Below are 57,671 nucleotides of genomic sequence, written 5' to 3'. Positions count from 1 at the left end.
ATATTCCAGCAATTGTCAATTCAGCAGACAGCGGGCAAAACCGGCAAATCGCAGGTAAAACGTGCGCCTGATAGAAGGCTATTCAGGCGCATGATCGCGGGGGCATGAAACTGAAGAAGATGGGCCGTGGCGGCGGGCAGCGGCTCGGAACGCAGCATGAAATAAACGGTGAGGCAGCAGACAAACGCACCATTAAGGTCTACATTCAGCGCACTGCGCATCAAGACGGGTCATTTGAGCGTCGTCAGCAAGTGATGTGTGACCCGGCGAGCGGCATTGCACCGCACTGCACAAGAATTACGGCCTGCCTGGCCAACCCCGGCCCGATGTTGTTATCGGGCTTTTTAATGCCCGCGATTCGGGCATCGGGACGGCTTACGCCAAGGCCTTCAGCACCGCTGCAATGTGCTGCAATACTTCGGGCTCGCCGCGCTCGGCCCAATACAGGGCAATCAACTGCTTGCCCGCCTCCACTTTGTAGACGTCCGCCGGCAGCGTCTTGAACGGCTCGAGCAGGCGCGGATCTTCACACGGCTCGCGCCACTGGTTAACCCACACGCCCGGCTCCATCTGCCAGTACACCCAGACATCGGGCGCCCGCGCGGTACGCGGCCGGTGATACTGCGGGCACGGACTCGGTGGTTCGGTCGGCAACCAATGCGGCCACTCCTGGGGGATCAGCTGCATCGCCAGCCCCATGCGCCGCGCCTGCATGCGCATGGCCATTCTGCCGCTCTGCGAGCGCGAGGGGCGCAGCCAGACCAGCGGACTTAAAACCACCGCAATGATTGACAGGATGATCCACACCGTCATATTTGTACGCCCCCCGCGGCGGCTGGCTGCTGGCGGACCACATCGGCGTGCCAGAGGCGCGTGAAAAGAGCCATAATCAAAACCATCGCAAACCTCAGAAGGAACACCCCATGTCCTATGAACATATCCTGGTAGCCGTGGACCTCACTGAAGAGTGCGATCCGGTTATCAAAAAAGCCATGGCGCTGGCGTTGGCCGGCCACTCCAAGCTTTCGCTGGTGCACATCGTCGAACCTATGGCCATGGCGTTCGGTGGCGATGTCCCGATGGACCTGTCGCAGCTGCAGCAACAGCAGTTCGATCAGGCCAAGGAAAAGCTGGAAGCGCTGAAACGCAAATACCCCGACGTAAAGACCGGCGACAGCCATTTGACCTACGGCCAGCCGCGTCAGGAAATCCACAACCTGGCGAAGGAACACCACGTTGATCTGATCGTTGTCGGCAGCCACGGTCGTCATGGCCTGTCCCTGCTGCTCGGTTCTACTGCCAACGACGTGCTGCACGGCGCGCCGTGTGACGTGCTGGCAGTGCGCCTGATCAAGCGCCCGGAGAAATAAGCGCGCCAATGCAAAAGCCCGGTCCTTGAAAAAGGGCCGGGCTTTTTTATTGCTACAGCTTAGCGATCACTCGTCCAGCTCGGCCCAACGCTCAAGGAGTCCGTCCAGTTCGCCTTGCAGGCTTTCCAGCTGCGCCATCACGGCTGTGGTTTGCTCCGCAGGACGCTGATAGAAACCGGCCTCGGCCATCTCGGCACTGAGCGCAGCCATTTGCGCTTCAACGCTGTCGATCTGCGCAGGCAGCGCTTCCAGCTCGCGTTGCAGTTTATAGCTGAGCTTCTTTTTGGCGACCGGCATTTCGGCCGCCGCGACCGGTGCTGCCTGAACCACGGCAGTGGCCAGCTCGGACTTGCCGGACTTGCTGTCGGTGACGCCCAGCAGACGCGGCGAGCCGCCCTGGCGAATCCAGTCCTGATAGCCACCGACGAATTCGCGGACCTTGCCCTCGCCTTCGAACACCAGGGTGCTGGTGACGACGTTGTCGAGGAATGCCCGATCGTGGCTGACCATGAGCACGGTGCCCTTGAAGGTCAACAGCACTTCCTCAAGGAGCTCGAGGGTCTCGACGTCAAGATCGTTGGTCGGTTCGTCGAGGACCAGCAGGTTGGCCGGTTTGCTGAACAGTTTGGCGAGCAGCAGACGCGCGCGCTCACCGCCCGACAACGCCTTGACCGGCGTCCGCGCCCGCTGCGGGCTGAACAGGAAATCGCCCAGGTAGCTGAGGACGTGGCGGCTCTGGCCGTCGATGTCGATGAAGTCGCGCCCTTCGGCCACGTTGTCGATCACGGTCTTTTCCAGATCGAGCTGGTGACGCAACTGGTCGAAGTAGGCGACATCCAGACGGGTGCCGACTTCCACTTTGCCGCTGGTGGGCTGGAGGTTGTCGAGCATCAGCTTGAGCAGCGTGGTCTTGCCGGTACCGTTGGCGCCGAGCAGACCGATGCGGTCTTCGCGCTGCAGGACCATGGAGAAGTCCTTGATCAGCATCGGGCCGCCCGGGTGAGCGAAGCTGACGTTGTCGAGCACCATCACCTGCTTGCCGGATTTGTCTGCCGTGTCGAGCTGGATGTTGGCCTTGCCGGTGCGTTCGCGACGGTCGCTGCGTTCGACGCGCAATGCCTTCAGGGCGCGCACGCGGCCTTCGTTACGGGTACGACGGGCCTTGATGCCCTGACGGATCCACACTTCTTCCTGGGCCAGGCGCTTGTCGAACAGCGCGTTGGCGGTTTCTTCCGCCGCGAGCATGGCTTCCTTGTGCACCAGGAAGCTGGCGTAGTCGCCGTCCCAGTCGATCAGGCCGCCACGGTCGAGTTCAAGAATGCGCGTGGCAAGGTTTTGCAGGAAGGACCGGTCGTGGGTGATGAACAACACCGCGCCCTGGAATTCCTTCAGTGCTTCTTCAAGCCAGGCGATGGCGCCGATGTCGAGGTGGTTGGTCGGTTCGTCGAGCATGAGCAGATCAGGCTCGGAGACCAGCGCCTGGGCCAGCAACACGCGACGACGCCAGCCGCCGGACAGTTCGGCGAGGGTCTTGTCGGCCGGCAGTTGCAGACGGCTGAGGGTGCTGTCCACCAACTGCTGCAGGCGCCAGCCGTCACGGGCTTCGAGATCCGACTGCACGTGCATCAGCTTGTCGAGGTCTTCGGCGGTGACGATGTTCTGGCTGAGGTGGTGATACTGGGCAAGCAACTCGCCGACGCCATCGAGGCCTTCGGCAACCACGTCAAATACGGTACGGCCGTCAGCGACGGGCAACTCCTGGGGCAGCTCGCCGATCTTGAGGCCCGGCGCCCGCCAGACATTGCCGTCGTCGGGCATCTGAATGCCCTTGACGAGCTTCAACATGCTGGACTTGCCGGTGCCATTGCGGCCAATGATGCAGACCCGCTCACCACGGGCGATCTGCCAGGACACCTTGTCCAACAACGGCATGGCGCCGAACGCAAGGGACACATCGCTGAATTTGAGCAGGGTCATGAGCTTCTCCAAAAACCGGGCGCGCATTCTACCTGAGATAACCCGGCAGATGGGCGGCTAATCGATGACAGGACGTCGTCCGGACCCGGTGGTCGGCCGATTGCAGGCCGGGGTTTGTTTCCATCTATCACGACGGACGAGGCAGCGCTTCAACCCGCGCGGGCAACAGGCTAAGCTAGCCGCACTTTTCACGATGCATCTGCACGGAAGTCTCATGCGCAGTCGTTTCTTCAGCCTTTTGTCCTGCCTGCTTCTGTCGGCCACCGCTGCCCAGTCCGTCCAAGCGGTCGATCTCACCACCCAACGCCAATATTACGATGAAGCCAAACGGGCTTTGGCCAAGGGCGACGGCGGCCCTTATCGTACGTACGCCGCTGCGTTGGCGGATTACCCCCTCGAACCCTACCTGGCCTACGACGAACTCACCGCCCGCCTGAACAGCGCGAGCAACGAGGAAATCGAGAAGTTCTTCGCCGAGCATGGCGACCTGCCGCAAGCCAACTACATGAAGCTGCGCTGGCTGCGGCTGCTGGCTTCGCGCGGTGACTGGCAGCCCTTCGTCAAGTATTACGACCCCAAGCTGAATTTCGTCGAGCTCGACTGTTTGTATGGCTCGTATCAGCTCAGCCACAACCAGCGCTCGGAAGGCTATGCCAACGCCGAGAAGACCTGGATGACCGGCAAGACGCTGCCGGCAGCCTGCGATACGTTCTTCACCCAGTGGGCGGTCGAGGGGCAGTTGACCGAGCAGAAACGCTGGCAGCGCGCCAAGCTCGCCGCGCAGGTGCGCAACTACGCGCTGGCCAATCAACTGGTCAACAGCATGACCACCCTCGCGCCCCAGGGCCGTTTGCTGATCGCCGTCGCGCAGAAGCCGGAAATGGTCAACAACCAGGGCCAGTTCATGCCAGCCGACGAGGCGATGTCCGATGTGGTCGGGCTGGGGCTGCGTCGCCTGGCCAAGCAGGACCCGCAGCGGGCCATGGAGCTGCTCGACAGCTACGCGCCGGTGCTGCATTTCTCCCACGAGGAACAGGTGCAGATCGCCAAGGAAATCGGCCTGACCCTGGCTCGCAGTTATGACGGCCGCGCCCTTGAGGTCATGACCAAGTACGACCCGGACCTGCGCGACAACACCGTCACCGAATGGCGCCTGCGCCTGTTGCTGCGGCTCGGTCGCTGGAGCGATGCGTACGAGCTGACCCGTCGCTTGCCCCAAGACCTCGCGACCACGAACCGCTGGCGTTACTGGCAGGCCCGCTCTCTCGAGCTTGCTCAGCCCAACAGCCCGTTGCTTCCGGGGCTGTACAAGGCGGTCGCGAAGGAGCGTGATTTCTACGGCTTCCTTGCCGCCGACCGCACCCAGACGCCGTACATGCTCAACAACAAGCCGCTGGTGATGAGCCAGGCGCTCATGACCAAGGTGCGCAACACACCGGGCGTGCGCCGCGCGCTGGAGTTCTATGATCGCGGGCAGATCGTCGACGGCCGTCGCGAGTGGTACCACGTCACCCGGCGTTTCAGCCGGGACGAAATGGTCGCCCAGGCCAAACTGGCGTACGACATGCACTGGTATTTCCCGGCCATTCGCACCATCAGTCAGGCGCAGTACTGGGACGATCTCGACATCCGCTTCCCGATGGCCCACCGCGACACCCTGGTGCGTGAAGCGCAGGTTCGCGGGCTGCATTCAAGCTGGGTGTTTGCGATCACCCGTCAGGAAAGCGCGTTCATGGATGACGCCCGCTCTGGCGTCGGTGCCGCAGGCCTGATGCAACTGATGCCTGCGACCGCCAAAGAGACTGCGCGCAAGTTCAGCATTCCCCTGGCCTCGCCGGCCCAGGTGCTCGATCCGGACAAGAACATTCAGCTCGGCGCCGCTTATCTGAGTCAGGTCCATGCGCAGTTCAACGGCAACCGGGTACTGGCTTCGGCGGCGTACAACGCAGGTCCGGGACGTGTGCGTCAGTGGTTGAGGGGCGCCAACCATCTGGCCTTCGACGTCTGGGTCGAGAGCATTCCGTTCGACGAGACCCGCCAATACGTGCAGAACGTGCTGTCGTACGCGGTGATCTACGGCCAGAAGCTTAATTCCCCGCAGCCGCTGGTGGACTGGCATGAACGGTTCTTTGATGATTTGTGAGGCTGCGAGGTCGTAGGACCGGCTTTAGCCGGGAAGACATCGGGCTGCACGGCGGAGATCGCGGCGTGACTGCCGGCCTCTTCCCGGCTAAAGCCGGTCCTACAGTGCGAATCGAGTGCATTTTGTAGGACCGGCTTTAGCCGGGAAAGCGTAAGAGCAAGCGCTCAATCACTCGAGCACTTCAACCTCCATTCCCACCTCGACCAGCCCTGGGCCATCGCTCACCAGGTTCTGGCCAAACCAGATCTCCCCTTCTCGCTCGCGATAGGTCTTCAGTGTGGTCATCGGTTCGCGATCCGCGCTGCGCTCACCGGTTGCCGGGTCGATCGTCGTCAGGATGCACCGCGAGCACGGCTTTAGCACCCGCAGTTCAACGCCGCCAATTCGAATCCGCTTCCAGTCATCCTCGGCGAACGGTTCAGCGCCGGACACCACCAGATTCGGGCGAAACCGCAACATTTCCAGCGGGCGACCCACCTTCTGCGACAAATCCTCCAGCGACGACTGCCCGATCAGCAACAGCGGAAAACCGTCAGCGAACCCGACCCTGTCTTCCACCGTCCCGTAGCCTGAAGGCAGCCAGCGAGCGCGCTCTTTCGGCACGTGCACCAGCCGCGTCGGCTTGCCCACCAGGGCGCTGACCCAACGCGCTGCGTCCTCGCCGGCGTCCGGCACCCGAAAAGTGTCGCGCCAGATCGTGATGCCGCGCAGATTGGCCTCTTCATCGACCGGCACCGGCACATCCAGACTGCCCAGGCCCGGCGCCGACAGCTTCACCCCATCGCCCTTCCACAGCACCGAGAGCTGCGACATCTGCGGCAGCGCGCGCTGGCTGTAAAAGCGCCCACTGGCTTCATCCACCAGCATCCAGCGACGATCGCCACTCATGCCCAACTCATCGAAACGGGCCTGCTGCAACGTCTCGGCCATGCAGGATTTGAGGGGGTACCGATACAGTGCGCTGAGGTGAAACATGTACGCGTCCTTATGCCAGAGCGGAAAGCCACCACTCTATACGAGACGCCGGAAAACCAAGCGGTACAGATGCAAAAAAGCCCCTCCATACAGCAAGGGGCTTGAAACAGAACCGGATCAGTTGTCGAGCATGAGCCGCTCGCGGACCACGTCGACCAGCTTGTCCGGCTGGAATTTGGAGAGGAAGTTATCGCAGCCAACCTTCTTGACCATGGACTCGTTGAAGCTCCCGGACAGCGAGGTGTGCAGCACGACATAGAGGCCGCGCAAGCGTGGGTCGTTACGGATTTCCGTGGTCAGGCGGTAGCCGTCCATTTCCGGCATTTCGGCGTCGGTGAAGACCATCAACAGCTTGTCGGTCATGACTTCGCCGGTGTCTGCCCAGCCCTTGAGCATGTTCAGGGCTTTCAACCCGTCGCGGGCAACGTGCATCTTCACGCCGAGCTGACCCAGGGTGTCACGCAACTGCGAGAGCGCCACGTTGGAATCGTCCACCAACAGCACTTCGCGGCCAATGGCCCGGGCGAGGACCGGATCTTCCAGCTTGTCGCGGGAGACCTTGGCACTGTACGGCACGATCTCGGCGAGGACTTTCTCCACGTCGATGATCTCCACCAACTGGTCATCGACCTTGCTGATGGCGGTCAGGTAATGCTGACGCCCGGCGCTGGTCGGTGGCGGCAGAATCGCCTCCCAGTTCATGTTGACGATACGGTCGACGCCGCCCACCAGGAACGCCTGAACCGAGCGGTTGTATTCGGTGACGATGATTGTGCTCGAAGGCCCCGGCACCAGCGGACGCATGCCAATGGCCTGGGACAGGTCAATGACCGGCAGGGTCTGCCCGCGCAGGTTGACCACGCCGCACACGAACGGATGACGCTGGGGCATCAGTGTCAGCTTGGGCAGTTGCAGGACTTCCTGCACCTTGAATACGTTGATCGCGAACAACTGTCGGCCGGCCAGGCGGAACATAAGGATTTCCAGGCGGTTCTCACCTACCAGCTGTGTACGTTGGTCTACTGTGTCGAGAATGCCAGCCATCTGTTGCTCCTGGAGCAGGGTTCAAGTAAGTCCGCCTACCCTGTATCGGCAGCCCCATGACAGACCTTAATCGGGATAGAAACGCGCGTCGCGCCTTTGATATCACAATAACATCACCGCAGCCCCATCGACAGACCCGAGCGCTGGCAGACCGGCGAACGGCGCGGCTTTCAGATGCGCGGCCCGATGACCACTCAGTGCAACCTGCCACCGCGAGTAGGGGTAACCCCTAAGGGCAATCGGGGCGAACCTGATATTCGGCTTTTCCAATAGTCATTACTGTGACGCCCTTCTCGTAAATGAATGGAGTCAGGCATGCGGTTGCGCTCGCGGAAGTTTCCCCACTACTCGCCGGAACCCTTGCGAAGGACCCTTCTCTTGAGGCCTGTGTGCAGATGATCGTTTCACGCGTTCATGCTGATCACGCCACCCTGCCCGGCCATTCGCAACAATCAGAAACGCCCTACAGACTTTCCAGTGCCTTCAACATTAACTTTGGGCCACTCGCCCCACGCGACCTGACGTCGCCATTTGTGAAGAGTGGAGATTGCACATGCTGAACGGCAATGAATGGCAGCAGTTGCACGCAGAGTTTCTCAGCGATACCCAGACACTCATGTGCCGCGCCGATGAATGCCTCAGTCATCTGGAATTGATCAGCGATGATGGTGACGCGATGGAATGCCTGCTCACCACATTGCACCACCTTGCCGGCAAGGCAGACACCCATCGCGTGGAAACGGTCTGCGGTTTCGCACGGCAGTTGCGTTATCTCCTTTACTTCGCCAGCGCGGCCGGCCACTTGCAGCCAGAGGCATTGCCCACGCTCAAACGCTGCTTTGAGCTGATGGCCTGGCAGCTTGAACTCATCGACCCCCACACCGGATCGCTGGCGCTGGACGACAGCGAGCAACGCGGTTTGCTGGACGCATTCGCCTGCCAGTGCGGGGTGGGCAAGCCGGACAATAACGTCGCCGCCAATCCGGGCTGGTCGGTCAATCCCGGGCAGCGCGACGTGCTCGCCGCCAGGCACGCCGATCACAGTGAAACGCGATGAATGGCTGCTGATTTCCTGAACACGCACCCGCATTCCGGACTTGAAAGCTGACTGAACGGACAACCGGCTCTGTTGTTGGTGTGAGTCGGGTTTCAACCTCAGCCCTTAATAACGCCGACAATTAAGGTACTATCGGCGCGCTCGAAAGAGCGCTTCAACCAGCACTTTTTCTGTCCATTCGACGAGTCGTTCGAACACGCTGTACCCATACAGAGGAAGTACAGCATTGTGTTTTTCGCAATGCCCTTTCAAATGGCCTGGCAGATCCGTCAGGTGTAGACATCCATTATCGATGGCTTCATCCGCTATGCATGGCAGCAGCAAATTCCCTGGCTTTCTGCGAATGAACCCCGGCAGCACCATTCGCTGGGCAGCCCTGCTGTGCCTGGCGACCACGGGCTGCAATGTGATCGCGTACCTGGCGAGCGGCGCTCTGCCGCTGGAGCTGGCCATCGTCAACGGGCTGGTATTTGCGGGCCTCTGTTACAGCATGACCCGCCCGAACCGGACCATTCAGTTCCAGCCCAAGGAACTCGCCGATCACATGCTGCAGGTTCAGGAAACCGAACGTCATCGCCTGAGCCGCGAGCTGCACGACGACATCGGCCAGATGCTCACGGCAGCAAAAATGCAGAGCGACTGGCTGCAGCGCCGCGCCCCGCAGGAGCTGCACGCGCAGTGCACGATGCTCATCAACACCCTTGATGAAACCCTGGCGAAGGTTCGCGACCTGTCCGCCATTCTCAACCCCCGACAGCTCACCAGCCTGGGACTGGAAGCCAGCCTGCGCGCGCATTTGCTGCGCACGCTGTCAGCCACTTCCGTGCAGTGGAGCCTGGAATGCCAGCAGCGCCTGGACGGTATTCCCGAAGAGATCGCGGTGGCGGCATTCCGCATTACCCAGGAAGCCGTGACCAATATGCTGCGCCACGCCCAGGCGCAAAACCTGCGCGTGCAACTGCAGCGCCGACCGGAAGGGTTGTGGCTGAACATTCGCGATGATGGTAAAGGCTTTGCGCCTGCGCTGAGCCCCGCCGGTGAGGGGCAGCGCGGTATGGCGGGCATGGCCGAGCGCGCGAGCTTGTTGGGGGGAGAATTGAACGTCGCCAGCAAGCCCGGGCAAGGCACTTGCATTCAGGCATTGTTTCCGTGGGCGCCGCGTGTCCGCGGACGCGCTGAAGGCAGCAAGCCGTGAGTGTCTGCAACGTACTGCTGGTGGACGATCACGCGCTGATCCGCGCCGGTGTCCGCGCGCTGGTGTCGGACATCCCGGGTTACGCTGTCATCGGCGAGGCCAGCAATGGCCATCAATTGCTGGAAATGAGCCTGCAGCTGGGACCCGACATCATTCTGCTCGACATCTCCATGGGCGACAGCGACGGGCTGGACGCGTTGCAACGCCTGCGTCAGACGCTGCCGGACAGCAAGGTGCTGATTCTGTCGATGCACACCGAGCCATGCCTGATCATGCGCGCGCTGGCGTGCGGCGCCCACGGTTACCTACTTAAAGATGCAACCGCCAGCGAGATCGAACACGCGCTGAACGCCCTGCGCGATGGCGAACGCTACCTGAGCCCGGCCATCGCTCACACGGTGATCAGCCAGGCATTGGTCAGCAGCCAGATGACGCCCGTCGAACCTGCGGAAGGTCATAACCTCACCGCCCGCCAGCTGGAAATCCTGCGGCTGGTGGTAAGGGGCACCTCAACCCGCGAGATCGCCGGCGGCCTCGGTCTGAGCGTCAAAACGGTGGAAACCCATCGCGCGCAGATCATGAAACGGCTGCACATCTACGACGTGCCTGGGCTGGTGCTGTTCTGTGTGAGGGAGAGAATCATCAGCCTGGATGACTGATGGCGTCAGATGAGCGTGCGGTCGCGGCTCACCTGACGGTTGTTGATGCTCAGGCGAGTTGTCGCGTCTGCCCCAGCAAGGGCGAATGCGACGGCAGGTGCACACGCAACGCGCCTGCTCGCGCCTCGAAACGGGTTGCTTCGCCGCTCAGCGGTTCGCCGTCGAGGTTGATATTCAGCCCCTGCGCCGACTTGAGCTCGACCCACGGCAGCCGCGCGCGGACGAACATGTTGTCGAGGCCCAGACCGCCTTCGAGCAGGCTCTTCAGCGTGCTTACCACCTCCTGGGGCGCTGGCAGAATGCTGATGTCCAGCAGGCCGTCATCGGCGAGGGCTTCCGGGCACAACGGATGGCCGCCGCCCGCCTGACGACCGTTGCCGATCCCCAGCGCCAGCATCTCGCCCTTCCAGTGAAAGTCCGGGCCGGTAAATTCGCCATAAGCCGCTTTCAACTCGCTGAAACGCGTAAGGCCGGTGAACAGATACGCCGCACCACCGAGGATCTTTTTCAGGTCTTCGGAGGTGTTGGCGGTGACCTGGCTGCCAAACCCGCCGGTGGCCATGTTGAGGAACATCTGACCGCCCACCGCACCCATATCAACCGCACGCGCCGGGACATCCAGCAGGTCGAGGGCCTGGTCGGGTTCCAGCGGCACACCCGCCGAACGGGCGAAATCATTGGCCGTGCCCAGAGGCATGATCACCAGACTGGCGTCGACTTCAGACAGCGCCAGCGCCTCCGCCACGTCGCGCAATGTGCCATCGCCGCCACCGGCGATGATCTGCCGATGACCGGCCTCCAGACCCTCACGTACCAGGCGCTGGGCATCGCCCGCTTCCCAGGTCACGCGCACGTCCAATTCCCAGCCGTGTTTGCGCTTGCGCGCCACCGCCTCGCGGACATCCTCATTGAGCGCCTGCTTGCCGTGAAGAATCAGTAATGCCCTGCGCGCTGCCATGTCCCTTCCTTTTGCGTGTTCGAGTTGATGCGTGATGTGTTGACCGCGCGTGCTGCAAAAAAAGCCCGGTGGATGAAAAATCTTTTAACCCGGCGTCCTCGACAAGAAACGCTTTGGCATTCACCCGGACACGGCTGAAGTTGGATGTCAGCCCGCTCAGTGATGGCAAAAAGCCTTGAATGGCAGGGACTTACGCGCGCCGGCCTTGCCACCGCTTTGAGTTCACCTACGGGCAATGCCGAGTTGCCGGGGGTTTACGCCCCGTAAATAGGGGACGAGAGGCGTTAATTCCGCGTTACAGCCCCTTGAAATGCGCGGGCGGAAAGCGCCTAATCGACAAATAATTGGCTAATTCGCCCGAATACTACGATAAAGTCATTAAATTGACTTTTCTCGGAATGATCGGGAATGCAGCCCCAGTCATTGATTCATGGATCGAAGAGGCGAGAAACCCCATGCAACTGATTCCCTGCATTATCGCTGGCGGCGCCGGCACCCGGCTGTGGCCTGTTTCACGGGAGGCGATGCCCAAACCCTTCATGCGCCTGCCGGACGGCGAAAGCCTGCTGCAGAAGACCTTCAATCGCGCCAGCCAGCTGGACGGCGTCGAAAGCGTCCTCACCGTCACCAATCGGGAAGTGTATTTCCGCACCGTCGATGACTACCGGCTGCTGAACACGCACCAGTTGGCGCTCGAGTTTCTGCTCGAGCCGTTCGGCCGCAACACCGCACCGGCCATCGCCGCCGCGGCGCTGCACGTTCAGGAGCGCTATGGCGACGACGCGCAGCTGTTAATTCTGCCGGCGGACCAGTTGATCACTGACGTTGCCGCGTTCGAGGCCGCCGTCCAGAGCGCACGCAAACTGGCCGACGAGGGCTGGCTGGTGACGTTCGGTCTGATCCCGTCCCGCGCCGAAACCGGTTTTGGCTACATCGAGAAAGGCCAGGCCCTCAGCAGCGAGGCCTATCAGGTCGCGCGCTTCGTCGAGAAACCCGATGCCGTGACCGCCGAGGACTATCTCGCGGGCGGTCTGCATTTGTGGAACGCCGGGATGTTCTGCATGCGCGTCGATGTGCTGCTCGCCGAGCTGGAAGCTCACGCGCCCGACGTGCTGACCGCCGTGCGCCATTGCCTGGCGCAGTGCAACAGCAAGGAAGGCCGCAACGAGTTGCAGATCGAGCTGGACAGCACGACCTTCGCCCTGGCGCCGGACATTTCCATCGATTACGCATTGATGGAGCATTCGCAGAAGGTGGCGGTGGTGCCGTGCGAGATGGGCTGGAGCGACATCGGTTCGTGGCAGGCCATTCGCGAGCTGAGTCCGGCCGATGAAAATGGCAATCGATGCAACGGCGAGGTGGTGCTGCACGACGTGACCAACTGCTACATCGACTCGAAGAAGCGGCTGGTGGGTGCGGTGGGTCTGGACAACCTGATCATCATCGACACGCCGGATGCGTTGCTGATTGCCGACGCCGATCGCAGTCAGGAGGTCAAGGTTATCGCGCAGGCGCTCAAGCGTCAGGGGCATCCGGCGTACTTGCTGCACAACACCGTGACCCGGCCGTGGGGGACTTACACGGTGCTGGAGGAAGGCAAGCGTTTCAAGATCAAGCGCATTGTGGTGAAGCCGCAGGCGTCGTTGTCGTTGCAGATGCATCATCACCGCAGCGAGCACTGGATTGTGGTCAGCGGCATGGCGCGCGTTACCAATGGCGAGAAGGAGTTCATGCTCGACACCAATGAGTCGACCTTCATCCAGCCCGGGCACACTCATCGGCTGGTCAATCCGGGGGTGATTGATCTGGTGATGATCGAGGTGCAGAGCGGGGAGTATTTGGGGGAAGACGATATCGTTCGGTTTACCGATGTGTATGGGCGGGTGCCTGAAGCAGCCAAGATTTAGGCGTTTCGCAGGTCCACCGCTAGACCCCCGGTGTTGCATACGAAGGTCAAAATCAAGAGCGTCTGCCTAGGGGCAGACTGTTTCGGCTTCGCCGAGTTACTTGGAAAAGCACCCCAAGTAACCAAGGGTGCTTGCTCCTGGTTGGGCCCCTCGTTCCTCGGGGTTCCTTCACTCCGGTCCCGCTCCGTGGGCCCGCCGCCATCCGCCATCCATGGCGGGGGGCGGCTCTCGCGGCATCCATGCCGCTCGGCCCACTCCGCGAGACCTGCGTTCAGCCTGTACCCAAGTCCCGATTTGTGGTGTCTGGGCTTTTTGCGTATGAAGAGCAAGAGCAGATCAGAAGCAGATCAGAAGCAGATCAAGAGCTTCCCGGCTGAAGCCGGTCCTACGAGTACCCGCCGTTTGATCGTTCCCACGCTCCGCGTGGGAATGCATCCCGTGACGCTCCGCGTCATTTCCCCAGGCCCGAATGCGCGTCCTCTAAGAGACGCAGAGCGTCCGGCGCGTCGTTACCACGCGGAGCGTGGGAACGATCAGAAATAGCGGCGGCGACCTCGACTGTAGGACCGGCTTCAGCCGGGAAGCCTTTGCTTTTGCCCTCGATTTTGCTTTTGATCTTCGTACGCAAAAAGCCCAATCACCGCCAATCGCGACTTGGGTGCAGGCTGAACGCAGGTCTCGCTCCGTGGGTCGAGCCGCATGGATGCGGCGAGAGCGCCGTCAGGACATGGATGTCCGTTCGGCGCGGGCCCACGGAGCGGGACCGGAGTGAAGGAACCCTGACGAAGGAAGGGCCCAACCAGGAGCACAAGCCCTTGGTTACTTGGGGCTTTATCAAGTAACTCGCCGAAGGCGAAACAGTCTGCCCTTAGGCAGACGCCCTTGATCTTCTCTAAGCAGCACCACGCAATCGGGCGAGATTGAGTCTAAGGCGCCCGCGCGCCTTGGACGTACTCAATAAACCTCATCACCGCCGGGGCCTTTTCGTGGCGTCGGTGGATCAGCGACAACGACGAGCTCGGCTGACAATCCTCAATCCGCCGATACACCACATTCGGCAGACGAATGTGATCCACCACCGACTCCGGCACCACCGCCACACCCTGACCAAGACTCACCAGCGCAATCACCGACACCAGCCCGCCCGGCTGCGGCCCCAGGGTCGGCGCGAAACCGCCGTGGGCCGCCACCTCCAGGGTGCCGGAAATCTGCTCAGGCAGGATGAACGTCTCGTTCTGCAGGTTCACCGCATTGATGAGCTTCAGCTTGCACAGCCACGAACTGTCCGGCAGCGCCAGGGCAAACCCCTCCGTCAGCAACTGCACGGCACTCAAGGAATCGGGCAGCTGCATGGGAGAGCGGATGAAACCCACGTCCAGCCGACCCTCTTCGATCAGCCGCGGCAGTGTCGGCATCAGGTGCTCGTTGATGCTGAATTCGACGTCGGCGTAGCGCTCACGAAACTGGCTGACGTGGCGCTGCAAGACCCCGGAAAACACCGCTGAGGCGACGTAGCCCAACTCGATCCTGCCGGCCTCGCCACGCCCGGCGCGCTGGACGTTGTACTGCGCGGTTTCAAACTGACGCACCGCCAGTTCGGCCTCGATCTGCAGCGCGCGCCCTGCTTCCGTCAGCCTCACCTCCCGCTGTTCCCGCAAAAACAGTCGGGTGCCCAGCGCGTTCTCCAGGTCCTGAATCTGCCGTGTCAGCGTGGGCGGCGCGATGCCCAGTTGCTCGGCGGCGCGCGTGAAATGCCGATGGCGGGCAACGGCCAGAAAGTAGCGAAAATGACGGATTTCCATGGAGCGTTACCTGAGAGGTAATGAAAAAGCGGGGAGCGGGTAACAGAGCATAGGGCATATCCCCTTACTCTGTTCAGGCGACGAACCCTTTCATATCGACCTGCGTTAGTCAGCACCTAACAGCGTCCGGAGCCCCCATACATGTCTCGACCCAGCCCCCGCATGACCCTGCTCACAGCCTCCGGCGTGTGCGCGTTGATCGTGCTCGACACCAATATTGTCGCCGTGACACTGCCGAGCATCGCGCGTGACCTGGGCGCAGGTTTTGCTGATATCGAATGGGTGGTCAGCGCCTATATGCTGGCCTTCGCCGCGCTGTTGCTGCCAGCGGGCAGCCTGGCCGATCGCTTTGGCCGCAAGCGCATGCTGATCATCGGGCTGGTGCTGTTCATTCTGGCGTCGCTGGGCTGCGGCGCGGCGCCGGACATTCTGTTCCTCGACATCGCCCGGGCGATCAAGGGCGTTGGCGCGGCCTTGCTGTTGACCTCGGCGCTGGCGACCATCGGCCACGTTTTCCACGACGAAGCCGAGCGCGCCAAGGCCTGGGCGTTCTGGGGCGCGTGCATGGGTGTGGCCATGACCGCCGCCCCTACAATCGGCGGGTTGATTGCCGAGCTGATCGGCTGGCGCTGGATTTTCTACCTCAACCTGCCGGTGGGTCTGGGGCTGCTGGTGATGGTCATGCGGAACATCCAAGAGTCACGCAACGAGCAGTCGGCGCGTCTCGATCCCTGGGGCAGTCTGTTTTTCAGCACCAGCCTGCTGAGCCTGATCTGGGGCCTGATAGAAGCCAACCGAATCGGCTGGGACCACCCGCTCACGTCCATGCGCCTGGCAGCGGGGGCGGTGCTCCTCGTGCTGTTCGTCATCGCCGAGCGCCTGCAACGCCGGCCGATGGTCGATTTGCAGCTGTTCAACTACCCGCGCTTCGTCGGCGCCCTGCTCGGCATGTTCGCCTACGCCGGCTGCGCCCAGGTGATGATGACGTTGCTGCCGTTTTACCTGCAGAACGGTCTGGGCTTCAGCGCCATTGATTCGGGCCTGGGGATGCTGCCGTTCGCGATCACCATGCTGCTGTTGCCGCGCTTCGGGCCGACGCTGTCACGGCACCTGTCGCCGGCCGCCATGATGGCGCTGGGCCTGACCCTTGTGGGCGTCGGCAACCTGCTGTGTGCCTGGGCCACCGGGATTGGCGGCTACCCGGCATTCGCCGCGGCGATGGCCGTGACTGGGGCGGGCGCAGGCTTGCTCAACGGTGACACGCAAAAAAACATCATGGCCTGCGTGCCCCGCGAACGCACCGGCATGGCGTCGGGGATGAGCACGACCATGCGGTTCAGCGCGATCATGCTGGCGATCGGCGTCTACGGCGCGCTACTCGCCAGTCACACCCTTGGCTCGCTGAAGAACACACTGGCGACCGTCGCGCCCCACCTTGTCGATCAGGCCGAGCACATCGCCTCACGGGTGGTGGCCGGCGACATGAACGCTGCGCTGCAAACCGTCGATGCCAGCGCGCGGGGAATGATTCAGCCGCTGGCCCGGGACGCATTTGTCTCGGGCTTCGGCTCGGTGTTGTGGGTTGCGGGCCTGATCGCCCTGTTGGCCGCGGTGCTGGTGGGCACGTTGATGCGCAGGCCGATTCCGCTGATGCACCTGAAAACTGCCTGATCGAGGCGACCGCTCGGGCAAAGCGTTAACGGGCTGCGAGGGCCCACACCCGGGCGATATCCCGGGCGCGGTCGTGGAGCAACGTCGCGGCGTTGGCGCAGGCGAACTCCAGCGTCATCGGCCCGCTGGTCACGGCGAAGGCGGCGCTGATGCCGTGGGCATACAGGTCGGCGTAGCCCTCCCCCAGTGTCCCGGCCAACACGATCACCGGCACGTTGTTGCGTTGAGCCATCCGGGCGACGCCGAAAGGGGTTTTGCCGCGCAGGGTCTGGGCGTCGAAACGGCCTTCGCCGGTGATCACCAGGTCTGCATCCTCCAGGGCATCGGCCAGTCCGGTCAGGTCGGCGACCACCTCCACACCGGGGCGGAACGACGCGTTCAAATAGGCCTTGGCGGCGAAGCCCATGCCCCCTGCTGCGCCGCTTCCCGGATGTTCGCTCTCGTCCCGACCCAATGCCTGAGCCGAATGCTCGGCGAAATGCCCCAGCGCCGCGTCCAGCGCCAGCACCTGCTCGGGGGACGCGCCCTTCTGCGGGCCGAAGATGTGCGACGCGCCCTGCACGCCGCACAGGGGATTGTTGACGTCGGCGGCGACCTCGAACTGCACACTGCTCAGGCGCGGGTCGAGCCCGGTCAGGTCGATACGCGCGAGTTGTGCCAGGGCCAGGCCACCGGGAGCGAGGGGCTGGTCGTCCCGGTCGAGAAAGCGCGCACCCAGCGCCGACAGCATGCCGGTGCCGGCATCATTGGTCGCGCTGCCGCCGATGGCCAGGATTACCCGCTCGGCGCCAGCGTCCAGGGCGGCCTTGATCAGCTCGCCAGTGCCAAACGTGCTGGTGATGGTCGCGTCGCGCTGATCCAGGCTCAGCAGTTGCAGACCGCTGGCCATGGCCATTTCGATGATCGCCGTGCGCGTGTCCGCCAGCCAGCCCCACTGCGCCTGCACGGGCTGCGCAAGCGGTCCGCTGACCTGATTGCTCATCCACTCACCGTCGCACGCCGCCAAGACCGCTTCGATGGTGCCCTCGCCGCCATCAGCCATCGGGCACTCGACCAGTTCGGCGTCAGGCCAGACGTCGAGGAGCCCGGCAGCGATGGCGTGGGCGACACTTTGGGCGCTGAGGCTGTCTTTGAACGAGTCCGGGGCGATGACGATTTTCATGTTGTTCTCCTTGTCTGATGGCCGATCTTCGCACCCTGAAGCGACTTTACCGCCTTACGCTTGCACAACAGGTGGCTCGCTCGGTTGTTCATACGAACAACGCTGCGAAAGCGCCTTACTTGACCACCATCTGCGCGCCGAGATAAAGGCGCAGCAGGTCCTCGGTCCGGTAGGGATCGCAGCCGGTCAGTTCGGCGATTTTCTCCAGCCGGTAGCGCAGGCTGTTGCGATGGATGCCCAGCGTGTCGGCGCAGGCCTGGCTTTCGCCGCTGTAGTCGAACCAGGCGCGCAGGGTGTCGAGCAATTGCGGGTTATCGAGCAGGCGCTTGATCGGCTCGGCGATGCCTTCGGCCAACCAGTCGTGGCGGTTGCGCCAGAACAGCAGCGCGACGCGATGACTGGCCAGCCGCAGCAGTTTGACAGTCGGCCGCAAGTGGCGCGCGTAATCGAGCAGGTCGCGGGCGGCGGTGCAGGCGGCGCGCAGGGAGGCCAGGTCCGCCGAAGTTTCGACGGTTGCCATGCGTTGCACGGGCCAGCCCTGTTCGTCGAAAAGCGCCAGCAGCAAAGCGTCGTCGCGGTCCTTGCCCACCGCGCGGCACCAATAAATCAGACCCGGCTCGCACGGCAGGCACCAGCTGTTGGCGTAACGCCCCATCAGCCACGCACTCATCGCACCGGCATAGGTCGCGGCTTGGGGCAATTCGAGCAACACGGCCTGGCGCGGCAACTGCGGCTGCAAACCCAGCTGTTCAGCTTCGGCGACCAGATGGGCAGCGCTGTCGCCGAGCAAGAGCCGCGACAGCAAGTCTTCACTGCGCTGATGCCGCCATTGCTGATCGGCCTGCTGGCGTCGATGCTCCATGAGCATCTCGGCGGTCATCTTCACCAGCTCCGCGTAAACCCGCACATCATCGGGCTCGCCGGTGATGCCGAGCACGCCGATCAGTTTCTGATCCAGCATCAGTGGCAGATTCACTCCCGGGCGCACGCCGTCGAGCTGTCGGGCGGTGTGCGAATCGATCTCCACCACGCGGCTGTTGGCGAGGACCAGCTGCGCCCCTTCATGCCGTGTATACAACCGCTCGGCCTCGCCGCTGCCAATGATGATCCCCAGGTAATCCATGACGTTGACGTTGCACGGCAAAATCGCCATCGCCCGGTCGACGATGTCCTGGGCCAGGGCGTGGTCAAGGGCGAACATGAGGGGTGTCTGCGCAGCGAAGGGAATGAGGGTTCATACACATCAGGTCTTGTTTTTGTGGGTGGTGGGAGTCTGCCTGAATCTTGGTCCAGGCGCGATTGGCCGCTAGCATGGGATTTCAACTATAAGTAATATCCACGCCAGACTTATGGAAGTCTTATAAGGACGCCAAAGCATGGTTGATCGGATAACAACGATGAGCGCACCTACTAATAACATCCAGATCATCAACGGCCCCGACGGCAAACCCGCCTTCGTGGTCATCCCCTATGAAGAGTACGTCAGCCAGCACGGTGGGGAAGATCTGATCCCCCACGAAGTCGTCAGCCGGATTGTCGACGGCTCAACGCCAATTCGGGCGTGGCGCGAGTATCTGGATCTGACCCAGGAGCTTGTCGCCGGACGACTCGGTATCTCCCAACCCGCCTACGCCCAGCAGGAATCGGTGGCGCGTCCCCGCAAGCAGACTCGAGAAAGAATCGCCCAGGCGTTCGGCATCCGGCCCGATCAACTGGACATCTGAACACGCGAGAACTCAATTTGGCCCTGCACCGTCTCACCCTCCTCCTCTCCGCCCTGACCCTTCAGGCCTGCGCCTCCACCGAGGTGCCCCTGGGGCAGGCGAGTTTTGCCGAATATCGCCAGCAGACCATCGCCTGGATGGAGCAGAACCGGACCTTTCAGACGCCTGATCACCCTACCGAGATCGAGTGGAATGCACCTCGGGAATGGCGGCCCAAAGCGCCAGCCACGCGGGGGATTTTATTGGTCCATGGCCTCGGCGACTCGCCGTGGTCGTTCAATGACGTCGGCGAGGCGCTCGCGGCGCAGGGGTTTCTGGTGCGCACGGTGTTGCTGCCGGGGCACGGCAGCAAGCCGGCGGACATGCTGGATGTGACGCTCAGACAGTGGCAGCAAGTGGTGCGGGAGCAGACGCAGATTCTTGAGCGGGAGGTGCCGACGGTGTATCTGGGCGGGTTTTCCACCGGTGCGAACCTGGTGCTGGATTACGCGTACAAGCACCCGAATATCGCCGGTCTGGTGCTGTTCTCTCCGGCGTTTAAACCTGCGAACACCTACGCCTGGGTCACTCAATACATCGGCTGGTTTCGCCCCTGGCTGGCGAAACCGGATGATGGCGTGCGCCCGATGCAGACGCCGGTCCGCTACCTGAACGTGCCCACCAACGGTTTCGCCCAGTTCTACCGCAGCGCGCTGTTGGCCCAAAAGCACCTCGACAAAGGGGCCTACGACAAGCCGGTGTTCGTCGCCATTACCGAGCACGACTCGGTGCTGGATACCGGTTACGTGCTGGACAGCTTCAACGCGCGCTTCACCCATCCGCTCAGCCGGCTGATCTGGTACGGCAACGACCCGGCTGCGGCGCAGAAAAACCCGAAGGTGCGGGTGCGCAGCGATCTCCTGCCGGAATACCGCATCGCCCAGTTCTCGCACATGGGGTTGATGTTCTCACCTGCAAACCCGTTGTACGGGGTGAATGGCCGTCAGCGGATCTGCTGGAACGGCCAGTCATCCGCCGACATGCAGAAATGCCTGAATGGCGAGCCGGTGTGGTATTCGGATTGGGGCCATCGTGAACAGGGCAAAGCCTTCGCGCGGCTGACGTTCAATCCGTATTTCGAGTGGCAGTCGGGGGTGATGATGGAGGTTCTGGCGCACCCATAATGGGACCGCGCACGCAGTAGGACCGGCTTCAGCCGGGAAGAGGCCCGTATGAGCAACACACATTTAGCGGTGTGACCTCCGACGCCTTCCCGGCTAAAGCCGGTCCCACTATTGGCCGCGGTCACTTTCACTTACTGCATTCCCATCAATCCCGCGCCATCACTCAACCGGCGCCAGCCGCTCGCGACTATTGCTCAGGTGAGTCCACATTGCGGCGCGGGCGGCGTCGGGGTCCTGGCGGCGGATGGCGGCGAGGATGGCTTCGTGTTCGAGGTTGGCCAGATACGCACTATGGGTGAGGCTCGCCCCGGCCCGTTCGCTGGTGGCGATGCGGCTGCGCGGGATAACGGCGATGCCGAGGTTCTGCAGGATCTCCACGAAATACGGATTGCCGGTGGCCTCGGCGATCAGCAGATGAAAGCGCCGGTCCGCTTCGACGCAACTGTCTTCTTTGGCCAGCAGGTCCTGATAATCATCCAGCGCGGCGCGCATTGCCGTCAGCTGTGCCTGACTGCGGCGTTGCGCGGCCAGGGCGACGGCCTGGGTTTCCAGGCCCATGCGCAGTTCGATGATGTGCCGCACGCTGAACGCGGTTTCCACCTTCAGATGCAGCCCGCTCTGCTCCGAACGCGCGAGCACGTAAGTGCCTTTGCCCTGATGGGTCTCAACCAGCCCGGACGCCTGCAATTTGGAAATCGCTTCGCGCACGACGGTGCGGCTCACGCCATGCTCGCGGACGATTTCGCTCTCCGACGGCAACTTTGCACCCGGCGCAATGGTGCCCATCAAAATTCGCTGGCTCAGGTCGGTGACCAGGTCCGTCGCCAGGCTGTGTTGGCGACGCTTGGGTGGCAAGGGTCCGGTGCTGTTCAAAAAGAAGTTGTCCTATAAGTGCTGAAAAGAACGGCGGCCCGCGAGAGCCTGCCATCCACTTGTATTTTCCTGACCACCCGCGCTCGTTGCACGCACTCAACCACTCGCCGGAAACTCATCGAGACACGGCCAGGACCCTTGAAAACAGAGCCAAACAGCAGCGCACAGCAACTCATCCAACTTGTCAGACAGGCGAGCCTAGCCCGACGAAATACTTCTCGCAACCCCCGCAAATCCGGTTGCCAGCGCGATCATTACTTGTATGATGACTGGCAACAGGGCTACACACCTTGTCACACACAACGTGCTTGACCACCCGCATAAAAATAATCAGTGGGAGTTACCAGAGTGAACACATCCTCAACACGGGCGGATGACGCCTCCGATTCCGTCCTGCAATCGGCGGTCTCGAAAGTCAAACGACACATCCTGCCGCTGTTCGTCATCATGTTCATCGTCAACTACATCGACCGGGTCAACATCGGCTTCGTGCGTAGTCACATGGAACATGACTTGGGTATCGGTGCGGCCGCCTACGGCTTCGGTGCCGGCCTGTTCTTCATCGCGTATGCGATGTTCGAAGTCCCCTCCAACATCCTCCTGCAGAAAGTCGGCGCGCGCATCTGGCTGACCCGCATCATGCTGACCTGGGGCATCGTCGCCGCCTGCATGGCGTTCATTCAGACCGAAACCCACTTCTACATCCTGCGCTTTCTGCTGGGCGTGGCCGAAGCCGGGTTCTTCCCGGGCGTGATCTACTACTTCACCCGTTGGTTGCCCGGCGTCGAGCGTGGCAAGGCCATCGCCATCTTCCTCAGCGGCTCGGCCTTCGCGTCGGTGATCTCCGGCCCGCTCTCCGGCCTGCTGCTGCAGATCGACGCGCTGGGCTACCACGGCTGGCAGTGGATGTACTTCATCGAAGGCATGTTCTCCGTCGGCCTGTGCTTCTTCGTCTGGTTCTGGCTCGACTCCAAACCCCACGACGCCAAATGGCTGACCGAGGCCGAGAAGGACGCGCTGGTCAACACCATCGACGCTGAACAGAAGGCTCGCGAAGCGGCCAACCCGGTCAAGCTGTCCATCGGCAAGCTGCTCAAGGACCCGCAGATCATCCTGTTCTGCCTGATGTACTTCTTCATCCAGCTGACCATCTACGCGGCGACGTTCTGGCTGCCGAGCATCATCAAGAAGATGGGCGACCTCACCGACTTCCAGGTCGGCCTGTTCAACTCGATCCCGTGGTTCATCGCCATCGTCTGCATGTACGGCTTCGCCTCGCTGTCGGCCAAGTGGAAGCACCAACAGGCGTGGGTTGCCGTCGCATTGTTGATCGCAGCGGCAGGGATGTTCATGTCGACCACGGGCGGTCCGGTGTTTGCCTTTGTTGCGATCTGCTTCGCGGCGATGGGCTTCAAGTCGGCGTCGTCGCTGTTCTGGCCGATCCCCCAGGGCTATCTGGATGCACGGATCGCCGCGGGAGTCATCGCGCTGATCAACTCCGTGGGCAACCTCGGCGGTTTCGTTGCGCCGACCACCTTCGGCATCCTCGAACAGCAGACCGGTTCGATCCAGGGCGGCCTGTATGGCCTGACCGTCACCTCGATCATCGCCGCGATTCTGGTGTTCACCGTGCGCACGACGCCCAAGCCCGGCGCGGTGCCGGTGGCCAAGGTCGACGTGACGCCCAGCCACACCTGAGCCAGGCGCTCCAAGCGCTGAACTCGACGTTCTGAACCTCTTAAAGAAAGCGCCACGCCGCGCCCGGTATTACCAAGGATTTAGCCATGAACACACAGACTTCCGGCAGCACCCCCGTCATCACCGACATGCAGGTCATTCCGGTGGCTGGCCACGATGACATGCTGCTCAACCTCAGCGGCGCCCACGGCCCGTATTTCACCCGCAACATCGTCATCCTCAAGGACAACGCCGGCCACACCGGCGTGGGTGAAATCCCCGGCGGCGAGAAAATCCGCCAGACCCTCGAAGACGCCCGGTCCCTGGTGGTCGGCAGCAGCATCGGCAACTATCAGAAAATCCTCAACGACGTGCGCCGCACCTTTGCCGAGCGCGATGCCGGCGGTCGCGGCCTGCAGACCTTCGACCTGCGCATCACCATCCACGCGGTGACCGGCATCGAAGCGGCGGTGCTGGATTTGCTCGGTCAGCACCTTGAAGTGCCGGTCGCCGCACTGCTCGGCGAAGGACAGCAGCGTGATGAAGTGAAGATGCTCGGTTACTTGTTCTACGTCGGTGACCAGACCAAAACCAACCTGCCCTATCGCACCGAAGCCGACGCGGACAACGCGTGGTTTCGCGTTCGTCACGAAGAAGCACTGACCCCGGAAGCGGTGGTGCGTCTGGCCGAGGCGGCTTATGCGCAATACGGTTTCGAGGACTTCAAACTCAAGGGCGGCGTGCTCAGCGGCGATGCGGAAATCGAAGCCGTCACGGCACTGGCCGAACGCTTCCCGAAAGCGCGCATTACCCTCGACCCGAACGGCGCCTGGTCGCTGAAAGAAGCGGTGCGTCTGTGCCGCGATCAGCACAAAGTGCTGGCCTATGCCGAAGACCCTTGTGGCGCCGAGAACGGTTACTCGGGCCGCGAAGTCATGGCTGAATTCCGTCGCGCCACCGGCCTGCGCACCGCCACCAACATGATCGCCACCGACTGGCGCGAAATGGGTCATGCCATTCAGCTGCAATCGGTGGACATCCCCCTGGCCGACCCGCACTTCTGGACCATGCAGGGTTCGGTGCGCGTCGCGCAGATGTGCAACGAATGGGGCCTGACCTGGGGTTCGCACTCCAATAACCACTTCGATATTTCCCTGGCGATGTTCACCCACGCCGCCGCCGCTGCGCCGGGCAACATCACCGCCATCGATACCCACTGGATCTGGCAGGACGGCCAGCGCCTGACCAAGGCACCGCTGCAGATCATCGGCGGCAATGTGCAAGTGCCGAAGAAGCCCGGGCTGGGCGTGGAGATCGACATGGACCAAGTCGCCAAGGCCCACGAGCTCTACAAAGGCATGGGCCTCGGCGCGCGGGATGACAGCGTCGCGATGCAATTCCTGGTGCCGAACTGGACGTTCAACAACAAGCAGCCGTGTCTGGTGCGCTGATCGACTGACCCGAGCCGGTCCTACCGCGGCTGAACAGCGGCGACCGGACAGAATCACCTAAATTGCCAAATGGCGACCGGCGCGTAACCCCTTGCGCGCCGTTTTTCTTCATCATCTCCCATAGCGGCCGCGTGCTACTGTTCGCGCATCTCACTGCCGTGAAGTCCTCCATGTCCCGCCTTGCCAAGACCCACCCTCGCCTGACCATCGCCACCCTCGTCGGCGTCGCCGCCGGTATCGCCAGCGCGTTCATCGCCCCGGATATTTCAGTGATCAGCAAATGCCTGATCGGCTGGAACGTCGCCGGCTGGCTGTACATGGCGATGATCATGCGCCGCACCTTCAAATCCAGCGCGGATGACGTGCGCCGGGTCGCGGAAATCGAGGACGAGAACGCCGGCGTGGTCCTGTTCGTCGTCTGCGTGGCGGCGATTGCCAGCCTGGCGGCGATCATCCTGGAGCTGGCCGGCATTCAGGACATGAAGGACGCCGACAAAGCGCTGCATTACGCCTTCACCGGCTTCACCATCCTTGGCTCATGGCTGCTGATCGGCGTGGTCTTCAGCCTGCATTACGCCCGGGTGTTCTACACCTGGCGCGGCGACAAGCCGGCGCTGCGCTTTGCCGATGGCGAGGAGAACCCGGACTACTGGGATTTTCTGTATTTCTCCTTCACCTTGAGCGTCGCCGTGCAGACCTCCGACGTCGGCGTCGCCACCCGCGGTCTGCGCAAAGTGGTACTGGCGCAGTCGCTGATCGGCTTTGTGTTCAACACCTCGATTCTGGGTTTCTCGATCAACATCGCGGCCGGGTTGTTTAACTGACATTTAGCGCAGGTACTGGCATCTTCGCGAGCAAGCTCGCTCCCACAGGATCCGGGTTGACTCGGGATCTGTGCCACGCCGGTCGCTCCCACAAAGAAGCCCATTCCAAGCGGTTTCGGGCTTCCAGAGCCGTGCAGGCAGGCGTACTGTGAGCGCCACAAAATCCAACATCGCTGCTGAACGAGGCCTCGCTCAATGACTCAGGATTCCGGGTTGAAGATTGCCGTACTCGACGACTGGCAATCGGTCGCTGAAAACGTTGTGGACTGGACCGTATTGAAGCCGATCGGCGAGGTCAGTTTTCTGCATGACTACCCGGCCGAAACTGACGCCATGGTCGCCCGCCTCAAAGACTTCCAGATCCTCTGCGTGATGCGCGAGCGCACGATTTTCGATGACGCCCTGCTCAGTCAACTGCCGAACCTGAAACTGCTGGTCACCGGCGGCATGCGCAACGCGGCGCTTGATCTGAAGGCCGCCGCACGCCTGGGCATCACCGTGGTTGGCACCGACAGCTACAAGTACGCGGCGCCGGAACTGACCTGGGCGCTGATCATGGGCGTGACCCGCAACCTGGTCGACGAAGCCAAGTCCCTGCGCGCGGGCGACTGGCAGATCGGCATCGGCAGCGACCTGTACGGCAAGACCCTGGGCATCGTCGGCCTGGGCAGCATCGGCCAGAAGATCGCCCGCTACGGTAAGGCCTTCGACATGAAGGTCATTGCCTGGAGCGAGAACCTCACGGCCGAACGCGCCGCCGAGCATGGCGTGACGTACGTCAGCAAACGGGCACTGTTCGAGCAATCGGACGTGGTGTCGGTGAATCTGGTGCTCAGCGAGCGCAGTCGCGGGCTGGTCGATGCCGATTCGCTGAACCGGATGAAGCCGACGGCGTATCTGGTGAACACCGCCCGCGGGCCGATCGTCGACGAAGACGCGCTGGTCGAGGTGCTCAGGCAGAAGAAAATCGCCGGCGCCGCGCTGGACGTCTACAGCGTCGAGCCGTTGCCGGCCGATCATCCGTTCCGCACGCTGTCCAACGTCCTGGCCACGCCTCACGTGGGTTACGTCACTGAAAACAACTACCGGATGTTCTTCAGCCAGATGATCGAGGACATTCAGGCCTGGCACGCTGGCGCGCCGATCCGCGTGTTTGCCTGACCGCGATCTTCACTCATCGCCTCAAGACCCAGCCTCAAGACTCACTGCATCAAGGACTCAGATGATGACCACGCCGCTTTCCCGATTGCCCTCCGACCCCCGCGCCGCGTTGCTGGTGATCGACATGCAATACGACTTCATGCCCGGCGGCGCGCTGGCCGTGGCCGAGGGCGATGCGCTGGTGCCGCTGATCAACCGCCTCGGCGCGCAGTTTCGCAATGTGGTCATGGCCCAGGACTGGCACCCGCGCGGGCATGTGTCGTTTGCGTCCAGCCATGCCGGTCGCGCGCCATTTGAAAGCATCACCCTGCCCTACGGCGCGCAGACGCTGTGGCCCGACCACTGTGTGCAAGGCAGTCATGGCGCTGCATTGCACGCGGATCTGAATATCACCCACGCGCAGCTGATCCTGCGCAAGGGCTGCAACGCCGGCATCGACAGCTATTCCGCGTTCGTCGAAGCCGACCGCACGACGCGCACCGGGCTGGCCGGGTATCTGAGCGAGCGTGGCATCGACAGCGTGTTCGTGGTCGGTCTGGCCCTGGATTTCTGCGTGGCCTGGACCGCGCTGGACGCCCGGGCGGCTGGTTTCAACACCTGGGTGATCGCCGATGCGTGCAAGGCCATCGACCTGAACGGCTCGCTGGACCAGGCCTGGAAAGACATGGCGCTGGCGGGCGTCAACCGGATCGACAGCGCAGAGCTCACTGAATAAACACACAGCCCCCTGTGGGAGTGAGGTTGTTCACGAAGAGGCTGGGACATTCAGCCACTTTCTCCGGCGGCTGAAAGTCAGCCTTCGCGAGCAAGGTGGAGCGCCACCCCGGTCACTCCCACGGGATAGTGGACTGACTCATATTTCGGCCAGTTCGGAGGACCTGTGGGAGTGAGCTTGCTCGCGAAGAGGCTGGGACATTCAGCCACTTTCTCCGGCGGCTGAAAGTCAGTCTTCGCGAGCAAGCTCGACTCCCACGGGATGGTGGTTCGGCCAGGGATTTGCGGTTATTGCAAAACCTGTGGGAGTGAGCTTGCTCGCGAAGAGGCCGGGACATTCAGCCACTTTCTCCGGCGGCTGAAAGTCAGTCTTCGCGAGCAAGGTGGAGCGCCACCCCGGTCACTCCCACGGGATAGTGGACTGACTCAATATTTCGGCCAGTTCGGAGGACCTGTGGGAGTGAGGTTGTTCACGAAGAGGCTGGGACATTCAGCCACTTTCTCCGGCGGCTGAAAGTAAGTCTTCGCGAGCAAGCTCGACTCCCACGGGATGGTGGTTCGGCCAGGGATTTGCGGTTATTGCAAAACCTGTGGGAGTGAGCTTGCTCACGAAGAGGGCGGGACATTCAGCCACTTTCTCCGGCGGCTGAAAGTAAGTCTTCGCGAGCAAGCTCGACTCCCACGGATGGTGGTTCGGCCAGGGATTTGCGGTTGTTGCAAAACCTGTGGGAGTTTTAATCTTCACCCAATGCGAAGCGCTTCAACCCTTCCCCCTCCATCCGGTAACGCACCCACTCGTCCTGGGGCTCGGCGCCGATTGATTTGTAGAAGTCGATCGCCGGCTGGTTCCAGTCCAGCACGCTCCACTCCAGACGACCGCAGCCGCTGTCATGGGCGATCCGGGCCAGATGGCGCAGCAGTTTCTTGCCGGCACCGGCGCCCCGATGCGCAGCGGACACGTACAGATCCTCAAGGTACAGGCCCTTGCGGCCCAGCCAGGTGGAATAGCTCAGGAAGTACACGGCGAAACCTATGGGCTGGCCGTCCAGCAGGCAGATCAGCGCCTTGGCCGGCGAAGCTTCGTCGAACAGACTTTGCTCAATGTCAGCGACGCTGGCCTTGACCTCGTGCTCGGCTTTTTCGTAGATCGCCAGCTCGGTGATAAAGCCCAGGATGACGGCGGCGTCGTCACGGGTGGCATCGCGGATGTGAAGGCTCAAGGGGGGCTCCCGGGTCAGTGAAAAGGCTGCCGCCGTTGGCGAACGACGGGTGACGGATTGTGTCTCAAGCAGCAGCGCCGCGCAGCAAGCACGTGCACGCCAGCCGCCGCCTCCCTCGAACATCGAAAGCAGAATGCTCTGCCCAAGAGCACTGAATCATCCAAAGGATCGCCATGGAACACGAACCAGACGGCAAGACCCCCGGCCTCACGGCGGAAGAAGAACGCGACATCGACGAAAACCAGCCGCCCCGCGCCGCCGTCCTCCACGAAACGATCCGCATGCAGGGCGATCAGGAGCTGGAGCGCAACGTCGCGGCGCTGTTCTGGTCGGCCCTCGCGGCCGGGCTGACCATGGGCCTGTCGCTGATGGCGATGGGCTTGTTGAACTCTCGCCTGCCCGATGCCGAAGGCTTCAAAGTCATCGCCAGCTTCGGCTACTGCGCAGGCTTTCTGGCGGTGATTCTCGCCCGTCAGCAACTGTTCACCGAAAACACCCTGACCGCCGTATTGCCGGTGATGAGCAAGCCGACGCTGAAAAACGTCGTCCGCCTGTTGCGGCTGTGGACCGTGGTGCTGGTAGGTAACCTGTGCGGCACGCTGCTGGTGGCCTACGTCATGCTTCACCTGCCGATCTTCGACACCAAGACCGACCAGGCTTTCCTCGAAATCGGCCGCAAGGTCATGGAGAACGACAGCGGGCAGATGTTCGCCAAAGGCATTATCTCCGGCTGGATGATCGCCACCATGGTGTGGATGATCCCTTCCATGGAATCGGCCAAGGTCGCCATCATCGTGATGATCACCTACCTGATGGCGCTGGGGGATTTCACCCACATCGTGGTCGGCTCGGCGGAAGTCTCGTATCTGGTGTTCGCCGGCGAGCTGCCGTGGAAGGATTTCTGGCTGACATTCGCAGGCCCGACCCTGGGTGGCAACATCATCGGCGGCAGCTTCATCTTCGCGTTGATCAGCCATGCGCAGATCCGCAGCGAAGGCGAAACGCCGGACAAGAAAGGCCAGAAGAAAGCGCTGGACGAAAAGCTGAAGCAAGAGCTGCGTCAGCCCAAAGCTGAGTCCGATCGAAAAGGCGCTTGAAGCGGTAGGAAATGTGACAGTGACCGTTGTGCCTGGGTGTGACACTGGTCATGTGGGGGTGACCGGTGTACCTGAGTCTGACACAGGTCATGTGGGAGTGAGCTTGCTCACGAAGGCGTCGGACCTGACAGTCAAGGGTCGCCTGATACAACGCATTCGCGAGCAAGGTGGAGCGCCACCCCGGTCGCTCCCACACTGATCGCTGACCTGTCAGGAATCGGGCGCCTGCCCCCTCCCCCCGGCGCGCTTGCTAGCACCAAAACGCCCCTCATGCCCTTCTTAAATTATTTTTAAGAAATCCCGACTAAGTTTAAAGGCAAAATGCAGCCTTCTGTCCTCTCACGTGGCCCTGATCTCACATGACGCGAATTCTGACAATCGAAGACGATGCCGTCACCGCGAAGGAAATCGTTGCCGAACTGAGCAGCCACGGCCTGCAGGTGGACTGGGTCGACAACGGTCGCGAGGGCCTGGTCCGCGCGGTCAGCGGCGATTACGACCTGATCACCCTCGATCGCATGCTGCCGGAAGTCGACGGTCTGGCGATTGTCACCACCATGCGCGCCCTGGGTATCGCCACGCCAATTCTGATGATCAGCGCGCTGTCCGATGTAGATGAGCGCGTGCGCGGGTTGCGCGCGGGTGGGGATGATTACCTGTCCAAACCCTTCGCCTCCGACGAAATGGCCGCCCGGGTGGAAGTCTTGCTACGCCGTAGCAATCCGGGAACCCAGGCCGAGACCATGCTCAAGGTCGCCGACCTCGAACTCAATCTGATCACCCGTGAAGCCAGCCGCGCCGGGCAGCCGCTGAACCTGCTGCCCACCGAATACAAGCTGCTGGAATTCCTGATGCGCAACAGCGGGCAGATCATCACCCGCATGATGATTTTCGAAGAAGTCTGGGGTTATCACTTCGACCCCGGCACCAACCTGATCGACGTGCACATCGGTCGCTTGCGCAAGAAAATCGATCCCCCTACCCTGACGCCGCTGATACGTACCGTTCGAGGCTCAGGTTATGTCATTGCCGAACCCGTCTAAGGGCTGGCGCTCCTCCAGCAGCCGGCTGCTGGCGCTGTACAGTTTCCTGTTTGTGGCCTGGAGCAGCATCCTCATGGGGGTGCTGTACTGGGAAGTCACCAGTTACCTCAACACCCTCGCCCGCCACTCATTGATGCAGCGCCAGCAGTTGTTCTCGCGATTCGAAGGCGCGCAGCTGGACGATGCGTTACGCACCAGCGACAAATTCGACATGCGTTCGGTCGACGCCTACGGGCTGTTCGACAAGGACATGAATCCCATCAGTGGCCCGATCCAGAGCATTCCCGACGGCCTCAAGCTGACCGGGGAAATCCAGGAACTGGCCACCTGCATCGACTCCGACGACCCAGACCTGCCCAGCTCGGGCTGCGACGCCGTGGCGATTCACACGCTGGATGATCGCTGGCTGATTCTGGTGCGCGACAACGGTTCGCTGTTCGCCGTGACCACGCTGATTCTGCGCGCGCTGCTGTGGGGCATTTCGCTGACGATCATTCCGGGTATCGCTGGCTGGCACTTGCTGGGACGCCGGCCGCTGCAACGCATCCGGGCGATTCAGGCCAGCGCCGAGGCCATCGTAACCGGTGACCTGGCCCGACGCCTGCCGGTGTCGGACCGCCGCGACGAGCTGGACATGCTCGCCGACATCGTCAACGCCATGCTCGACCGCATCGAGCGCCTGATGAACGAGGTCAAGGGCGTCTGCGACAACATCGCCCACGACCTGCGCACCCCGCTGACCCGTCTGCGCGCGCAGCTGTACCGGATTCAGCAGCAGTCACCGGAAGATTCGGCGCTGGGCGAGCAAATGGCCCAGGTGATCGCCGACGCCGACACGCTGATGGCGCGCTTTCGCGGGCTGCTGCGGATCTCGGAACTGGAAGATCACCAGCGGCGTTCGGCGTTCGGTCAGCTCGATCCGCAGCCGCTGTTGCAGGAGTTGCACGATTTTTACCTGCCGCTGGCCGAAGAAGGCCGCGTCTCTCTGCAGCTGAAAGTTGCCGAGCACCTGCCGCCGCTGGTGGGTGACCGCGCGCTGCTGTTCGAGGCGCTGTCGAACCTGCTGAGCAACTCGATCAAGTTCACCCCGCCGGGCGGGCAAGTCCTGCTCATCGCCCGCGCCGAAGGGGAAACCACCTTCATCGAAGTTCAGGACACCGGCCCCGGCATCCCCGATGCCGAACGCGAGGCTGTGTTCAAGCGCTTCTACCGCAGCGAAAACGGCAATCAGCAAAGCGGCTTCGGCCTGGGGCTGTCGATCGTCGCTGCGATCGTGAATCTGCACGGCTTTAAACTGCGCATCGGCAGCAGCCCGTCCGGGGGCGCGAGTCTGGTGCTGGAATGCCGACGGGTGCTGGCGTTGGGGTGAAGGGGTGGGGCTTTGGGCTGCAAGCTGCAAGCTGCAAGCTGCAAGCTGCAAGCTGCAAGCTGCAAGCAAAATCGACAAAGCCGCCTCAAGGGCGGCTTTGTTATTGGGGGGCGTTACATTTTCCGGGCTTGCTCGATGATCTTTTCCTGCCGCGCCCAGGCTTTCTCCATGACCTCCAGATAAACCCGTTCCTTCTCCTGGAAGGTGGCGTTGCGGACGAAGTCGGAAAGGGTCCTTTTCAGTTTTGGTAAAGGCTTGTCAGACGAACTCATTTCAATCCCTCGTGTGCATTCAGCATCCTGAGTAGTGACGCTGGATCGTAGTTTTCAGGGATGTGGTCGTCAACACGTTGAACATTTTCCTGATACAGCCGAGTCCCGCCCTTGTCATTTTTGAGAAGCACATCAACGGTGACCGCATGACCGAACTCGCTTTTGAGGCGGTTTACTGCGTCCCTTGCGCTGAAGTATTGCCTGACAAATTCCCTTAGCGGGATGTTGCGCCCCTCGACTTGCTCTCTTGCGATGACGAATCTCCAGGCCAGTGCAGGGTCCTGATACACGTAGATGATGAGCACAAATCTTCCGCGCCCAACGGACCTACGGATGTTCCGCGCGACAATATCGAAATTCGCTGACGTCCCATCCAGTAGAAATGACTGCTTTTGCTTCAGTGCCTGGTCGTGAAGTTTCTCGACCAGCACTGAAACCGCATGTTGAAAAAGGTAGGCATTTCCACCTGTATACGTCGGAATCTCTGCCCTCAGAAGATCAGGGTCAATCCGCACGGTAGAAGACTCGAATCTGTTCATGAATTCGATGGATGTCTCCGTCTTTCCTGCACCCGGGGATCCCGCCATGAAGATTGAGACGGGACAGTCATCAGGCACGTAAACCAATGGATCCGTCAGCCTCCTCGCAATCTCCTTCCTGTTCGCCTTGGCAAAAACAACAGCCTCTTCTGATATCCGTCGATCATCCGTATCCACAGTCACCCATCCTTTTATGAAGTCGCGACAGTCCAGCGCCGCGCAGTATTAACGGGCGCTTCGACTGCGCCTATCCGACGTCACAAAACGAAACAGGACGCGCTGGTGAGCATTCACGGATGTGGATTCGTGCACACTGCCACGCAGGAAACACGAATCCTGTGGGAGCGAGCTTGCTCGCGAATAGGCCGGTACAGACGTTCATTATCCGGCAGCCGGAATGCCGTCTTCGTGAGCAAGCTCACACATGGATCAGGTGTGCCGCGTGACAGTGCGCGACATCACCCGAACCACAAAGCAGTCTTCCCATCACCCCGGCATGCACGTGAAGTCCACGCTGTGCCCCAGCGACTTCCCTTTCGCATCTTCAAGTTTCACCCGGTATTCCTCGCCCAGGCTGGACTCCACCAGTTTGTAATGCTCACCCGCCTGGAACTTGCCGTATTGGATGCCGGTCTCGCAGTTCATCTCTCCGTTGTCGCCGCTGCGCTCCACGATCAGGTTGACGTCGAGGATGTGGGCGCCGGGTTTGACTTCGAAGAAGCGCCCGTCATTCAGGCGCTTGCCATCCAGGTCCTCGGCCATTAGCACGTCGGCAGGCTGTTCCTGCAAGCTGATCCACGCCTCGCTCGGGTCGGCTTTGGGCATGGGACCGGCGCAGGCGGAGAGCAACACGACCAGACTGAACATAGGAACCAGCAATAACGATTTGGCTTTCATGACACGACCTCGGCAGTTGAAAAAATCCCTGATGTGCAGGGTGGAATTTCGAGGGGCGCAGGGTGCGTGGGTCGCGGATGAACAACAAATGAATCCAGCATGAAAGCAACCTGCTCACCGCACTAACGTTTTGTTCATCTGGCTGAAAGCCGCGTGTTAGGTACGTCCCCCAAGACTGCGCCCATTCGAAATGGGAGGTTTACGGCATGCTCGGGCTGGTCAGGACTGCATTGCTAAAGCCGTACACGTTTATCGTGTTGGCGATTTTCATCTGTATTGTCGGGCCGATGGCGGCCCTTAAAACGCCCACCGATGTGTTTCCGGACATCGGCATTCCGGTGGTCGCGGTGGTCTGGCAATACGCCGGGCTGTCGCCGGACGCCATGGCCGGTCGGGTGATCTACACCTACGAGCGCTCGCTGAGCACCACGGTCAACGACATCGAACACATCGAGTCGCAGTCGCTGCCCGGCATGGGCATCGTCAAGATTTTCTTCCAGCCGGGCGTGGATATCCGCACCGCCAACGCGCAAGTGACCGCGGTCTCACAGACCGTGCTCAAGCAAATGCCGGCGGGCATCACACCGCCGCTGATCCTTAACTACAGCGCCTCGACCGTGCCGATCCTGCAGATGGCCTTTTCCAGCCCGACGCTGTCGGAAGCGAAGATTCGCGATCTGGTGCAGAACAGCGTCCGCCTGCCCCTCAGCGCGGTGCCGGGGCTGGCGATGCCGACGCCCATGGGCGGCAAGCAGCGGCAGATCACCTTGGACCTCGACCCGCAGGCGCTGGCCGCCAAAGGCCTGTCCGCGCAAGACGTCGGCAACGCACTGGCCGCCGGCAACCAGATCATCCCGGTGGGCACGGCGAAGATGGGCGGCGACGAATACACCGTGCTGCTCAACAACAGCCCCAAGGCCATCGACGAACTCAATGACCTGCCGATCAAGACCGTCGACGGCGCGCTGATCACCATCGGCCAGGTGGCCCACGTGCGCGACGGTTCGCCGCCGCAGACCAACATCGTGCGCGTTGACGGCCGTCGCGCCGTGCTGATGCCGGCGCTGAAGAACGGCAACATCTCGACCCTGTCCATCGTCGACAACATCCGCAACATGCTGCCGCTGATCAACGAGACGCTGCCGCCCGCCCTGAAAACCTCGCTGCTGGGCGACGCCTCGGTGTTCGTCAAAGCGTCGGTGGGGAGTGTGGCCCGGGAAGGCATCATCGCCGCCTTGCTGACCAGCGTGATGATCCTGCTGTTCCTCGGCAGTTGGCGCTCGACGCTGATCATCGCCGCGTCGATTCCCCTGGCCGTGCTCTCGGCCATCGCGCTGCTTTCCGTGACCGGACAAACCCTGAACGTGATGACCCTCGGCGGCTTGGCGCTGGCCGTGGGGATTCTGGTGGACGACGCAACGGTGACCATCGAGAACATCAACTGGCACCTGGAACAGGGCAAGGCGGTGAAGGACGCGATCATGGACGGCGCGCGGCAGATCGTCGGCCCCGCGTTCGTGTCGCTGCTGTGCATCTGCATCGTCTTCGTGCCGATGTTCATGCTGCAAGGGATCGCCGGTTATTTGTTCCGGCCCATGGCGCTGGCGGTGATCTTCGCCATGGCCAGCTCGTTCCTGCTGTCGCGCACGCTGGTGCCGACCCTGGCGATGTTTCTGCTCAAACCCCACGAGCTGGAAACCGGCCCTGGCCATCACCCGGAAGACCCGTTTATCAACCACCACGAAGGTGATCAGCATGGGCGTCAACGCAACCTGATCCTGCGCGGCGCATTGAGGTTTCAACAGGGTTTCGAGACACGCTTCTCAGTTATTCGCGACACCTACCACGGCCTGCTCGGCCTGGCACTGAAGCGGCGCAAGTCATTCCTCATCGGCTTTCTCGCCTGCGTGCTCGCCAGTTTTGCGCTGCTGCCGAGCCTGGGCGAAGACTTCTTCCCGGCCACCGACGCCGGCGCGCTGTCGATGCATGTGCGCCTGCCACTGGGCACGCGCATCGAGGAAAGCGCGGCGGCGTTCGACCGCATCGAGCAGCGCATCCGCGAGATCATCCCGGCCGATGAACTGGACACGGTGATCGACAACATCGGCATCCCCCTGAGCGGCATCGACATGGCCTACAGCAGCAGCGGCACCATCGGACCGCAGGATGGCGACATTCAGGTCACCCTCAAGGCCGATCACGCGCCAACCGCTGAGTACGTCAAACGCCTGCGCGAAGCCTTGCCGCAAAGCTTCCCCGGCAGCCAGTTCGCCTTCATGCCTGCCGACATCAGCAGCCAGATCCTCAACTTCGGCGCCCCGGCTCCGTTGGACCTGAAAATCTCCGGCCCCAACGGCGACGCCAACCGCGCCTACGCACTGGAACTGCAGCGCCGTTTGCAGCATGTGCCGGGCATCGCCGACCTGCGCATTCAGCAATCCACCGGTTACCCGTCGTTGCAGGTGAACGTTGATCGGCTGCGCGCCAAGCAACTGGGGATCACGGAAAAAGACGTGACCACCAGCCTCGGCGCGTCCCTGGCCGGCACCTCCCAGGTGGCGCCGACTTACTGGCTGAACCCGAAAAACGGCGTCTCGTATTCGGTGGTCGCGGCGACACCGCAATACCGTCTCGACAGCCTGCCGAGCCTCGAAGCCCTGCCGATTACCGGCAGCAACGGGCAGTCGCAGATCCTCGGCGGCCTGGCGACCATCAGCCGCGTCGACAGCCCGGCGGTGGTCACCCACTACAACATTCAGCCGACACTGGACCTGTTCGCCAACGTGCAGGGCCGCGACCTCGGCGGGGTGGCGGCGGACATCCAGAAGGTCATCGACGACACCGCGCACCTGCGGCCCAAAGGCGCGACGGTCAGCCTGCACGGCCAGATCGACGCGTTGCACGAAGCGTTCAGCGGCCTGAGCCTCGGTCTGCTCGGCGCCGTGGTGCTGATCTACTTGCTCATCGTGGTCAACTTTCAATCGTGGATCGATCCGTTCGTGATCATCACGGCCCTGCCCGCCGCGCTCGCAGGCATCGTCTGGATGCTGTTTCTCAGCGGCACGTCGCTGTCGGTCCCGGCGCTGACCGGGGCGATCCTCTGCATGGGCGTGGCCACGGCCAACTCGATTCTGGTGGTGAGTTTCTGCCGCGAGCGTCTGGCCGAACACGGCGATGCCCTGCTCGCCGCAATGGAGGCTGGCTACACGCGCTTCCGCCCGGTGTGCATGACCGCGCTGGCGATGATCATCGGCATGCTACCGCTGGCGATTTCCCAGGAACAGAACGCGCCGCTCGGCCGTGCGGTGATCGGCGGCCTGATCCTCGCCACCACCGCGACCCTGCTGTTCGTGCCGGTGGTCTTCAGCCTCGTCCACCGCCACTCAACACCCTTGCCTGCGAATGCCCTTGATGGAGAAACACCCCATGTCGTCTGAACACGCCCCTTCGCGCAAGCGCCTGATGTTGCTCGGCATTGGCGGCCTGACCCTGGCGGCGCTGCTGGTCGCCAATGGCGTCGCCGCACGCACCCGCGAGGCACACGCCGTCGACGCCTGGACCGAGCGACAATCGGTGCCCGTTGTCAGTGTTGTCGTGCCGACCCAAAGCGCCCAAGGCAACACCTTGCGCCTGCCCGCGCGCCTCGAGGCCTGGAGCAATGCGGCGATCAACGCGCGGGTCAGCGGTTACCTGAAAGACTGGGACGCCGACATCGGCAGCCATGTGCAGGCCGGTCAGGTACTGGCCCACATCGACAGCCCCGAGCTCGACCAGCAACTGGCTCAGGCCCGGGCGCGTCTGGCCCAGCAACACGCCAACGCACGCATCGCACAGACCACGGCGGCACGCTGGCAGCATCTACTGACCACCCACTCGGTGTCACAGCAGGAAGTGGATGAAAAAGTTGCCACCGCCACGGCTGCCAATGCCGATGTGCAGGCGGCAGACGCCGACTATCAACGGATCGTGGCGCTGGAGGATTACAAGACCATTCGCGCGCCATTCAGCGGCACTGTCACCGCGCGCAACACCGACATCGGTCAGTTGATCAAAGCCGATGACGGCGGCGCCCGCCCGCTGTTCAGCCTCGCCGACACCCATCGCCTGCGGCTGTATGTGCCGATCCCGCAGAACTACGCCAGCGTCGTGCATCCCGGCATGCAGGTGCAGTTGAGCGTGCCCGAGCATCCGGGGCAGACCTACACCGCCACGTTGCTGGGTGACTCCACGGCGGTGGATCCACGCTCCGGCACCCTGCTGACCCAGTTCATCGCCGACAACCCGGATGGCGCGCTGATGCCCGGCGACTACGCCGACGCCACGCTGCCGGTAAAAAACGCCCGCGGCGGGCTGAGCATTCCGGCCAGCGCGCTGATCTTCCGCGCCAAAGGCACCCAGGTTGCCACCCTCGATGGCGCCGGCCATGTGCACCTGCGCGACATCCACATCGCGATGGACCTAGGCGATCGGCTGATCGTCGATCAAGGCCTCAAACCGGCCGATCACGTCATCGATAACCCGCCCGATGCGCTGCGGGAGAACGATGCCGTGCAACTGGCCGACGCCGGAGGTGACCATGCGCACAAGGCTTGAAGCGCTGACGCTGGCCATCGCCGTGACGCTGCAGGGCTGTTCGCTCGCACCGGTTTATCAGGCGCCGGCGGTTCATCTGCCCGCGCATTTCGCCGAGGACGCCGGTCCCTGGCATCCGGTGCAGCCTGCCGATACGGTGCAAGCCCAGTGGTGGGAAGCGTTCGAGGACGCGCAACTGAATGATCTGCAACACCGGCTGCTCAATGCCAACCCGGATTTGACGGCCGCGCTGGCGCACTACGACGCCGCGCTGGCGTATGCGGCTCAGTTGCACGCGGGGCTGATGCCTCAGGTCAGCGCCAGTTTGAGCCCGGTTCGCCAACGGCAGTCGGATCGACGACCACTGCGCAGCGGCACACAGCCCTCGATCTACAACAGCGACACCGCCGGGTTCAGCCTCAATTTCGACCCGGACCTGTGGGGCAAGATCCGCAACCAGGTGGCGGCCGGCGACGCCCAGGCCCAAGCCTCGGCGGACGATCTGGCGGTCGCGCGCCTGAGCCTGCAGCGCCAGTTGGCGACGCTGTATGTGCAGGTGCGCGGGCTGGACGCGCAGAGCCGCATCCTGCAGACCTCGCTGGACGATTACACCCAGGCCCTGCAACTGACCCGCGATCGCTACGAGGGCAAGATCGCGTCGGCACTGGACCTGACCCGTGCGCAAAGCCAGCTCGCCGAAGCCCGTGCGCAACTCGATGACGTCAACGCCCAGCGCGACCTCGGCGAACACGCCATCGCCGAACTGGTGGGCGCGATGCCCGGAGACGTTCATCTGGCCCAGAACGCGCAACCGCTGAAACTGCCCGGCATCCCCCACGCCTTGCCCGGCAGCCTGTTGCAACAACGCCCCGACGTCGCCGCCGCAGAGCGCCGCGTGTTCGCCGCCAACGCCAACATCGGCGTGGCGAAAGCGGCGTGGTACCCGGACTTCAGCCTGACCGGCCTGCTCGGCGGGCAAACCCAGGGCAGCGGCAATCTGCTGGCGGCAGCCAATCGTTACTGGGCGCTGGGGCCGCTGGTCAACCTGCCGATTTTCGACGGCGGCCGCCGCAGCGCCAACGAGCGGCAAGCCAAGGCCGAGTTTGAAGAGGCCGCCGCGCAGTATCACAGCCAGGTGCTCAAGGCTGTGCGCGAGGTGGAAGACAATCTGGGTCAGCTGCGCGATCTGCAGCGCGAGTCCGATGACCAGCACGCCGCTGTCGACGCCGCGCAAAACGCCGAACAGATGGCGATGAGCAGCTACCAGGCCGGGGCCGCGAGTTACCTGGATGTAGTGACCGCGCAAACCGCGGCGCTTCAGGCACAACGGCGGTTGCAGGTGGTTGAGACCAGCAGATTGCAGGCCAGTGTCGGACTGATGGCGGCGTTGGGTGGGGGGTGGAAAAGCGGGTGAGTTTGTCGGCGCCGGCGCTGATCTTCCCGCTGAAAGATCCCGGGACACGTGGGAGTGACCGGGGTTGGCTTCGCCTTGTTCACCAAGAAGCCTGGGCATTCGGCCGCTTCCTCTGGTGGCTGAAAGTCAGTCTTCGCGAGCAAGCTCGACTCCCACGGGATGGTGGTTCGGCTCGGAATCTCCGGTTGCTGCAAAACCTGTGGGAGTGAGCTTGCTCACGAAGGGGCCGGGACATTCAGCCACTTTCTCTGGCGGCTGAAAGTGAGCCTTCGCGAGCAAGCTCGACTCCCACGGGATGGTGATTCGGCTCAGGATTTTCGGTCGTTGCAGGACCTGTGGGAGTGAGCTTGCTCACGAAGGGGCCGGGACAGTCAGCCACTCTCTCTGGCGGCTGAAAGTGAGCCTTCGCGAGCAAGCTCGACTCCCAAAGGATGGTGGTTCGGCTCGATATTTCGGCCAGTTCGGGGGACCTGTGGGAGTGAGCTTGCTCACGAAGGGGCCTGGACATTCAGCCACTTTTTCTGGTGGCTGAAAGTAAGTCTTCGCGAGCAAGCTCGACTCCCACGGGATGGTGGTTCGGCTCGATATTTCGGCCAGTTCGGGGGACCTGTGGCAGTGAGCTTGCTCACGAAGGGGCCAGCACATTCAGCCATTTTCTCTGGTACCTGAAAGTAAGCCTTCGCGAGCAAGCTCGACTCCCACGGGATGGTGGTTCGGCTCGATATTTCAGCCAGTTCGGGGGATCTGTGGGAGTGAGCTTGCTCACGAAGGGGCCAGCACATTCAGCCATTTTCTCTGGTACCTGAAAGTAAGCCTTCGCGAGCAAGCTCGCTCGCACGTTCGGGTTTTCGCGGGTTTGCAGGACATACCGGGCAATACACCCTCATCAGCGCAGTTCATGAAGCAGCTACGTGGTTTGTGCACCCGAAGCCGAGGTAAACATCATGACCACGAAAGCTCGTTCCCACAGCTTGCGCACGGGGCGGTATTCAGAGACAGGGAGGATCTATCTGGTCACCTCGCGGCTCGACCGTATGAGAAATGACTTCAGGGACTGGCGAGTGGGCCGGCTGCTCGTCAGGGAAATGAGAGATGTGCAGGAGTGCGGATTCGCAAAAACGCTGGCATGGGTTGTGATGCCTGACCACTTTCATTGGTTAGTGAAGCTTCAGCATGGCTCGCTTGCAAGCATTGTTCAGCGAGTCAAGTCAAAGACCGCCATTTCAGTGAACAGGGTCACCGGCAAACACGGACCACTTTGGCAGTCTGGGTATCACGATGCCGCTGCGCGCCATGAGGATGATCTCATTCACTTCGCTCGCTACATCGTGGCCAATCCCTTGCGGGCAGGGTTGGTAAGCCGCGTGGGAGATTATCCGCTGTGGGACGCCATTTGGTTGCCAGGTTCGGGGGTAGAGTTCGGAGAGTCTGTAAATGAACTGTTTGATGGGGTGCCAACACATAACAAAAACCTGCCTGATTCATTGCCCATCAAGCAGCCTTCGTGAGCAAGCTCACTCCCACCGGATGGTGGCTCGGCTCGGGATTTCCGGTTGTTCCCGGACCTGTGGGAGTGAGCTTGCTCACGAAGAGGCCCGGACATTCAGCCAATTTCTCTGGCGGCTGAACGGACTCGAGCCCTCTCGCAAAAAACAACGCCTCCACAAGGGAGGCGTTGGTTATGACGCGCTGAAGGCTAAAAACACCTGACCTCAAGCAAGATCAAAGCGGTCCAGCTCCATCACTTTGGTCCACGCGGCGACGAAGTCCTGGATGAACTTCTCTTGCCCGTCCGCACTGGCGTAGACCTCAGCAACGGCCCGCAATTGAGCGTGTGAACTGAACACCAGGTCGACCCGGGTGCCGGTCCATTTGACGGCGCCGGTGTTGCGGTCGCGGGCTTCGAACAGCTGGTCGCCGCCCGACACGCCTTTCCATTCGACGCCCATGTCCAAAAGCTGCTTGAAGAAGTCGTTGCTCAGCGTGCCCGGTCTTTCGGTCAGGACGCCGTGCTGGCTGTGCCCGGCATTGATATCCAGAACGCGCAAGCCGCCGATCAGGACGGTCATCTGCGGTGCCGTCAGGTTCAGCAACTGCGCCTTGTCGACCAGAAGCTTCTCTGCCGAGACGCGGTAATGGCCCTTGAGGTAATTGCGGAAACCGTCGGCGATGGGTTCAAGGAAGCCGAACGACTCGACGTCGGTCTGTTCCTGGGAAGCGTCCATGCGGCCCGGGGTGAACGGCACTGTGACGTGGTGGCCGTCTTTTTTTGCCGCCTGTTCGATACCTGCGCTGCCGCCGAGAACGATCAAATCAGCCAGCGAAATCTGCTTGCCGCCGGACTGGGCGCCGTTGAATTCGTCGCGGACGCGCTCCAGGGTTTGCAGCACGCCCGCCAGATTGGCCGGTTGGTTGACCGCCCAGTCTTTCTGCGGGGCCAGACGCAGACGACCGCCGTTGGCGCCGCCGCGTTTGTCGGAACCACGGAAGGTGGACGCCGCCGCCCAGGCCGTGCCGACCAGCTGCGAGACCGACAGCCCGGACGCCAGGATTTTTTCCTTCAGCGCAGCTACATCATTGGCGTCCACCAGCGGGTGGTTGACCTCGGGAATCGGGTCCTGCCACAGCAGCTCTTCCCCTGGCATTTCCGGGCCGAGGTAACGGGCGAGCGGGCCCATGTCCCGGTGGGTCAACTTGAACCAGGCGCGGGCGAAGGCATCGGCCAATTGGTCAGGGTTTTCCAGGAAGCGTCGGGAGACCTGCTCGTAGGCAGGGTCCACGCGCAGCGCCAGATCGGACGTCAGCATGCGCGGTTCCTGGCGTTTGGCAGGGTCGAAGGCATGGGGGATTTTGCCCGCGCCCTCGCCATTCTTCGGTCTCCACTGATGGGCGCCGGCCGGGCTCTTGGTCAGCTCCCACTCGAAGCCGAACAGGTTTTCCAGGTACTCGTTGCTCCACTGGGTTGGGGTCGAGGTCCAGGTCACTTCAAGACCACTGGTGATGGCATCGCCGGCCTTGCCGGAGCCATAAGTGCTGCGCCAGCCCAGCCCTTGTGCTTCAAGGCCTGCAGCTTCCGGTTCAGGGCCGACGTTGTCCGCAGGTCCGGCACCGTGGGTCTTGCCGAAGGCGTGGCCGCCAGCGATCAGGGCGACGGTTTCCTCATCGTTCATGGCCATGCGACCGAACGTCTCGCGGATGTCCCGAGCCGACGCCGCCGGATCAGGCACACCTTCCGGCCCTTCCGGGTTTACATAGATCAAGCCCATCTGCACGGCGGCCAATGGGTTCTCGAGGTTGCGCTCGCCGTTGGCGGTGCGGGTCTGTTCTTCGCTGTGGTGCTCCGGCTCGGCAACCAGCGTGCCCTCGCCCGGCTGCTGCATGTCCTTGTGAGCGCCGTAACGGTCTTCACCGCCCAGCCAAGTGGTTTCGGCGCCCCAGTAAACAGCTTCGTCCGGTTCCCAGACATCGGCACGCCCACCGGAAAAACCGAAGGTCTTGAAGCCCATGGATTCCAGCGCAACGTTGCCGGTGAGCACGATCAGGTCCGCCCAGGAAATCTTGCTGCCGTACTTTTGCTTCACTGGCCAGATCAGGCGGCGAGCCTTGTCGAGGTTGACGTTGTCCGGCCAGCTGTTGAGCGGTGCGAAGCGCTGCTGCCCGGCCCCTGCGCCGCCACGGCCGTCAGCGGTGCGGTAGGTCCCGGCGCTGTGCCAGGCCATGCGAATGAACAGCGGACCGTAGTGACCGAAGTCGGCCGGCCACCACTCCTGGGATTGAGTCATCACTTCCAGCAGGTCGCGTTTGACGGCTGCGAAATCGAGGCTCTTGAATTCTTTGGCGTAGTCGAAGCCCTCGCCCATCGGGTCAGTCAATGGCGAGTGCTGGTGCAGGATCTTGAGGTTCAGCTGGTTCGGCCACCAGTCACGGTTTGTGGTTCCGCCTCCGGCTGCGTGGTTGATCGGGCATTTCGATTCAGTCGACATGGTCTACTCACCTTCTTGTTTACTTTTTACTTTTTCGGCCATCAGCGAGACAGCCCAGGCTAGCACTCGCACAAGACTAGACGACTCTGGCCAGCCGTCTAATAGGCAAATGTTTGGGCGACGATAGAGTGGTTCTGTTGGCGGAGTATTTAACGGAGGTGCTTGTATTTTCTGGCGCTTGAGCTCAACTCTAACAACAGCATCAAGTGCAGAGCCGGCGTCGACCGGCGTCTTGATCACCGTGGCAATCTCCAGGAGATTCAGGCATGGCCACCACCGCTTCACTGGCCCCGTTGTTCCGGCAATCAGTGGGCTTTGATCGCTTCAACGATTTTTTTGAATCTGCCTTGCACAGCGAAATAAACGCCAGCGGCCCCCCTCACAACGTCGAACGATACGGCACGGATCATTACCGAATCGTGATCGCCACAGCCGGGCTTGCCGCTGCTGACCTCGACCTGACCCTGGAAAGAAACGTGCTCACCGTTTGCGGGGCTGAAGCCCAGACCGATGGCGGCGTGACGTACCTGCATCAGGGCATCGCCCATGGGCCGTTCCGGCTGGTCTTCCATCTGGCCGATCACATTGAGGTACAGGGCGCGACCTTCAAGAATGGTTTGCTGATCGTCTTCCTGCTGCGGGTCGAACCCCAAGGGGCCAAGGCCCGCCGGATCAGCATTCACAGCCCCGGCGACGATCCCGACCGGCCGCACATCAGCCGGCCCTGATCAACGGCGAGAAACGCGCGCCTGAAGCCGGATCAGGCCTCGGTCGGCGGGAAATCAAACAGCACTTGAGGTGCGTCGATGAGCAACGAGCGCATCAATGGCGCGGAGCAGCCCAGCGCCTGCAGCTGCTCGACCACAGAGCCATAGCTGACCCTGTTTTCATGCTGGGTATGGGGCCAATCACTGCCCCAGACCAGCCGCTGCTGACCGAAAGCGTCGACCAGCAACGACAGCGCGGCACGGGCGAAATCGAGGTTCTCTTGCGCGCTGCCCTCCAGCCGGTAAATGCCCGAGACTTTCATCCACAGTTGCCCGCTCCGGCCCAGCTCCAGCATCTGGGGAAAGCCCGGTTGATCGAGGCCCAGGCGGGCGTCGGGCCGACCAAAGTGATCAATCACGATCTTCATGCCGAACGGCATCAGCCCGGCCAGCAGCGCAGGCATATCGGCGACGTGGCGGTGCACTTCTACATGCCAGTCGAGCACGGCGATGTGCCCGAAGAACACCTGCCACTGCGGTTCGGAAAAGTCCGGCAGCGCCTTGGCCATCAGGTTCAGACGCACGCCAACGATGCCCAGTCGATCCATCTCGTCCAACGCGGCACGGCTGATGTCGCGGTCGACCACCACCACGCCACGCAGTTGATCCGGCGCCTGTTGAAGGGCGTCGAGCAAGTAACGGTTATCGGTCCCGAGGAAACTCGGTTGCACCAGCACGCCATGGCTCAGGCCGTGCTGGTGAAGTTGATCCCGGTACATCGCCAGCGTGGCGTCGTAGTCGGGTGAATAGCGTCGTGCCGATGTCAGGTCCAGCTCCCTGCTGAAGACGTGTGCGTGGCCGTCGATGCCAAGGATCGACGGGGGGGAGACGGAAAAGAGGTCGGACATGGATCTCATCTATCAAAAGGTGCGCGACGCAAAACGCGTCGCGCAGAAGGAAAATCAGGCGCGGGCGGTTTCGCTGCGTGTGTCTGCGACGGCGCCGGCAGTAGGGCTGGCTTCCAGGCTGCGACCGCGGGTTTCCGGCAGGCACAACGCGGCAATCACGGCGACGCCATAGGCGATCCCGGCGTCGATGCCGATGGCGGAACCCAGCGACATCGATTCGCTCATGTGGCCCACCAGGAAAGGGAAGACCGAGGACAGCACACGGCCGAAGTTGTAGCAGAAGCCCACCCCTGCCCCGCGCACGTCAGCCGGATACAGCTCGTTGAACAGCGCGCCGAGGCTGGCCGGAATGCCGGCGGCGAAGAAGCCCAGCGGGAAACCGAGGAACAGCATTTGTGTGTTGGTCAGCGGCAGGAACACGTAGCACTGCACGGTGATGACACAGCACAGGGCGAACAGCACGATGTTCAGTCGGCGGCCGATGCGGTCGATGAGAAAGCCGCTGGCAATGCAGCCGCACCAGAAGGCGACGATGATGACTGCCAGGTAGCCGCCGGAGTTGAGCACCGACAGATTACGCTCGGTTTTCAGGAACGTCGGCAGCCAGGTCATCACGGCGTGGTAGCCGCCGTGGGCGCCGAGGCCGAGCAAGCCGCCGAGCAGCGTCACGCGGATCAATTCCGGGCGGAAGATGCCGGCCAGGGATTTGAAGAAGCTCTGCGGGATGGCGTTGTCTTTTTGCAGGCGCTGAAAGCTGTCCGGCTCCTCGACGTTGCGGCGCACCCAGATGATCAGCAGCGACGGCAGCAGGCCGACCAGAAACATCACCCGCCAGGCCATGTCCTGGGGCACGAACGAATAGATCAAGGTAAACACGCCGACCGCCAGCCCCCAGCCCACCGCCCAGGCGCTCTGCACGGTGCCCATGACCTTGCCACGGTATTTCGGGTTGATAGTTTCGGCCATCAACACCGCGCCTGCGGCCCACTCGCCACCGATGCCGAAACCCTGCAGCGCCTTGACGATCAGCAGCGAGCTGAAGCCGGTGACGAACGCCGACAGAAAGGTGAAAAACGAGAACCAGAGGATCATCCACTGCAGCGTGCGCACCCGGCCGTAGCGGTCGGACAGCGTGCCACCGACCCAGCCGCCGAGGGCCGAGGTGATCAGCGTCACGCCACTGATCAGGCCGGCGTCACCCTTGGTCAACGCGAAGGCGGCGATCAGCGCCGGAATCGCCAGGCCGAACATCTGAACTTCCAGGGCGTCCAGCGACCATCCGCCGAAGCAGGCCCAGAACGTTTTGCGCTCCCGAGGAGTGACGTGGCGATACCAGTTGAACATGGTTTTTGTCCTTATAAGTGTGAAGCAGCAGGTGCTGTAGAGCCCGTTCTGAGTGACGGGCTTGGGTGCAGAATTCGGATTTCTCAGCGGCGCTTCAGCGGATGTCGACGCTGTAGCGGAAGTGGCTGGCATGGCCGCGCGAACGGCGCCATTCCAGCGGTTGTCCGGCGTAGTTGCGCGCCAGACGCTCGATCACCACCACCGGGCTGTTGACCGGCACCTGCAGCAAGCGGGCGTGGGTGTCGTTGATGGCTTCGGCGGTCAGGGTTTCTTCGGCGTAGGCCACGACCTGGCCGCATTGCTCTTCGTAGATCGGATAGAGCAGCGGGCCCTGGCGGCTGAGGTCGATTTCCAGCAGGGTCTGAAACTGCACCTGAGGCAGCCAGATTTCTTCGGCGAGCACAGGCTGAGCGTCGAGCAATCGCAGGCGGATCAGGCGAATCACCGGCGCGTCCAGCGGCAGACCGAGGGCGTGAGAAACGGCCGAGGGCGCGGTGACGGCTTCGATGGAGAGGATGCGGCTTTCGGGCACCTGGCGTTCGCCGGAGACGCTTTGAAAGCGGAAGAAGCGGAACAGCGAGGACTGGAACTGCGGCCGGCGAATGAAGGTGCCGCGGCCCTGTTGGCGTTCGAGGATGTTCTCGTTGACCAGCATGTCGATGGCTTTGCGCACGGTGCCGGTGGACAGGCAGTACTCGCTGGACAGCGCGGCTTCGGTGGGAATGGCTTCGCCCGGGCGCCAGCGGTTGTTGGCGATCTGTTCGGCGAGCTGGTCTCGCAGGCGTTGGTAGAGCGGCAAGCGGACATCGCTGGAAAGTCGGTTCATGGAGGCGCTTCGCTGTTGTAGTTATGTAGTCATCTATATGAATCTGCGTTGAGTATTGTCCCGTTACAAATAAGCGTCAAGGGTGGGGATGGGGGTTGGCGGATGAATGGCGTTTGGGGGTTTGGGCGTTTGAGGTTTCACGTTTCTCAGGGGAACGCGGAAACGGCAGAGCGTGTGTCTGCCGTCAGGTTGCGGGGAGCGCGGGGGTGTCAGGTCGGGATCAGGTCGGGGAGATTGTGGCGAGCGCGCCGATCATGAGGGTCAGGGCGAGAAAGCCGAACAGGAAGATGGCGAGCTTGGCCATGGGGTTCTCCTACGCAAGTATGAAGTACTAGAGGTTTCAGGCCGGATGATGGGGACCGGTCGGGCTTGATCGGTCTGCCGGGAGTGAAGTGATCTTGGGGGTTGCGGCTGTTTCAGTACAGATTCAGGTAAGGCTTATAAATACGGATCAGATACAGGGTGATGCACACATCAGGATCAAGAGCATCTGCCTAACGGCAGATCGTTTCGCCTTCGGCGAGTTACTTGATAAAGCCCCAAGTAACCAAGTGCTTGTGCTCCTGGTTGGGCCCTTCCTTCGTCAGGGTTCCCTCACTCCGACGACGCTCCGTGGGCGCGCGCCGAACGGACATCCATGTCCTGACGGCGCTCTCGCGGCATCCATGCCGCTCGGCCCACTCCGCGTCGTCTGCGTTCGGCCTGCACCCAAGTCGCGTTCTGCGGTGCTTGAGCTTTTTGCGTACGAAGATCAAAAGCTTCCCGGCTAAAGCCGGTCCTACTAAACACCGCGTGCTGTTAGTGGGACCGGCTTCAGCCGGGAAGAGGCCGGCATGAGCGTCACAAGAAGTCCGATCGTTCCCAGGCTCCGCGTGGGAATGCATCCCGTGACGCTCCGCGTCACCTAGCGGCTGACATGACACCCCACCAATCGCGCTGCTACGCTCGCTGCCCTCTCTCCACTTAGGCGCCCACCATGCCCACCATCCGCCCCATGACCCTGGACGATTACGACGCCATCACCCAACTCATGCGCGACACGCCGGGTATTTCCTTGCGTGACGCGGACTCGCGCGAGTCCACCGAGCGGTATCTGCTGCGCAACCCCGGACTGAGTTTTGTGGCGGAGGACGGTTCACTCATCTGCGGGTGTGTGATGTCGGGCCATGACGGCCGGCGCGGCTATTTGCAGCATTTGCTGGTGCTCCCTGAGTATCGGCGGCAGGGAACCGGAAAGGCGTTGGTGGAGCGCTGTCTGCTCAGACTTGAAGCGGAAGGCATTCACAAATGCCACATCGACGTACTCAAGACCAACCCGGCCGCAGCGACCTATTGGGCGAACCAGGGCTGGCAGTTGCGGGTCGATATCCACCGTTTTTCCTTCACCCGTCCGGGCAATGAAAACGCCTGACACTCAGCTAGGCCCTGATCAGACCTGACTGACAGGCGCCACGGGTTGGCGTCTGGCGTAAACCATCAGGCCGCTGAGGAGGATAAGTCCGATGCCAAACAGCGAGGCGGTGGCCGGGAAGTTGCCGAACAGCAGAACCCCGTAAGCCACCGCGAAGATGATTTGCAGGTAACCCAACGGTGCGAGCACAGACGAAGAAGCATAACGATAAGACTTGGCCATCAGAAAGTGGGCGCACAGCCCCAGACCGCCCAGCACCAGCAGCAACCCCATCTGCAGCCAGTCAGGTTCGGCCCAGTAGAACGGCACGATGGCGCTGAGGATCAGGGTGCAGAACACGCCAACGTAGAAGCTGCACACCGACGGGCTGTCGGTCTCCCCCGCCAGTTGCGTGAGCAGTTGATACAGCGCGAAGAACAGCGCGGTCGCGAGGGGAAACAGCATCCACAGCGAGAAGGCGTCGCTCGCCGGGTTGATGATCACCAGCACGCCGATGAAACCCAGCACCACCGATAGCCACTGCCAGCGATCCGCCTTGATGCCGAAGATCAGCGGCGACAGAATCGTTACGAACGCAGGGGCAAGGAAGACCAGCGCCGTGGATTCGGCGATGGGCACGTGGGTAAGCCCGAACAGGAAAGACAGGCTGTCGGCGAGCAACACCACCGCGCGCAGCAGGTGCAGCCAGGGCCGCCGGGTGTGGAAGACGTTTGCGCCGCCGTTGCGCAGCAGCGCGGTGGTCACCAGGGTCGAGTGAACCAGGTAGCGGGCCCAAGCGACGAAGATCACCGGCAGGGAATAGATCAGCGTCTTGGAAATCGCGTCATGACTGGCGAACGTCAGCGCCACGCCCGCCATCAACCACATGCCGATGACTTGCCGGTGCGCGCCGTGATGGGGAGTCATTGCAAAGCCTGCCACAGAAAATGATGCGCAGGAGTTAACCACAGAACTCGGCCCAGGCGCCCGCGCAGCTTGCCCAAGCGCTCCGCGCACTTTATCGCGGACAATAAAAAACCCGCCTGAGCGGGTTCTTTTCTATCAACACCATTCCAACATCCTGTCAGTAGCCGTCCCGGCAAATGGTGGATCATCCATGACCTGCGAAGCACATCCAGCGCTTCGGTTGATGGATCCAAGGTTGCGCTTGTGGCGCTTCGCTGTACAGGGCGACATTGCCCGGCGTCGTGTAAGCCTTTCGCCATACCGCATGTGCGGCGGCCCTCTGACGCTCTGCATTAAGGGCATCTGCGCAAGCCTCGCGACAAAGGCATGGCGGAGGCATAATGTGCGCCACACGAATACGCCCGCCGACCTGAGCTGCGGTGCCCACCCACGCCTCAGTCGGTTTCAAACCAGCCCGGCCCTGCCGCGCAACGGGAAGCGATATGCCCATTCTTGTTCAGACGTCCTGCTCTCTACTCCCCGGCTCACGGTCGTCGCAGTCATGATCGAAGTCACCGAAGTCTCCATCGCGCAGTTGCGCTCAGCCCTTGAAGCGGGCCAGACCACCGCCGTCGAACTGGTCCAGGCGTACCTCGCCAGAATCGACGCCTATGACGGCACCGACACCGCCACCGCGCTCAACGCCGTGGTCGTGCGCAATCCCCAGGCCCTCGACGAAGCGCAAGCTTCCGATGACCGTCGCGCGCGAGGCGAAACCCTCGGCCCCCTCGACGGCATTCCCTACACCGCCAAAGACAGCTATCTGGTCAACGGACTCACGGCGGCATCGGGCAGCCCGGCGTTTGCCGAACTGGTCGCTCACCGTGATGCGTTCACCATCGAGCGGTTGCGTGGGGCCGGTGCGATCTGTCTGGGCAAGACCAACATGCCGCCGATGGCCAATGGCGGCATGCAGCGCGGCGTGTATGGCCGCGCTGAAAGCCCTTACAACGAGGATTTCCTGACGGCGCCGTTTGCGTCCGGGTCATCCAACGGCGCCGGCACTGCAACGGCCGCGAGTTTCGCGGCGTTCGGGCTGGCCGAAGAAACCTGGTCGAGCGGCCGTGGCCCTGCGTCGAACAACGGCCTGTGCGCCTACACGCCGTCACGCGGGGTGATTTCGGTGCGCGGCAACTGGCCGCTGACGCCGACCATGGACGTGGTCGTGCCCTTCGCGCGGACCATGGCCGACCTGCTCGAAGTGCTGGACGTGGTGGTCGCCGAAGACGCCGACACCCGCGGCGACCTGTGGCGGTTGCAGCCGTGGGTGCCGATTCCCTCGGTCGACTCGGTGCGCCCGGCGTCCTACGCCGACCTCGCCGCCAGCCCGCAGACTCTGGCCGGCAAACGCTTCGGTGTGCCGCGCATGTACATCAACGCCGACCCTGAAGCCGGTACCTCCGAAGCACCCGGCATTGGCGGCCCCACCGGCCAGCGCATCATCACCCGCGCCTCGGTGATCGACCTGTGGGAACAAGCGCGCCAGGCACTCGAAGCCCAGGGCGCCGAAGTCATCGAAGTGGATTTCCCGCTGGTCTCCAACTGCGAGGGCGATCGTCCCGGCGCGCCGACGGTGTACAACCGCGGTATCGTTTCCAAGGAATTTTTGCACCACGAATTGTGGGACCTCACCGCCTGGGCGTTCGATGACTTTCTACAAGCCAACGGCGACCCGAAACTGAACCGCCTGGCCGACGTCAACGGACCGCTGATTTTCCCCCACGACCCCGGCACTCTGCCCAACCGCGAGGGCGATCTCGCTGCCGGCATGGACGAGTACGTGAAGATGGCCCAACGCGGCATCACGCCGTGGGACCAGATCGACACCTTGCCGGACGGCCTGCGCGGGCTGGAACATACCCGCCGCATTGACCTCGAAGACTGGATGCAGCGGCTCGGGCTGGACGCGGTGCTGTTCCCGACCGTGGCCGACGTGGCCCCGGCGAATGCTGACGTCAACCCGGCCTCGGCGGACATCGCCTGGAGCAACGGCGTCTGGGTCGCCAACGGCAACCTCGCGATCCGTCACCTCGGCGTGCCCACCGTCACTGTGCCGATGGGCGTAATGGCCGACATTGGCATGCCCGTGGGCCTGACCTTCGCCGGCCGCGCTTACGAGGATTCCGCCCTGCTGCGCTTCGCTTCGGCGTTCGAATCCATCGGCAGCAAGCGCCAGATTCCGCCGCGCACGCCGCCGTTGTCTTCTGCTCGATAAACAGTGTTAAAGGGTCGGGGCCGGCGCGCCTCGACTCTTCCCGCTAAAACTGACCCTCAGGAGAAGTGTTCAATGAGCAAGGCACCTTACGTCCCGCCTACCGTGTGGAAACACAAAGCGCCCTCCGGCGGCCAGTTCGCCAGCATCAACCGCCCGACGGCCGGGCCGACCCATGAAAAGGTCCTGCCGGTCGGCAAACACCCGCTGCAGCTGTATTCGCTGGCCACGCCCAACGGCGTCAAGGTGACGATTCTGCTTGAGGAGCTGCTTGCCCTTGGGCACAGCGGCGCCGAGTACGACGCCTGGCTGATCCGTATCAACGAGGGCGATCAGTTCGGCAGCGGCTTCGTCGACATCAACCCCAACTCGAAAATCCCGGCGCTGCTGGATCGCAGCGTCGAACCCAACCTTCGCGTGTTCGAGTCCGGTTCGATCCTGCTGTATCTGGCGGAGAAGTTTGGCGAGTTGCTGCCCAAGGATCTGGCGGGCCGCACCGAAACCCTGAACTGGCTGTTCTGGCAGATGGGCGCTGCGCCGTATCTGGGTGGGGGCTTCGGGCACTTTTATGTGTACGCGCCGGAGAAGTTCGAATACGCCATCGACCGCTTCACCATGGAAGCCAAGCGTCAGCTGGACGTGCTGAATCGGCGCCTGAGCGAGAGCGCTTATCTGGCCGGCGACAGCTACACCATCGCCGACATCGCCGTGTGGTCGTGGTACGGGCAAGTGGTGCGCAACACCGTGTACGGCGCCGCGGAATTCCTCGCCGCCCACGAATACACCCACGTGCAGCGCTGGGCCGAAACCATTGCGCAACGGCCGGCAGTGATCCGCGGCATGCGCGTCAACCGGACCTGGGGCGACGAAGCCACCCAAGTGCCGGAGCGGCATGATGCGTCGGATCTGGATTGAGGCAATTCCCGGCGGTCAGTGAGGATTTCTCCACTCTCACTGACACACCACGGATCCCTGTAGGACCGGCTTCAGCCGGGAAGGCGTCGGTCGTCACACCGCAAAATTGTTGGTGCTCACACCGGCCTCTTCCCGGCTAAAGCCGGTCCTACGATGACACCGCATTCGTCTAGCTGCACCGCGTGGTCTAAATGTAGGACCGGCTTCAGCCGGGAAGGCGTCGGTCGTCACACCGCAAAATTGATGGTGCTCACACCGGCCTCTTCCCGGCTAAAGCCAGTCCCACTGAAAGCATGCATTCCTCCAGTGGGACCCCATGCGCCAGACGTAGGGCCGGCGCATGCCGAGACAGCTTCAGGCGCCCTGCCCGTCGAGTTCGGCGAGCATTTCCTGGGGGATCACCAGCTCGGCTGCCGTCAGGTTTTCGTGCAGATGCGCCACCGAGGAGGTGCCCGGAATCAGCAGCAGGTTGGGCGCACGCTGCAGCAGCCATGCCAGTGCCACGCACATTGACGAGGTGTCGAGGCGCGTGGCGACGTCCGACAGGGTCTGGGACTGCAACGGCGTGAAACCGCCCAGCGGGAAGAACGGCACGTAGGCGATGCCCTGCTTGCCGAGTTCTGCGATCAGCTGCTCGTCATCTCGGTGGGCCAGGTTGTAATGGTTCTGCACGCAAACCACCTGGGCAATGCCCTGCGCCTCGGCAACCTGTTTCGCACTGACGTTGCTCAGGCCCAGATGCTGAATCAGCCCCTGACGCTGCAATTCAGCCAGCGCACTGAACTGCTCGGCTATCGACGCTTCATCCGGCGAATGCCCGGTGCCCCACGCCCTGAAGTTCACCACGTGCAGCGCTTCCACGCCGAGATTGCGCAGGTTGTCGTGCACCGCGCTCACCAGTTCCGCCGGGCTGTTTGCGGGATTCCATGAAGCGTCGGTGCCTCGGGACGCGCCAACCTTGGTGACGATCAGCAGCTCGTCGGCATAAGGATGCAGGGCCTCGCGGATCAGAAGGTTGGTGACATGGGGACCATAGAAGTCGGCCGTGTCGATATGGTTGACGCCGGAAGCAACCGCTTCACGCAGAACGGCGATGGCAGCCGCGTGATCTTTCGGTGGTCCGTAAACGCCCGGACCGGCCAGTTGCATGGCGCCGTAGCCCATGCGGTTGACGGTGCGACCGCCGAATGAAAAGTGTCCTGCCTTGCTGGCCTGGCTCATGGGTGACGCCTCGTGATCAAGTATGTGTGAGGCGACTATAGGCGTTGACCGCTGCGCTGATAATCAGGTGCAATCGGCACGGGTTGTACGAGTGAGCGGACGATGGCGACAGACATTCAGGATTTGCTGGCCTTCGTGGCCGTGGTCAACGCAGGCGGTTTTCGTGAAGGCGCACGGCTGAGTGGCAAGTCGGCGTCCAGCCTCAGCGATGCTGTTCGACGCATGGAGTCTCGCCTGGGCGTGCGCCTGTTCAACCGCACCACCCGCAGCGTCGTCCCGACCGAAGCCGGCGCGCGGCTGATGGAACGGATTGTCCCCGCACTCGGCGAAGTCGAATCGGCACTGGACGTGGTCAATGATTTCCGCGACCGCCCTTCCGGCACGCTCAGGCTCAACGTGCCCGTCAGCGCCGCCCGCCTGATATTGCCGCAGATCATCACCCCGTTTCTGCAGGCGCACCCGGACATCCGTATGGAAGTGGTCACGGAGGAAAGCTTCGTCGACATGCTCGCTGCCGGCTGTGACGCGGGCATTCGCTACGACGACCGCTTGGAACAGGACATGATCGCCGTGCCCATCGGCCCGCGCGTTCAGCGTTTCGCGACCGCCGCATCGCCGGCGTACCTCGACGCCCGGGGCCGCCCTGAACATCCACGGGACCTGCTCAACCACAGCTGCCTGCGCGGCAAATTCCCCAGCGGCTCCGTACCGCTCTGGGAATACGAGCGGGACGGAGAAGAGGTTCGCGTCGAGCCTACCGGCCCGTTGACCGTGCGGATCGGCGGCGCCGTCGACCTTGCCGTGCACACCGCCATCGACGGCCTGGGCATCGTCTCGTTGTTCGAAGACTGGTTGCGCCCCCATCTGGACAGCGGCGCGCTGGAACCGGTGCTCGAACCCTGGTGGCCAAGCTTCAGCGGGCCGTTTCTGTATTACCCGGGGCGGCGCTATGTGCCATCACCGTTGAGAGCCTTCCTGGACTTCATCCAGCGGCGGGCGTGATGCTTGTCCGTGCACAGAACTGACCAGGTCTTTTAAATAAATAACTGCAAGTTCACGGTCGAACTAGCCCGCAGGATGTTGCAGCTAGATAATCAGGCAAAAAAAACGCTGCATTCAATGCAGCGTTTCTTTTATAGCGTTTGTAGTTGAAGCCGCCAGGGCACTGGCGATCAACCATTTTGACGACCGTAGCCCATGATGGTGTAGTCAAGGCTGTGGGTCACGCCGGCGTGGTCAACATAAACCATGGTGGATTGCACCGGACCATCAACTTTCTGTGGGTCCTGGGCGTTTTTAATGCTGATCACTTTCGCGACGTCGATACCTTTGTGGCGGTTGTATTGTTCGACTTGGGTCAAAGGCTGTTGGCTGGTGGCTGGGAGTTCGCCGGCAGCGGCAAATACACTGACGAGGGACAGAGCAGCGAAGGCTAATACTTTCATGGTCGTTCTCCAGAAGTTCATTAAGTAGTAAGGGAGCAAAGCGCTTGTCGTTTGCTTCTGGGGCCATTCTGTTCGTGATCGGCTCAGATGATAAATACTTAAAATCGATAAGGCCCATCACCGTCATCGATGCTTGAGTTAATTAGATCAATTTCCGTAATAGACCCTTGCGTATTCTGTTATCTCACAACTTTCAACACATCGAGTGAGACTGGCGCAGCCCCCCTGTTAAGTGCGACAGATGCAGGGACTGCACTACGGCGGAGCGCGTCATGTTGTCGCGGGTGATTGAACTGCCTGTCGGGAAATATTTTCAGCGCAATCAAACATTTCCAATGATGAACGTACTACCATTCATCCCGCTGACTCGTCCCGAACCAAAATGTCCGAGCAGACCTATATAAAGCGCTGGCCACTGGCACGGCGCTATTTTTTAAAACAAACCGAAGCCTTGATGCCGCCTCACGAGCCTGCTCGTGGCGCAGTGCGTCAACCGTGATGACCGTCTGAGGTTGTGATGCAGAAATTGATGATTAACGGCCAGGAGCACGACCTGGATGTCGCCGACGACATGCCATTGTTGTGGGTCCTGCGCGACGTGATGGGCCTGACCGGCACCAAATACGGTTGCGGCATTGCCCAGTGCGGCGTGTGCACCGTGCACCTGGACGGCCAGGCCGTGCGCTCATGCGTACTGCCGGTGAGCGCCGTCGCCGGCCGCAAGGTCACCACCATCGAAGCGGTGGGCGAGCAGGCCGTGGGGCAGGCGGTACAGAAAGCCTGGCTGGACCATGAAGTCGTGCAATGCGGCTACTGCCAGTCGGGGCAGATCATGTCCGCCGTCGCGCTGTTGCAGGAACACCCCAAAGCCAACGACGAGCAGATCGTCAACGCCATGTCGGGCAACCTCTGCCGCTGCGCCACCTACACCCGCATTCGCGCCGCCATCAAAAGCGTCAGCCAGGCCTGAAGGAAGTCATCATGTCCGAATCACAATCATCTGCCGCGATGCTCTCGCGTCGCGGGCTGCTCAAAGGCAGTGCGCTGCTGGGCGGGCTGGTCATCGGCACCTACCTGCCGGCGTCAGTCACCCGCAGCTTCGCCGCTGATCTGGTCAAGGGCGCCAGCCTGGGCGACAACGCCGAGCAAGGCTATGGCGCCTTCGTGCGCATTGACCACAGCGGCGCCGTCACGCTGATTTCGCCGAAGATCGAAATGGGCCAGGGCGTGCAGACCGGCATCGCCATGATGGTCGCCGAAGAGCTCGAAGTGCCGCTGAGCCAGATCACCATCACCGAGGCCCCGCCCAATGCAGCGCTGTACACCGACGCGCTGCTGAGTTTCCAGGCCACCGGCGGTTCGACCTCCACCCGCTACAGCTGGGAGCCTTTGCGCAAGGCCGGCGCCGGTGCACGGATCGTGCTGATTCAGGCAGCGGCCATGCGCTGGAAAGTCGCGCCGAGCCAGTGCCATGCCGAGAACGGCCGGGTCATCGGCCCGAACGGCCAAAGTGCCGGTTACGGTGAGCTGGTCGACGCTGCGGCGAAGCTGCCGCTGCCGACCGAGATCCCCCTCAAAGCCGTCAGCGAATTCAAGCTGCTGGGCAAGCCGGTCCAGCGTTTGGACACCCCGAACAAGGTCAATGGCACGGCGAAATTCACCATCGACCTGCAAGTGCCGGGGATGCTGATTGCGTCCACCCTCACCTGCCCGGTTCATGGCGGCACGCTGCGCGGCGTCAAGAATGAAGACGCTGCGCGCAAGGTCCCCGGCGTGCGCGATATCGTCCGTCTGGACAACGCGGTGGCGGTGACGGCGAGCAAC

General features: G+C 62.2%; 48 protein-coding genes and 1 pseudogene (1 of these 49 only partly in view). 28 read left to right on the top strand and 21 right to left on the bottom strand.

Features of this window, described 5'->3' with window-relative positions; translation table 11 throughout:
- Positions 1-20: 20 nt before the first annotated feature.
- On the bottom strand, positions 21-221 hold the full coding sequence (locus ABEH28_RS01470; RefSeq protein ID WP_346628880.1) for a hypothetical protein: 201 nt from the start codon (positions 219-221) through the stop codon (positions 21-23).
- 154 nt (positions 222-375) lie between these two features.
- The gene (locus ABEH28_RS01465) at positions 376-813 is read right to left on the bottom strand and encodes a hypothetical protein (protein ID WP_346627820.1); all 438 of its coding nucleotides are present in this window, start codon (positions 811-813) and stop codon (positions 376-378) included.
- 110 nt (positions 814-923) lie between these two features.
- Between ABEH28_RS01465 and ABEH28_RS01460 the strand changes: the two genes are divergently transcribed.
- Entirely contained in the window at positions 924-1,370 is a 447-nt protein-coding gene (locus tag ABEH28_RS01460) for a universal stress protein (RefSeq protein ID WP_192172363.1), read from the top strand.
- A 66-nt stretch (positions 1,371-1,436) separates the two neighbouring features.
- Here ABEH28_RS01460 and ABEH28_RS01455 read toward each other — a convergent pair whose 3' ends face one another.
- The gene (locus ABEH28_RS01455) at positions 1,437-3,347 is read right to left on the bottom strand and encodes an ATP-binding cassette domain-containing protein (RefSeq protein ID WP_346627821.1); all 1,911 of its coding nucleotides are present in this window, start codon (positions 3,345-3,347) and stop codon (positions 1,437-1,439) included.
- A 214-nt stretch (positions 3,348-3,561) separates the two neighbouring features.
- On the opposite strand from ABEH28_RS01455, the gene ABEH28_RS01450 reads away from it, so the two are divergent.
- Positions 3,562-5,490 (top strand): transglycosylase SLT domain-containing protein, encoded by a 1,929-nt coding sequence (locus ABEH28_RS01450; protein ID WP_192172361.1) that lies wholly within the window; start codon positions 3,562-3,564, stop codon positions 5,488-5,490.
- Between the two features lie 168 nt (positions 5,491-5,658).
- Here the strand turns inward: ABEH28_RS01450 and ABEH28_RS01445 are convergent, their stop codons facing one another.
- Positions 5,659-6,465 (bottom strand): MOSC domain-containing protein, encoded by an 807-nt coding sequence (locus ABEH28_RS01445; RefSeq protein WP_346628879.1) that lies wholly within the window; start codon positions 6,463-6,465, stop codon positions 5,659-5,661.
- Between the two features lie 117 nt (positions 6,466-6,582).
- A complete protein-coding gene (locus ABEH28_RS01440; protein WP_192172359.1) occupies positions 6,583-7,509 on the bottom strand; it encodes a chemotaxis protein CheV in 927 nt (308 codons plus the stop codon).
- Between the two features lie 553 nt (positions 7,510-8,062).
- Between ABEH28_RS01440 and ABEH28_RS01435 the strand changes: the two genes are divergently transcribed.
- The 3 genes from ABEH28_RS01435 (at position 8,063) to ABEH28_RS01425 (ending at position 10,420) form a co-directional block, all read left to right on the top strand.
- Positions 8,063-8,566, top strand: a complete 504-nt coding sequence (locus ABEH28_RS01435; RefSeq protein ID WP_346628878.1) for a hypothetical protein — start codon at positions 8,063-8,065, stop codon at positions 8,564-8,566.
- Between the two features lie 343 nt (positions 8,567-8,909).
- A complete protein-coding gene (locus ABEH28_RS01430; RefSeq protein WP_346628877.1) occupies positions 8,910-9,761 on the top strand; it encodes a sensor histidine kinase in 852 nt (283 codons plus the stop codon).
- Positions 9,758-10,420: a response regulator transcription factor gene (locus ABEH28_RS01425; protein WP_282371892.1), complete on the top strand. Its 663-nt coding sequence runs from the start codon at positions 9,758-9,760 to the stop codon at positions 10,418-10,420. The genes ABEH28_RS01430 and ABEH28_RS01425 overlap by 4 nt, the downstream gene beginning before the upstream one ends.
- 49 nt (positions 10,421-10,469) lie before the next feature.
- On the opposite strand, the gene yegS is transcribed toward ABEH28_RS01425, so the two are convergent.
- Positions 10,470-11,378 carry a lipid kinase YegS gene (gene yegS / locus ABEH28_RS01420; RefSeq protein WP_192172356.1) on the bottom strand — a complete coding sequence of 303 codons (909 nt, stop codon included), beginning with the start codon at positions 11,376-11,378 and terminating at the stop codon, positions 10,470-10,472.
- Positions 11,379-11,833: 455 nt separating this feature from the next.
- Between yegS and ABEH28_RS01415 the strand changes: the two genes are divergently transcribed.
- Positions 11,834-13,285, top strand: coding sequence for a mannose-1-phosphate guanylyltransferase/mannose-6-phosphate isomerase (locus tag ABEH28_RS01415; RefSeq protein ID WP_346628876.1), 1,452 nt, complete (start codon positions 11,834-11,836; stop codon positions 13,283-13,285).
- A gap of 926 nt (positions 13,286-14,211) precedes the next feature.
- On the opposite strand, the gene ABEH28_RS01410 is transcribed toward ABEH28_RS01415, so the two are convergent.
- Positions 14,212-15,087, bottom strand: coding sequence for a LysR substrate-binding domain-containing protein (locus ABEH28_RS01410; RefSeq protein WP_346628875.1), 876 nt, complete (start codon positions 15,085-15,087; stop codon positions 14,212-14,214).
- Between the two features lie 141 nt (positions 15,088-15,228).
- Between ABEH28_RS01410 and ABEH28_RS01405 the strand changes: the two genes are divergently transcribed.
- A complete protein-coding gene (locus tag ABEH28_RS01405; protein ID WP_346628874.1) occupies positions 15,229-16,758 on the top strand; it encodes an MFS transporter in 1,530 nt (509 codons plus the stop codon).
- 25 nt (positions 16,759-16,783) lie between these two features.
- Here the strand turns inward: ABEH28_RS01405 and ABEH28_RS01400 are convergent, their stop codons facing one another.
- Entirely contained in the window at positions 16,784-17,920 is a 1,137-nt protein-coding gene (locus ABEH28_RS01400) for a glycerate kinase (RefSeq protein WP_346628873.1), read from the bottom strand.
- Positions 17,921-18,035: 115 nt separating this feature from the next.
- Positions 18,036-19,121, bottom strand: coding sequence for a sugar diacid recognition domain-containing protein (locus ABEH28_RS01395; protein WP_346628872.1), 1,086 nt, complete (start codon positions 19,119-19,121; stop codon positions 18,036-18,038).
- Between the two features lie 196 nt (positions 19,122-19,317).
- On the opposite strand from ABEH28_RS01395, the gene ABEH28_RS01390 reads away from it, so the two are divergent.
- Positions 19,318-19,644: a helix-turn-helix transcriptional regulator gene (locus ABEH28_RS01390; protein ID WP_192172350.1), complete on the top strand. Its 327-nt coding sequence runs from the start codon at positions 19,318-19,320 to the stop codon at positions 19,642-19,644.
- A gap of 17 nt (positions 19,645-19,661) precedes the next feature.
- Positions 19,662-20,807 carry an alpha/beta fold hydrolase gene (locus tag ABEH28_RS01385; RefSeq protein WP_346628871.1) on the top strand — a complete coding sequence of 382 codons (1,146 nt, stop codon included), beginning with the start codon at positions 19,662-19,664 and terminating at the stop codon, positions 20,805-20,807.
- Positions 20,808-20,966: 159 nt separating this feature from the next.
- Here the strand turns inward: ABEH28_RS01385 and ABEH28_RS01380 are convergent, their stop codons facing one another.
- Positions 20,967-21,680 (bottom strand): FadR/GntR family transcriptional regulator, encoded by a 714-nt coding sequence (locus ABEH28_RS01380; protein ID WP_065988595.1) that lies wholly within the window; start codon positions 21,678-21,680, stop codon positions 20,967-20,969.
- A 348-nt stretch (positions 21,681-22,028) separates the two neighbouring features.
- On the opposite strand from ABEH28_RS01380, the gene ABEH28_RS01375 reads away from it, so the two are divergent.
- From ABEH28_RS01375 to pncA, 5 genes are all read left to right on the top strand, one after another.
- On the top strand, positions 22,029-23,378 hold the full coding sequence (locus tag ABEH28_RS01375; protein ID WP_192172347.1) for an MFS transporter: 1,350 nt from the start codon (positions 22,029-22,031) through the stop codon (positions 23,376-23,378).
- Between the two features lie 86 nt (positions 23,379-23,464).
- On the top strand, positions 23,465-24,808 hold the full coding sequence (gudD, locus tag ABEH28_RS01370) for a glucarate dehydratase (RefSeq protein WP_346628870.1): 1,344 nt from the start codon (positions 23,465-23,467) through the stop codon (positions 24,806-24,808).
- A 170-nt stretch (positions 24,809-24,978) separates the two neighbouring features.
- The gene (locus tag ABEH28_RS01365; RefSeq protein ID WP_192172345.1) at positions 24,979-25,632 is read left to right on the top strand and encodes a DUF1345 domain-containing protein; all 654 of its coding nucleotides are present in this window, start codon (positions 24,979-24,981) and stop codon (positions 25,630-25,632) included.
- Positions 25,633-25,827: 195 nt separating this feature from the next.
- Positions 25,828-26,793 carry a D-2-hydroxyacid dehydrogenase family protein gene (locus ABEH28_RS01360; RefSeq protein WP_346628869.1) on the top strand — a complete coding sequence of 322 codons (966 nt, stop codon included), beginning with the start codon at positions 25,828-25,830 and terminating at the stop codon, positions 26,791-26,793.
- Between the two features lie 64 nt (positions 26,794-26,857).
- Positions 26,858-27,508, top strand: a complete 651-nt coding sequence (pncA, locus tag ABEH28_RS01355; protein WP_192172343.1) for a bifunctional nicotinamidase/pyrazinamidase — start codon at positions 26,858-26,860, stop codon at positions 27,506-27,508.
- A gap of 733 nt (positions 27,509-28,241) precedes the next feature.
- Here the strand turns inward: pncA and ABEH28_RS01350 are convergent.
- Positions 28,242-28,727 carry a GNAT family N-acetyltransferase gene (locus ABEH28_RS01350; RefSeq protein WP_346628868.1) on the bottom strand — a complete coding sequence of 162 codons (486 nt, stop codon included), beginning with the start codon at positions 28,725-28,727 and terminating at the stop codon, positions 28,242-28,244.
- Between the two features lie 173 nt (positions 28,728-28,900).
- On the opposite strand from ABEH28_RS01350, the gene ABEH28_RS01345 reads away from it, so the two are divergent.
- The 3 genes from ABEH28_RS01345 (at position 28,901) to ABEH28_RS01335 (ending at position 32,236) form a co-directional block, all read left to right on the top strand.
- The gene (locus ABEH28_RS01345; protein ID WP_192172341.1) at positions 28,901-29,824 is read left to right on the top strand and encodes a formate/nitrite transporter family protein; all 924 of its coding nucleotides are present in this window, start codon (positions 28,901-28,903) and stop codon (positions 29,822-29,824) included.
- A gap of 359 nt (positions 29,825-30,183) precedes the next feature.
- A complete protein-coding gene (locus tag ABEH28_RS01340; RefSeq protein WP_062387311.1) occupies positions 30,184-30,867 on the top strand; it encodes a response regulator transcription factor in 684 nt (227 codons plus the stop codon).
- Positions 30,845-32,236, top strand: a complete 1,392-nt coding sequence (locus ABEH28_RS01335; RefSeq protein ID WP_192172340.1) for a HAMP domain-containing sensor histidine kinase — start codon at positions 30,845-30,847, stop codon at positions 32,234-32,236. The genes ABEH28_RS01340 and ABEH28_RS01335 overlap by 23 nt, the downstream gene beginning before the upstream one ends.
- Before the next feature lie 113 nt (positions 32,237-32,349).
- Here ABEH28_RS01335 and ABEH28_RS01330 read toward each other — a convergent pair whose 3' ends face one another.
- The 3 genes from ABEH28_RS01330 to ABEH28_RS01320 form a co-directional block, all read right to left on the bottom strand.
- A complete protein-coding gene (locus ABEH28_RS01330; RefSeq protein WP_346628867.1) occupies positions 32,350-32,508 on the bottom strand; it encodes a hypothetical protein in 159 nt (52 codons plus the stop codon).
- Positions 32,505-33,224, bottom strand: coding sequence for a zeta toxin family protein (locus ABEH28_RS01325; RefSeq protein ID WP_346628866.1), 720 nt, complete (start codon positions 33,222-33,224; stop codon positions 32,505-32,507). The genes ABEH28_RS01330 and ABEH28_RS01325 overlap by 4 nt, the downstream gene beginning before the upstream one ends.
- Before the next feature lie 309 nt (positions 33,225-33,533).
- Complete coding sequence (locus ABEH28_RS01320) at positions 33,534-33,944, bottom strand: hypothetical protein (protein ID WP_346628865.1); 411 nt, start codon at positions 33,942-33,944, stop codon at positions 33,534-33,536.
- A 206-nt stretch (positions 33,945-34,150) separates the two neighbouring features.
- Here ABEH28_RS01320 and ABEH28_RS01315 point away from each other — a divergent pair, with 206 nt between their 5' ends.
- The 4 genes and pseudogenes from ABEH28_RS01315 to ABEH28_RS01300 all read left to right on the top strand — a co-directional run.
- Positions 34,151-37,381 (top strand): efflux RND transporter permease subunit, encoded by a 3,231-nt coding sequence (locus ABEH28_RS01315; RefSeq protein ID WP_346628864.1) that lies wholly within the window; start codon positions 34,151-34,153, stop codon positions 37,379-37,381.
- Entirely contained in the window at positions 37,371-38,537 is a 1,167-nt protein-coding gene (locus ABEH28_RS01310) for an efflux RND transporter periplasmic adaptor subunit (protein ID WP_282372642.1), read from the top strand. Before ABEH28_RS01315 ends, ABEH28_RS01310 begins: the two co-directional genes overlap by 11 nt.
- Positions 38,521-39,930, top strand: coding sequence for an efflux transporter outer membrane subunit (locus ABEH28_RS01305; RefSeq protein WP_346628863.1), 1,410 nt, complete (start codon positions 38,521-38,523; stop codon positions 39,928-39,930). The genes ABEH28_RS01310 and ABEH28_RS01305 overlap by 17 nt, the downstream gene beginning before the upstream one ends.
- Positions 39,931-40,874: 944 nt before the next feature.
- Positions 40,875-41,330, top strand: a pseudogene (locus ABEH28_RS01300) (transposase); the annotation flags it as partial.
- Positions 41,331-41,642: 312 nt separating this feature from the next.
- On the opposite strand, the gene katG reads toward ABEH28_RS01300, so the two are convergent.
- The gene (gene katG, locus ABEH28_RS01295; RefSeq protein ID WP_346628862.1) at positions 41,643-43,913 is read right to left on the bottom strand and encodes a catalase/peroxidase HPI; all 2,271 of its coding nucleotides are present in this window, start codon (positions 43,911-43,913) and stop codon (positions 41,643-41,645) included.
- Between the two features lie 266 nt (positions 43,914-44,179).
- Here katG and ABEH28_RS01290 point away from each other — a divergent pair, with 266 nt between their 5' ends.
- Positions 44,180-44,641, top strand: coding sequence for an Hsp20 family protein (locus tag ABEH28_RS01290; RefSeq protein ID WP_282372645.1), 462 nt, complete (start codon positions 44,180-44,182; stop codon positions 44,639-44,641).
- Positions 44,642-44,673: 32 nt separating this feature from the next.
- Here ABEH28_RS01290 and ABEH28_RS01285 read toward each other — a convergent pair whose 3' ends face one another.
- From ABEH28_RS01285 to ABEH28_RS01275, 3 genes are read right to left on the bottom strand one after another with little or no spacing between them, the layout of a single operon-like run.
- Positions 44,674-45,528, bottom strand: a complete 855-nt coding sequence (locus ABEH28_RS01285) for an amidohydrolase family protein (protein ID WP_346628861.1) — start codon at positions 45,526-45,528, stop codon at positions 44,674-44,676.
- A 54-nt stretch (positions 45,529-45,582) separates the two neighbouring features.
- Positions 45,583-47,004 carry an MFS transporter gene (locus ABEH28_RS01280; protein WP_346628860.1) on the bottom strand — a complete coding sequence of 474 codons (1,422 nt, stop codon included), beginning with the start codon at positions 47,002-47,004 and terminating at the stop codon, positions 45,583-45,585.
- Complete coding sequence (locus ABEH28_RS01275; RefSeq protein ID WP_192172330.1) at positions 46,967-47,698, bottom strand: GntR family transcriptional regulator; 732 nt, start codon at positions 47,696-47,698, stop codon at positions 46,967-46,969. The genes ABEH28_RS01280 and ABEH28_RS01275 overlap by 38 nt, the downstream gene beginning before the upstream one ends.
- 976 nt (positions 47,699-48,674) lie before the next feature.
- Between ABEH28_RS01275 and ABEH28_RS01270 the strand changes: the two genes are divergently transcribed.
- Entirely contained in the window at positions 48,675-49,109 is a 435-nt protein-coding gene (locus ABEH28_RS01270) for a GNAT family N-acetyltransferase (protein ID WP_346628859.1), read from the top strand.
- Between the two features lie 18 nt (positions 49,110-49,127).
- On the opposite strand, the gene ABEH28_RS01265 is transcribed toward ABEH28_RS01270, so the two are convergent.
- A complete protein-coding gene (locus ABEH28_RS01265; RefSeq protein ID WP_346628858.1) occupies positions 49,128-50,015 on the bottom strand; it encodes a DMT family transporter in 888 nt (295 codons plus the stop codon).
- Positions 50,016-50,556: 541 nt separating this feature from the next.
- Here ABEH28_RS01265 and ABEH28_RS01260 point away from each other — a divergent pair.
- Both ABEH28_RS01260 and yghU read left to right on the top strand, forming a co-directional pair.
- Positions 50,557-52,269, top strand: coding sequence for an amidase (locus tag ABEH28_RS01260; RefSeq protein WP_346628857.1), 1,713 nt, complete (start codon positions 50,557-50,559; stop codon positions 52,267-52,269).
- A 72-nt stretch (positions 52,270-52,341) separates the two neighbouring features.
- A complete protein-coding gene (gene yghU / locus ABEH28_RS01255) occupies positions 52,342-53,181 on the top strand; it encodes a glutathione-dependent disulfide-bond oxidoreductase (protein WP_346628856.1) in 840 nt (279 codons plus the stop codon).
- 354 nt (positions 53,182-53,535) lie between these two features.
- On the opposite strand, the gene ABEH28_RS01250 is transcribed toward yghU, so the two are convergent.
- Complete coding sequence (locus ABEH28_RS01250; protein WP_346628855.1) at positions 53,536-54,402, bottom strand: aldo/keto reductase family oxidoreductase; 867 nt, start codon at positions 54,400-54,402, stop codon at positions 53,536-53,538.
- A gap of 102 nt (positions 54,403-54,504) precedes the next feature.
- Here ABEH28_RS01250 and ABEH28_RS01245 point away from each other — a divergent pair, with 102 nt between their 5' ends.
- Entirely contained in the window at positions 54,505-55,404 is a 900-nt protein-coding gene (locus tag ABEH28_RS01245; protein ID WP_346628854.1) for a LysR family transcriptional regulator, read from the top strand.
- 170 nt (positions 55,405-55,574) lie between these two features.
- Here the strand turns inward: ABEH28_RS01245 and ABEH28_RS01240 are convergent, their stop codons facing one another.
- Positions 55,575-55,847 carry a DUF2790 domain-containing protein gene (locus ABEH28_RS01240; protein ID WP_346628853.1) on the bottom strand — a complete coding sequence of 91 codons (273 nt, stop codon included), beginning with the start codon at positions 55,845-55,847 and terminating at the stop codon, positions 55,575-55,577.
- A gap of 517 nt (positions 55,848-56,364) precedes the next feature.
- Between ABEH28_RS01240 and ABEH28_RS01235 the strand changes: the two genes are divergently transcribed.
- Positions 56,365-56,817, top strand: coding sequence for a (2Fe-2S)-binding protein (locus tag ABEH28_RS01235; RefSeq protein WP_074893339.1), 453 nt, complete (start codon positions 56,365-56,367; stop codon positions 56,815-56,817).
- An 11-nt stretch (positions 56,818-56,828) separates the two neighbouring features.
- On the top strand, positions 56,829-57,671 hold the 5' portion of the coding sequence (locus ABEH28_RS01230) for a xanthine dehydrogenase family protein molybdopterin-binding subunit (RefSeq protein WP_346628852.1). It continues 1,350 nt past the right edge of the window; the window shows 843 of its 2,193 coding nt (coding positions 1-843); its start codon is at positions 56,829-56,831; its stop codon lies off the right edge, out of view.

It is taken from the genome of Pseudomonas sp. Ps21-P2 (assembly GCF_039672565.1).
In the GTDB taxonomy this organism is placed as follows: Bacteria; Pseudomonadota; Gammaproteobacteria; order Pseudomonadales; family Pseudomonadaceae; genus Aquipseudomonas.
The sequence above is the reverse complement of the archived record's forward strand: the minus strand, read 5'-3'. Positions and strand labels throughout refer to the sequence as shown.

Coding starts and splice junctions, on each gene's coding strand:
- ABEH28_RS01450 (WP_192172361.1), top strand. CDS start 3,562: ATGCGCAGTCGTTTCTTCAGCCTTTTGTCCTGCCTGCTTCTGTCGGCC.
- ABEH28_RS01285 (WP_346628861.1), bottom strand. CDS start 45,528: ATGTCCGACCTCTTTTCCGTCTCCCCCCCGTCGATCCTTGGCATCGAC.
- ABEH28_RS01395 (WP_346628872.1), bottom strand. CDS start 19,121: ATGTTCGCCCTTGACCACGCCCTGGCCCAGGACATCGTCGACCGGGCG.
- ABEH28_RS01305 (WP_346628863.1), top strand. CDS start 38,521: ATGCGCACAAGGCTTGAAGCGCTGACGCTGGCCATCGCCGTGACGCTG.
- ABEH28_RS01435 (WP_346628878.1), top strand. CDS start 8,063: ATGCTGAACGGCAATGAATGGCAGCAGTTGCACGCAGAGTTTCTCAGC.
- ABEH28_RS01235 (WP_074893339.1), top strand. CDS start 56,365: ATGCAGAAATTGATGATTAACGGCCAGGAGCACGACCTGGATGTCGCC.
- ABEH28_RS01260 (WP_346628857.1), top strand. CDS start 50,557: ATGATCGAAGTCACCGAAGTCTCCATCGCGCAGTTGCGCTCAGCCCTT.
- ABEH28_RS01275 (WP_192172330.1), bottom strand. CDS start 47,698: ATGAACCGACTTTCCAGCGATGTCCGCTTGCCGCTCTACCAACGCCTG.
- ABEH28_RS01330 (WP_346628867.1), bottom strand. CDS start 32,508: ATGAGTTCGTCTGACAAGCCTTTACCAAAACTGAAAAGGACCCTTTCC.
- ABEH28_RS01345 (WP_192172341.1), top strand. CDS start 28,901: ATGGAACACGAACCAGACGGCAAGACCCCCGGCCTCACGGCGGAAGAA.
- ABEH28_RS01470 (WP_346628880.1), bottom strand. CDS start 221: ATGCGCAGTGCGCTGAATGTAGACCTTAATGGTGCGTTTGTCTGCTGC.
- ABEH28_RS01430 (WP_346628877.1), top strand. CDS start 8,910: ATGAACCCCGGCAGCACCATTCGCTGGGCAGCCCTGCTGTGCCTGGCG.
- ABEH28_RS01245 (WP_346628854.1), top strand. CDS start 54,505: ATGGCGACAGACATTCAGGATTTGCTGGCCTTCGTGGCCGTGGTCAAC.
- ABEH28_RS01415 (WP_346628876.1), top strand. CDS start 11,834: ATGCAACTGATTCCCTGCATTATCGCTGGCGGCGCCGGCACCCGGCTG.
- yegS (WP_192172356.1), bottom strand. CDS start 11,378: ATGGCAGCGCGCAGGGCATTACTGATTCTTCACGGCAAGCAGGCGCTC.
- ABEH28_RS01405 (WP_346628874.1), top strand. CDS start 15,229: ATGTCTCGACCCAGCCCCCGCATGACCCTGCTCACAGCCTCCGGCGTG.
- ABEH28_RS01240 (WP_346628853.1), bottom strand. CDS start 55,847: ATGAAAGTATTAGCCTTCGCTGCTCTGTCCCTCGTCAGTGTATTTGCC.
- ABEH28_RS01265 (WP_346628858.1), bottom strand. CDS start 50,015: ATGACTCCCCATCACGGCGCGCACCGGCAAGTCATCGGCATGTGGTTG.
- ABEH28_RS01400 (WP_346628873.1), bottom strand. CDS start 17,920: ATGAAAATCGTCATCGCCCCGGACTCGTTCAAAGACAGCCTCAGCGCC.
- ABEH28_RS01465 (WP_346627820.1), bottom strand. CDS start 813: ATGACGGTGTGGATCATCCTGTCAATCATTGCGGTGGTTTTAAGTCCG.
- ABEH28_RS01250 (WP_346628855.1), bottom strand. CDS start 54,402: ATGAGCCAGGCCAGCAAGGCAGGACACTTTTCATTCGGCGGTCGCACC.
- ABEH28_RS01270 (WP_346628859.1), top strand. CDS start 48,675: ATGCCCACCATCCGCCCCATGACCCTGGACGATTACGACGCCATCACC.
- ABEH28_RS01280 (WP_346628860.1), bottom strand. CDS start 47,004: ATGCCAGCCACTTCCGCTACAGCGTCGACATCCGCTGAAGCGCCGCTG.
- ABEH28_RS01320 (WP_346628865.1), bottom strand. CDS start 33,944: ATGAAAGCCAAATCGTTATTGCTGGTTCCTATGTTCAGTCTGGTCGTG.
- ABEH28_RS01440 (WP_192172359.1), bottom strand. CDS start 7,509: ATGGCTGGCATTCTCGACACAGTAGACCAACGTACACAGCTGGTAGGT.
- ABEH28_RS01455 (WP_346627821.1), bottom strand. CDS start 3,347: ATGACCCTGCTCAAATTCAGCGATGTGTCCCTTGCGTTCGGCGCCATG.
- ABEH28_RS01310 (WP_282372642.1), top strand. CDS start 37,371: ATGTCGTCTGAACACGCCCCTTCGCGCAAGCGCCTGATGTTGCTCGGC.
- katG (WP_346628862.1), bottom strand. CDS start 43,913: ATGTCGACTGAATCGAAATGCCCGATCAACCACGCAGCCGGAGGCGGA.
- yghU (WP_346628856.1), top strand. CDS start 52,342: ATGAGCAAGGCACCTTACGTCCCGCCTACCGTGTGGAAACACAAAGCG.
- ABEH28_RS01365 (WP_192172345.1), top strand. CDS start 24,979: ATGTCCCGCCTTGCCAAGACCCACCCTCGCCTGACCATCGCCACCCTC.
- ABEH28_RS01445 (WP_346628879.1), bottom strand. CDS start 6,465: ATGTTTCACCTCAGCGCACTGTATCGGTACCCCCTCAAATCCTGCATG.
- gudD (WP_346628870.1), top strand. CDS start 23,465: ATGAACACACAGACTTCCGGCAGCACCCCCGTCATCACCGACATGCAG.
- ABEH28_RS01340 (WP_062387311.1), top strand. CDS start 30,184: ATGACGCGAATTCTGACAATCGAAGACGATGCCGTCACCGCGAAGGAA.
- pncA (WP_192172343.1), top strand. CDS start 26,858: ATGACCACGCCGCTTTCCCGATTGCCCTCCGACCCCCGCGCCGCGTTG.
- ABEH28_RS01290 (WP_282372645.1), top strand. CDS start 44,180: ATGGCCACCACCGCTTCACTGGCCCCGTTGTTCCGGCAATCAGTGGGC.
- ABEH28_RS01410 (WP_346628875.1), bottom strand. CDS start 15,087: ATGGAAATCCGTCATTTTCGCTACTTTCTGGCCGTTGCCCGCCATCGG.
- ABEH28_RS01460 (WP_192172363.1), top strand. CDS start 924: ATGTCCTATGAACATATCCTGGTAGCCGTGGACCTCACTGAAGAGTGC.
- ABEH28_RS01360 (WP_346628869.1), top strand. CDS start 25,828: ATGACTCAGGATTCCGGGTTGAAGATTGCCGTACTCGACGACTGGCAA.
- ABEH28_RS01335 (WP_192172340.1), top strand. CDS start 30,845: ATGTCATTGCCGAACCCGTCTAAGGGCTGGCGCTCCTCCAGCAGCCGG.
- ABEH28_RS01315 (WP_346628864.1), top strand. CDS start 34,151: ATGCTCGGGCTGGTCAGGACTGCATTGCTAAAGCCGTACACGTTTATC.
- ABEH28_RS01390 (WP_192172350.1), top strand. CDS start 19,318: ATGAGCGCACCTACTAATAACATCCAGATCATCAACGGCCCCGACGGC.